The following is a 57121-nucleotide window of genomic DNA, read 5'->3' on the forward strand; positions in this document are numbered from 1 at the left end:
GGCCCGCAGGTCACCCGGCACGTCGTCCTGGCCGCAGCACCGCTTGACCAGCTTCTTCACGGCCTGCTCCAGCCCGTACTTCTCCAGGCAGGGCGAGCACTCCTCGAAGTGGTGCTCGAACTTCACGCAGTCCGAGTCCGGCATCTCTTTGTCGAGGAACTCGTAGAGATGATCGAGGATTTCGCTGCAATCCGTCTCGTGCGGCTCTCCGCAGCTCATGACCCCGAGCCTTTCGCTTCGTTCGACTCTCCGGCGCCGGCGGGGACCAGGCCGCGGTCGCGGGCGTAGTCCTCCAGCATGCCGCGCAGCTGACGGCGTCCACGGTGCAGCCGGGACATCACCGTACCGATGGGTGTCCCCATGATGTCTGCGATCTCCTTGTAGGCAAAGCCCTCGACGTCCGCCAGATACACGGCGATACGGAATTCCTCGGGGATCGCCTGGAGCGCCTGCTTCACGTCCGAGTCGGGCAGGTGGTCGAGCGCCTGCGACTCCGCGGAGCGCAGACCCGTCGACATGTGCGACTCGGCTCGCGCGAGCTGCCAGTCCTCGATCTCCTCGGCTGCGCTGCGCTGGGGTTCGCGCTGCTTCTTGCGGTACGAGTTGATGAAGGTGTTGGTGAGGATGCGGTACAGCCACGCCTTGAGGTTGGTGCCCTCACGGAACTGGTGGAAGGACGCGTACGCCTTGGCGTAGGTCTCCTGCACCAGGTCCTCGGCGTCGGCCGGGTTACGCGTCATACGCAGCGCGGCCGAGTACATCTGGTCGAGGAACTCCAGCGCGTCCCGCTCGAAGCGCGCGCTGCGCTCCGCGGTCGACTCCGCTCCCGTACCCCGGCCCTCGGGCTGCTCCGCCTGGCCGTGTTCGGTCCCTGCGTCGGTCCCAGTGACCGGACCCACCTCCTCCAGTGACGTCGTGAGACCGAGACCGGTCTCACTCGAATCGGAGGATAGACGACGATCCGGTCCGCCCGCCGCCCGAATAGGGGCCGTCTTCGTCGCGTGCAGCACCGTCCAGTCGAGGTCGGCGCGGCTGCTGCTGCGACGAGGGCAGAAGGTCGAACCCATGCGGCGGACTTCCTCTCCTACGGCGTCGGTGCTGGCTCCCAGCAACGTACGTGGGGCACAACAGTGACCGCGCGCCGGGCATTCCCGGGGCGTTCAGCCGAGTGAACCGGCCCACTTCGCGACCCCACCGGTGATCAGTTCCAGCGCCCGCTCCTGGGTGGTCGCCGCCCTCTTGGGCACGGCGAAACCGTGGTCGGCGTACGCCACCTCGATCAGGTCGTACGCGCCCTCGGGGAACTCCGCCGGTCTGCCGAACGGGTCGTTGCCGCCCTGCACGACGAGGGTGGGGACGCCGGCGCCGAGCAGCTCGTCGGCCCGGGACTTCTCCGGCTTGCCCGGCGGGTGCAGGGGGAAGCTCAGCGCGAGCACCGCGTGCGCGCCGAGGTCGCGGGCGGTGCGGCAGGCGACGCGGGCGCCGGCGCTGCGCCCGCCCGCGATCACCGGCAGCCCGGCTGCGGCCAACGCGGGCCAGACGCCGCGCCAGCCGGTGTCGAGGATCTTCGGCGCGGGCGCCAGCTTCTTGCCGGCCACCCGCCAGGGCTGCTCGACCAGGGCCACGCTGACTCCGTGGCCGGGCAGCGCGCCCGCCAGCGCCCGGAGGTCGCGCGCCTCGATGCCGCCGCCGGCGCCGTGGCTGGCGGCGAGGACGAGGCGGGGGCGCGGCGCCCGGTGCCAGGTGATGCGGGCGGTCCCCGCCTCGGTCTCGACCGCCTCGGGCGGATCCGTCGTCACATGCGTCACGTCAGAAGAGTGTGCCCTCTTCCGGTGCCTCCAGCTCCTTGAGCAGCTCCGGCCCGTTGTTGCGGACGTTGCTCACGGCCGTGGAGACCGGGAAGGCCCGCATCAGGCCGGCGGGCGGGGGTGCCAGCAGGGAGGTCAGCTCGTCGGGGTCGGTGCGCGCCGGGTCGAGCCAGTCGTCCCAGCGGTCCGGCGTCAGCATCAGAGGCATCCGGGGGTGGATGTCGGCCAGGGCGTGCGGTCCGTCGGCCGGGGCGACGGCGAGCGGCGCGGTCTCCGCCTCGGTGGTGATCACCGAGCACGTCACCCACCAGGCCTGCGGATGGTCGTCCGGCAGCGTCTTGTCCCGCCAGAACTCGTAGAGGCCGGCCATCGCGAACACGGACCCGTCGGCCGGGGTGACGAAGTACGGCTGCTTGCGCGGCCGCTTCTTGCGCCCCTCGACCTCCAGGTCCCGCTCCTGCTTGCCGGTGACCCACTCGTAGTAGCCGTCGGCGGGCAGGATGCAGCGCCGGGTGCTGAAGGCACGGCGGTAGGAGGGCTTCTCGTGGACGGTCTCCGCGCGCGCGTTGATCATCCGGGCGCCGCCCTCGGGCGTCTTGGACCAGGACGGGACGAGGCCCCACTTCAGCTTCCGCAGCTGGCGAACCGGCTCGGGGCCCGCGGCGTCCTTCAGAGGGCGGTCGAGGACCGCGTAGACCTCCTTGGTGGGCGCCACGTTGTAGTCGGGTTCCAGGCTCTCCCCGGGCTCCCACTTCTCGATCTCGAAGATCCCCGCGAGATCCTCGGGTCCACGACTCGCCGCATACCGTCCGCACATACGTGCCAGACTGCCAGACCCCGCGCAGACACGAGGAGCCCTCACCGAACATGGACCACCTCGCAACGGCCGCGCTCCCCTCCCTGTGGGACGAGGTCTCCGGCACGCAGAGCGATCCCGACCTGTGGGTGGTGGTCGCGACCCTGGTGGCGGCGCTGGTCGTGGTCGTGCCGCACCGGCCCTGGCGGATAGCCCGCAACGCCATCACCATCGCGCACGAGGGCGGCCACGGGCTGGTGGCCCTGCTCACCGGCCGCACCCTGACCGGCATCACGCTGCACTCGGACACCAGCGGCCTGACGGTGAGCCGGGGCAAGCCGCACGGCGTCGGCATGATCCTCACCGCGGTCGCCGGCTACACCGCTCCCCCGCTGCTCGGCCTCGGCGGCGCCGCGCTGCTGGCCGCGGGCCGCATCACGCTGCTGCTGTGGGTGGCGACGGCGCTGCTCGTGGCCCTGCTGGTGATGATCCGCAACGCGTACGGGGTGCTGACGGTGGTGGTCACCGGCGGCACGTTCGTCCTGGTGTCCTGGCTGGCCGGACCGCAGGTGCAGGCGGCGTTCGCGTACGCGGTGGTGTGGTTCCTGCTGCTCGGCGGGGTTCGTCCGGCCTTCGAGCTGCAGGCCAAGCGGGCGCGGGGCGCCGCCGGGGACTCGGACGCGGACCAGCTGGCGCGGCTGACGCACGCGCCGGCGGGGGTGTGGTTCTTCCTGTTCCACGCGGTGTCGCTGTGCTCGCTGGTCGGCGGGGGGCGCTGGCTGCTGGAGCTGTGAGGCCCGGGGCAGCGCGGGAGCGGGGCAGGGCGGGAGCGGGGCGACTCGCGTCCGCGCATATATGCGCGGCACGTGCGGTGTCGCGTTTTCGGTCAGGTTTCGCCGCTTTTGATCAAGATCTCCGGTCGTCCTCAGCCATTAAAGTGGGGCCCATGACCGTGAACCCCGCGCACACCGCCCTCTGGCCCGCCCCGCATGCGAGCGGAGCCGTCGTCGCGACCGTCCACGTGCCCGGGTCCAAGTCGGTCACCAACCGCGCCCTGGTGCTGGCCGCCCTCGCCTCCGAGCCCGGCTGGCTGCGCCGCCCGCTGCGCTCGCGCGACACGCTGCTGATGGCCGAGGCGCTGCGCACGCTGGGCATCGAGATCGAGGAGGGCGTCGGTCCCGAGGGCACCGGCGAGTTCTGGCGGGTCCTGCCCGCGGGCCTGCGCGGGCAGGCCACGGTCGACGTCGGCAACGCCGGCACGGTGATGCGTTTCCTGCCGCCGGTCGCGGCGCTGGCCGACGGCGCCGTCCGCTTCGACGGCGACCCGCGCGCGTACGAGCGTCCGCTGCACGGTGTGATCGACGCGCTGCGGGTGCTCGGTGCCCGCATCGACGACGACGGGCGCGGCGCGCTGCCGCTGACCGTGCACGGCAGCGGCGCCCTGGAGGGCGGGCCGGTCGAGATCGACGCGTCGTCCTCCTCGCAGTTCGTCAGCGCCCTGCTGCTGTCCGGTCCGCGCTTCAACCAGGGCGTCGAGGTGCGTCACACGGGCTCCGCGCTGCCGTCCATGCCGCACATCCGGATGACCGTCGACATGCTGCGCGCGGTCGGCGCCCAGGTCGACACCCCCGAGTCGGGCGGCGAGCCGAACGTCTGGCGGGTCACGCCGGGCGCGCTGCTGGGCCGGGACCTGACGATCGAGCCGGACCTGTCCAACGCCCAGCCGTTCCTGGCGGCGGCGCTGGTGACCGGCGGCAAGGTGGTCGTCCCCGACTGGCCGTCCCGCACCACCCAGCCCGGTGACCGGCTGCGCGAGATCTTCACCGAGATGGGCGGCTCCTGCGAACTGACGGACGCGGGGCTCGTGTTCACCGGTTCGGGCGCGATCCACGGCATCGACGTCGACCTGAGCGAGGTCGGCGAGCTGACCCCGGGCATCGCGGCCGTCGCCGCCCTCGCGGACTCCCCCTCGACCCTGCGCGGCGTGGCCCACCTGCGCCTGCACGAGACGGACCGGCTGGCCGCGCTCACCAAGGAGATCAACGAACTCGGCGGGGACGTCACCGAGACCGCCGACGGTCTGCAGATCCGCCCGCGCCGGCTGCACGGCGGCGTCTTCCACACCTACGAGGACCACCGCATGGCCACCGCCGGTGCCGTCCTCGGCCTCGCGGTCGAGGGGGTGCAGATCGAGAACGTGGCGACGACCGCCAAGACCCTGCCCGACTTCCCCGACCTGTGGACCGGGATGCTCGGGGCGTAGGGACGGTTCGCCATGCGCCGCTACGGCAAGCACACCGACGAGGACGACATCCGCACCCGCCCGAACCGCAAGGGCAACCGGCCGCGCACCCACATCCGGCCCAAGCACGAGGACGCCGCCGAGGGCCTGGTCCTCACCGTGGACCGGGGCCGGCTGACCTGCCTGGTCGAGGACCGGGTCGTCATGGCCATGAAGGCCCGCGAACTGGGCCGCAAGGCCGCGGTCGTCGGCGACCGGGTCGCGCTGGTCGGCGATCTGTCCGGCAAGAAGGACACGCTCGCCCGCATCGTCCGCATCGCGGAGCGCGCCTCCGTGCTCCGCCGCACGGCGGACGACGACGACCCCTACGAACGGGTGGTCGTCGCCAACGCCGACCAGCTCGCCGTCGTCACCGCCCTCGCCGACCCCGAGCCGCGCCCCCGCCTCATCGACCGCTGCCTGGTCGCGGCGTTCGACGGCGGTCTCACCCCGCTGCTGGTGATGACCAAGTCGGACCTGGCACCGCCGGACCAACTCCTGGAGCTGTACGGCGCGTTGGACATCCCGTACGTCGTCACCAGCCGCGAGGAGCTGGAGAACGGCGCCGCGGCGGAGCTCGTGCGCGAACACCTGGACGGGAAGATCACCGCCTTCGTCGGTCACTCCGGCGTCGGCAAGACGACTCTGGTCAACACCCTGGTGCCGGAGGACCGTCGCCGGGTGACGGGGCACGTCAACGCGGTCACGGGCCGCGGCCGCCACACCACGACCTCGGCACTGGCCCTGCCGCTGTCCTCCGCGGAGGGCGGCTGGGTCGTCGACACCCCGGGCGTACGGTCGTTCGGGCTGGCGCACATCGACCCGTCCAGGGTGATCAACGCCTTCCCCGACCTGGTGCCCGGCACGGAGGGCTGCCCGCGCGCGTGCAGTCACGACGAGCCGGACTGCGCGCTGGACGCCTGGGTGGCCGAGGGGCACGCCGACCCGGCCCGGCTGTACTCGCTGCGTCGTCTGCTGTCGACGCGGGAACGCAAGGAAGGCGACTGACCACCGCGTTGTTTGCCGTGCCGTGCGGGCGGTAAGTGCATAATCGCACCAAGCCGGAACCAAGCCCGGGCAAAGAGGGAAACCGGTCGGCACCGGTCGGCTCAGCGGTCACGGCAGGGCACTACGGGAGGACGAGACATGGCGTGGCTGCTGGTCATAGTGGCCGGGGTGCTCGAAACCGGCTTCGCCGTCTGCCTGAAGCTGTCGCACGGCTTCACCCGGCTCTGGCCCACCATCGCTTTCTGCGCCTTCGCACTGGGCAGCTTCGGTCTGCTGACCATGTCCCTGAAGAAGCTCGACGTCGGTCCCGCTTACGCGGTGTGGACCGGCATCGGGGCTGCGGGCACCGCCATCTACGGCATGGTCTTCCTCGGCGACCTGGTCTCGACCCTGAAGATCGTCTCGATCAGCTTCGTCATCATCGGCGTGATCGGACTGCAGCTGTCCGGCTCGGCCCACTGAGCGCCGTCCGCTATGCCGTCGACGGGCGTGGCGGGCGCGGCAGGGCGGAGCGCAGGAGGTCGGCCACCCCGCCCTCGGCGGGCGGCGCCGTGACACAGGACAGGGCGAGCCGCACCGCCAGTTCGCAGCAGCGGGCCAGTTCGGCGGCGTCCGGCGGCGGGTGCGGACCGGCGCCGCGCAGGACGGCCACGGCCCGGTCGCGCACGAGGCTCACGAAGTCACCGGGCGAGGGCAGCGGGCCGTCGGCCCGCCGCTGGGCCGGCGCGGCGGCGGTGGAGGAGGGCACCGCCGTCAGGGCCGGTGCGGGCAGCCGCTCGCTCCAGCAACCGGTGAGCATGGCCCGGACCAGGGCGTTGTCGTGGGCCGCCGACATCATCCACTCGGCGGTCGCGGTGAGACGTTCGCCCGGGTCGCTGGGCCCGGACAGGGCACGTTCGACGCCGGCGAGGTAGTCGTCGGCCTCCCGCCGGACCAGCGCGCGGGCGAGGCCCTCCTTGCTGCCGAACTCGTTGTAGAGGGTCTGCCGGGACACCCCGGCGGAGGCGGCCACGTCCACCATCCGCACGGCGGACCACGGCCGGCGGGCCAGCGCCGTGCAGGCGGCGTCGAGCAGGGACTCCCGGGCTGCGGGCATCCTCGCCTCCCTCGGGCCGAACGACGTGCCGCCGGACGTGCCGGGCGACGTGCTGTCAGATTTGACGGGTATGGGAGCACTGTCAAGGGCCCTCGCATCCCCGCACGGGCTCCCCGGGCCGCCTTCCCACGGCCCGCCACGCCCGCCGAGGCCCTGGTGGCCCCGCCCCGTCCGGGCCGGATAGCGTGACGGCATGGCCGATTACCTCGACGACCTCCGCCTCGCCCACGTGCTCGCCGACGCCGCAGACGCCGCGACGATGGACCGCTTCAAGGCCCTCGACCTGAAGGTCGAGACGAAGCCGGACATGACCCCGGTGAGCGAGGCGGACAAGGCCGCCGAGGAACTCATCCGCGGCCACCTCGCCCGCGCCCGCCCCCGTGACTCGGTGCACGGCGAGGAGTTCGGCGTCCAGGGCACGGGCCCGCGCCGCTGGGTCGTCGACCCGATCGACGGCACCAAGAACTACGTGCGCGGCGTTCCCGTCTGGGCGACCCTCATCGCCCTGATGGAGGCGCAGGAGGGCGGCTACCAGCCGGTCGTCGGCCTCGTCTCGGCGCCGGCCCTCGGCCGCCGCTGGTGGGCGGTGCAGGACCACGGCGCCTTCACCGGCCGCAGTCTGACCTCCGCCTCCCGGCTGCACGTCTCCCAGGTCTCCACGCTCTCCGACGCCTCGTTCGCGTACTCCTCGCTCAGCGGCTGGGAGGAGCAGGGCCGCCTGGACGGCTTCCTCGACCTGACCCGCGAGGTGTGGCGCACGCGCGCGTACGGCGACTTCTGGCCGTACATGATGGTCGCCGAGGGCTCGGTGGACATCTGCGCCGAACCCGAGCTCTCGCTCTGGGACATGGCGGCCAACGCGATCATCGTCACGGAGGCCGGCGGCACCTTCACCGGGCTCGACGGCCGCCCCGGCCCGCACAGCGGCAACGCGGCGGCGTCGAACGGCCGGCTCCACGACGAACTGCTCGGGTATCTCAACCAGCGCTACTGAGCGCCCGCCGACTCACCCTTCGCGCCCCCTTGTTGACCCCTGCTTTACCTGCCACTCTGAGAGTTCCCCCACTTGTGAACTTGTGAATCCATGAACTAGCTCATGGATCACCGGCAGGAGGTGGCTCCACCCATGCTCGTCCACGAAGTCATGAGCAAGGTCGTCCTCACCATCGGTCCCGCCCACACGCTCCGCCAGGCCGCCGCGCTGATGTCCGCCCGCCGCGTCGGCGCGGCCGTGGTGTACGACCCCGACGCCGGCAATATCGGCATCCTCACCGAACGCGACGTCCTGAACTCCGTCGGCCGGGGCCAGGACCCGGACACCGAGCGCGCCCACGGCCACACCACCACCGACGTCGTCTTCGCCGCCCCGGCCTGGACGGTCGAGGAGGCGGCGGGCGCGATGGCGCACGGCGGCTTCCGCCACCTCATCGTCCTGGACGGCGGCGAGCCCGTCGGCATCGTCTCGGTGCGCGACATCATCCGCCACTGGGCCCCGGCGCGCGCCCCGCACAACGCGCCGGTGGTGACCGCCTGACGGGGCGGAACGACGTAGGGCCGGACCCCCGTCCCCGGGAGTCCGGCCCGTCGCTGCGGCAAGCGGTCCAGTACTGCCTGTCAGCCGCGGAGGGCCTGGACCGCGGCCTCCAGCCGCTTGCCGAAGTCGCCGTCGGCCTGCCGGAAGTTGCCGACCGCGCGCTCGACGATGTCGTCGCGCGAGACGCCGGAGAGGGCACCGGCCAGGTTGCCGATCAGCCGCTCCTTCTCCTCGTCCGTCATCAGCCGGTAGAGGTTGCCCGCCTGGACGAAGTCGTCGTCCTCGGCATGGGAGGGCGTCTCGGTCTCCCCGGTGACGCCGGAGACCGGGATCGGCTGCCACAGGGCCCGGTCCGTCTGGAAGGGCCCGCCGAAGCTGTTCGGCTCGTAGTTCTTCGCGCCCTTGTGGCGGCCGTCGTAGAGGTGGCCGTCACGGGAGTTGGTGCGCGCCACCGTGGCGTGCGGGCGGTTCACCGGCAGCTGGTCGGCGTTGATGCCGACGCGGTAGCGGTGGGCGTCGCCGTAGGCGAAGAGGCGGCCCTGGAGCATCTTGTCCGGGGACGGGCCGATGCCGGGCACGAAGTGCGCCGGGGAGAAGACCGACTGCTCGACCTCGGCGAAGATGTTCTCCGGGTTGCGGTTGAGCTCCAGCTTGCCGAACCAGACAATCGGGTAGTCCGCGTGCGGCCACACCTTGGTCAGGTCGAACGGGTTGAAGCGGTACGTCGCCGCCTCCGCGACGGGCATGATCTGCACGCCGACGGTCCAGGACGGGAAGTCGCCGCGCTCGATGGCCTCGCGCAGGTCGCGCTGGTGGGAGTCGGGGTCCGCACCGGCGAGCCTGTCGGCCTCGGCCTGGGTGAGGTTCTTGATGCCCTGGTCGGTCTTGAAGTGGTACTTGACCCAGAAGGCTTCGCCCGCCTCGTTGTTCCACTGGTAGGTGTGCGAGCCGAAGCCGTCCATGTGGCGGTACGACGCCGGAATGCCGCGGTCGCCGAACAGCCAGGTCACCTGGTGCGTCGACTCGGGCGACAGGCTCCAGAAGTCCCAGACGTTGTCCATCTCGGTCGAACCCGTGTAGGGGTCGCGCTTCTGGGTGTGGATGAAGTCGGGGAACTTGATGGCGTCCCTGATGAAGAACACCGGGGTGTTGTTGCCCACGAGGTCGTAGTTGCCCTCCTCGGTGTAGAACTTCAGCGAGAAGCCGCGCGGGTCACGGACGGCGTCTGCCGCGCCGAGGTTGCCGGCCACGGTGGAGAAGCGGAGGAAGGTCTCCGTCTCCTTGCCGACCTCGGAGAGGAAGGCCGCGCGCGTGTAGCGGGTGACGTCGGCGGTGACCGTGAAGGTGCCGTAGGCGCCGGCGCCGCGGGCGTGCACGACGCGCTCCGGGATGCGCTCGCGGTTGAAGTGGGCCAGCTTCTCCAGCAGGAGCTGGTCCTGGACGAGCACGGGGCCGCCGACGCCCGCGGTCTCACTGTTCTGGTTGTCGGCTACGGGAGCACCTGTCTCCGTAGTGAGCGGTCCCTGGGTCACGAGCTCCTCCTGTGCCATTCCTGGCAGTCCTGAGCGATCTGTTCCTTGGCTAAAACCACTATGGATCCTACAATAGACATTGTCTAAGTCAAGCAAGGCTCCAAAGTCACACTCGTTCGGGACCTGGTCCCCCTTGCTGTTAGGCTGGTCGACATGAGTGACCTTCTGGAACGGCTGCGCGGGCGCGGGTGGCGCATGACCGCACAGCGGCGTGTGGTGGCCGAGGTCCTCGACGGCGAACACGTCCACCTGACGGCCGACGAGGTGCATTCGCGTGCTGTGGACAAGCTCCCCGAGATCTCCCGGGCGACGGTCTACAACACCCTGGGCGAGCTGGTCTCGCTCGGTGAGGTGCTGGAGGTCGCGACGGACAAGCGCGCCAAGCGCTACGACCCGAACGCGCACCGCCCGCACCACCACCTGGTCTGCGCCCAGTGCGGTGCGATCCGCGACGTCCACCCGACCGGCAACCCGCTGGCCGACCTCCCCGACTCGGAGCGCTTCGGTTTCTCGGTGTCGGAGGTCGAGGTGACCTACCGCGGCACCTGCCCGAACTGCGCGGCGGCGTGAGCACCAGCTTCGTGAGCACGGGCTTCGTGAGCACGGATTTGCTTCTCGTCTTCCCCTTGACGTAGTGTTCCCTTCACCGACGCGGGGTGGAGCAGCTCGGTAGCTCGCTGGGCTCATAACCCAGAGGTCGCAGGTTCAAATCCTGTCCCCGCTACTCAAGACCGAGGGCCGGAATCCGAAAGGGTTCCGGCCCTCGGTGCATCCCGCGGGCATGCGCACCGCGTGGCTGCGGGCAGCGTGCCTCCCCCAGAGCCTGAACGGCCCGAGCGGTCCCGCAGGCGGCACGGAGGGACGCAGCGGCACCCCGCGCCGCCGGGTCCGCCCGGCCCCAGACCTCTCCCACAAGACCTGCCCCACGGGCACCCGAGCCGGGCGCGGCACTAAGCCGACAGCTCCTGTCGCAGCGCGTCCCGCAGCCGCGCCGCCCGCTCCCCCACTTCCTCCGGCCCCAGCGACACCGCCAGGTCCGCCCAGCGCTGCCCCTCCGCCAGCTCCCCCCGCCGCGCACACACCAGCGCCAGCCGCAGCGCCGCCCGCCCGTGACCGGCGTCCGCCGCCCGGCGCCACCACACCACGGCCTCCGGCTCGCTGCCCTCGCGGGCCAGCAGCAGTCCCAGGTTGAAGGCGCCGTTCCGCGACCCGGCCTCGGCCGCCTCGCGGTACCACCGCGCGGCCTCCACCACGTCACCCCGGGCCGCGGCGAGCATCCCGACCCGCACCTGGGCCCGCCGGTGCCCCTGGGAGGCCGCCCGCTCGTACCACTCCTCGCACTCGGACTTCTCCTGCGCCGGTTCCCCCAGCTCGTGCGCGGGCGGGGGCGGCCGGCGCGCGTCCAGCACCGTCGCCAGCCGGTAGGCGGCCTCCGCGCTGCCGCCTCCGGCCGCGCACCGCAGGAACCGCTCCGCCTCGCGCTCGTCCCCGGCACGCAACCGGGCCATCCCGACCTGCAGCGCCGCCTCGGTGTGCCCGGCCGCGGCGGCCCGCTCGTACCAGCGCAGCGCCGGCCGCTCCTCGCCCCGGCCGGCGTGCAGGATGCCGAGGTTGAAGGCGGCGTCGACACTGCCCGCCTCGGCCGCCTTGGAGAACCACGGTTCGGCGCCGGTCTCGTCCCCGGCGCGCAGCAGCAGGATGGCCAGCGCGTTGGAGGCCTCCCGGTGACCCGCGTAGGCAGCTCGCCGGTACCATTGCTCGGCCTGCGTGGTGCGACCCTGCTCGGCGCAGAGCAGCCCGAGGTTGTACGCCCCGTTGTCGTCACCGGCGTCCATGGCGGCCCGGTACCAGCGCTCCGCGGTCTGGGTCTCGCCGCGCTCGGCGTGCAGCGCGCCGAGGGCGTTGGCGGCGTTGCCGTCGCCGTCCTGGGCGGCGCGCAGCCACCACACGGCGGCGCTCTCGGTGTCCCCGGCGTCCCGCAGCAGGAAGCCAAGCGCGCAGGCGGCGCGGGCCTCACCGTCCTTGGCGGACGTGAGGTACCAGCGGCCGGCCTCCTTCAGCTCACCCCGCTTCTCCAGGATCGTCCCGAGGTGCAGCGCACCGCGCCGGTGACCCCGCGCGGCGGCCTGCCGGTACCACTGCTCGGCCTCGTCGGCCGCCGCGGCGTGCGCCTTGTCGTCACCGCCGCCGTGGCGCCCGGCCCGCCGGTCCAGCGTCCGCGCCAGCCGGTACGCGGCCTCCCGGTGACCGCGCTCGGCGGCGGCCCGCATCCACCGCTCGGCCCCGGCGTCGTCGCCGCGGTGCTCCAGCAGGTCGGCGAGCGCGTAGGCGCCCAGTACGTGGCCCTGTTCCGCGGACTGGCACAGCCAGTACTCGGCGGCGGGCTCGTCCCCGCGTTCGCGGAAGTGCCGGCCCAACGCGTGCGCGGCGGCGGCGGATCCGGCGACGGCGGCGACACGCCACCAGCCCGCGGCCTCGTCGGCGTATCCCCGCTGGTGCAGCAGGACACCCAGGTTGTTGGCGGCGGCCCGGTCACCCGCCGCGGTGGCGGCGCGCAGGTGGGACTCGGCCCCGTCGAAGTCCCCGCGGCGCAGCAGCAGCGCGCCGAGCACGCTCATCGCCTCGACGTCGCCGCAGTCGACGGCGAGCCGCAGACGCACTTCCTCGGCGGCCTCGTCGGCGGCCTCCTGCGCCTCGTCCGTGGCCTCCTCCTGACCGGACGGCTGCGCAAAACGCCCCGTCCCGAACAGATTTGCCATGTCCCCCATAACGTCCATCGTCGCACCACCTGCAACCTGGGTACATCCGGTATACCGCAGCCAGTGAGGTCACTTCAGCGTTTTGTCGACATGCCCACAGGGAGACAAGTCAAACACAGATCGGCCCAACTCCCCCTGGCGGCGCGGCCGTCGTATGCACCGGCACATGCGTTCGCACATCACGAAGGCCCGGATTCCTTGTGGGAATCCGGGCCTTCGTGGTCGTTCGCAACCAGCTCACGACATCAGTAGCGGGGACAGGATTTGAACCTGCGACCTCTGGGTTATGAGCCCAGCGAGCTACCGAGCTGCTCCACCCCGCGCCGTTGTGTTCACAACCCTAACACGGCGCGGGATGGGCTTTGACCAGCTCGAACACCGGACGCGTACGTCCAGCTCCGGGGCGGCGGTCAGCCGGTGTCCGACCCCCCACCGGCGTCACCCGTCGGGGTCGGGTCCGCACCGGCCTTGTCGTTCCCGGCCTTGTCGCCCCCGGCCTCGTCGCCGCCGCTCTCGCCGTCGCCGTTCTTGCCGTCGGCGCTCTGGTCGGCCTTGGCCTGCGCGTCCTCGGCCCGCTGGAGCGCGTCCTCAAGGTCCTTCTGCGCTTCGGCGTACGCGGCGAGGTCCTTCTGTTCCAGGGCCTTCTGCCCGGCGTCGAAGGCCTTCTGCGCGTCACTGAGCGCTTCCCGGACCGTCGGGTTGGTGGAGGTCGGCGGCCGGGTCGTGTCGTCGCCCTCGTCCGCCGGTGGTTCCTCGTTCTCGGCGGCCTGGGCTCCGAAGACCTTGTTGAGGGCCGCGTCGAGCGTGTTCTCGAAGGCGGTGTTGCCCCCGTAGCTCACCAGGATCTTGCGCAGCAAGGGGTACTTGAGGTCGCCACCGCGGACGTAGACGGGCTCGACGTACAGCAGTCCGCCGTCCAGCGGCACGGTCAGCAGGTTGCCGTACTCCACCTCCGAGTCGCCGCCTCTCAGCAGCCTGATGGACTCGGCGATGTCCTGTTCGGAGTTGAACTGGCTCTGCACCTGTTTGGGCCCGTCGACGGTGGTGCTCGTCGGCAGTTTCAGGATTCTGATCTTGCCGTAGTCGCTGGTGCCCGCCTCGGCGTCGACCGCCATGAACGCGCTGAGGTTGTCACGCCCGTTGGGTGTGAACGTCGTCGTCAGCGAGAACGCCTGCTGCTTCTGGTCGGGCATCTTCATGCTCAGGTAGTACGGCGGCACCGCGTCGCCCGACTTGTTGGTCGGGTCGTCCGGCACCTGCCACACCTCGCTGCCGCTGAGGAACGTGTTGGCGTCCTTCACGTGGTAGCGCGTGAGCAGCTCGCGCTGGACCTTGAAGAGGTCCTGCGGATAGCGCAGGTGCGCCATCAGCTCCTTGGAGATCTCGCTCTTGTCCTGCACCGTGCCCGGGAACGCCTTCATCCAGGTCTTGAGGATCGGGTCCTGGGTGTCCCACTGGTAGAGCTTCACGTCGCCGCTGTACGCGTCGACGGTCGCCTTCACGGAGTTGCGGATGTAGTTGACCTGGTTCTGCTGGGCCACCACCGCGCGCGAGTTGTTGTTGGCGGTCAGCGAGTCGGCCGTGGTGTCGCCGAGCGTCGTGCGCGAGGCGTACGGATAGCCGTTCGTCGTCGTGTAGGCGTCGACGATCCACTGGATGCGGCCGTCCACCACCGCCGGGTAGGCGTCGCCGTCGATGGTCAGCCAGGGGGCGACCGCCTCGACGCGCTCCTTGGGCGTGCGGTTGTACAGGATGCGCGAACCGTCGCCGATCGCCCCGGAGTAGAGGATCTGCGGCTCGCTGAACGCGGCCGCGTACGCCGCCCGGTTGATCGGGTTGGACAGGTCGACGCCGCCGTCGCCCTTGTAGCTGAACGTCTTCTCCCCGGTGTCGTCGGAGTAGTCGATCTCCTTCTGGGGACCGCCGACGATCGAGTAGGTGGTGGTCTTCTCGCCGTAGTAGACCCGCTGCTCGTACGTCCCGAGGTCACCCTCGGACGGCAGGTTGGACTCGGTGAAGACCGGGCGCCCCTCGGAGTCGACCTGGGTGCCCTTCGCCGCGACCACGCCGTAACCGTGGGTGTAGCGGAAGTGGTTGTTGATCCAGTTCTTCTTCGGGATGCCCGCCAGGTTCAGCTCGCGCAGGCCGATGACCGTGTCCTGGTCCTTGCCGTCCTTGGCGTAGCGGTCGACGTCCAGGTTGGTCGGGAACGCGTAGTAGTTACGCATCTGTTGGAGCTGCTGGAAGGTCGGCGAGATGATGTTCGGGTCCATGATCCGGACGGACGCGGCGGCGTCCGCGTCGTCACGGAGCTTGGTCTTGTCCTTGGTCTCGCTCTTGCCCGGGTACTCGGCGACCTGGGTGCCCTCGATGCCATACGCGTCGCGCGTGGCCGCGAGGTTCTTCTCGACGTACGGCGCCTCCTTGGCCTGCTCGTTCGGCTGGACCTGGAACTTCTGGACCAGGGCCGGGTACAGGCCGCCGATGAGGATCGCGGAGAGCACCATCAGGCCGAAGCCGATCACGGGCAGCTGCCAGGTGCGCCGCCACAGGGTGGCGAAGAACAGCAGGGCGCAGATGACCGCGATGCAGAACAGGATCGTCTTGGCCGGCAGGTAGGCGTTGGCGTCGACGTACCTGAGGCCCGTCCAGTTGTCGGTCGCCTTGAAGTCGCTGGACTTCACCGCGAGGCCGTACCGGTCGAGCCAGTAGGCGACGGCCTTGAGGGCGACGAAGACGCCGAGGAGGACCGACAGGTGCCCGGTGGCGGCGGCCGTGGCACGCGCGCCGGGGCTGGTCACGCGGAGCCCGCCGTACAGGTAGTGGGTCAGGGCGGCGGCGATCACGGAGATGATCACGGCTGCGAAGCCGAAGCCGAGCAGGAACCGGTACCAGGGCAGGTCGAAGGCGTAGAAGGAGACGTCCAGCTTGAACTGGGGGTCCTTCTGCCCGAAGGGCACGCCGTTGACCCACATCAGCCAGGTGCGCCACTGACCGGACGCCGAGGCGCCGGCGATCAGGCCGACCAGTGCGGTGATGCCGAGCAGCAGCCACTTCTTGTACGGGGCGATGCCCATCCGGTACCGGTCGAGGTTCTGCTGCTCCATCGACATGGCGCTCAGCGGCGGGCGCAGGCGGTGGGCCAACCAGATGTTGAACCCAACGGCGAGCGCCATCAGCAGGCCGAAGACGAAGAAGAGCCCGATCTTGGTCCACAGGGTCGTCGTGAACACCGACGAGTAGTGGACCGACCGGTACCAGAGCCAGTCCGTCCAGAATCCCGCGAACATGGTGAACGCCATGGCGAGCACGGCGAGGACACCAAGTGTCAGCAGCAGGGTTCGGACACGCCGGGACGGGCGGCCCACTCTGATCCGCGGCCCCGTCGGGGGGCCTCCGCCGCGGTCCGGCATCTGGAAAGCCAAGGTGCGCACCTCGAAGTTCGCTGTTGATCCGTCAGGCCCTCGGGTTCGCGGGCCCCCCGTGCGCCCCCGTGATCGTGGGCCCACACTTATGCAACTTACTCATCGTTTACTCGGTTCCCGATTCGGGCCATGAACGAGGCAGGATTGTGACCATGTCCAACACCCCCATGGCAGCGAGCCCCCTCACCCGGGCCGTACTCGAGATCGACGAGTACGTCTCCGGACTGGGCTGGGACCAGCCCGCACGCCTCTTCGCACTTGTCGACACCGCACGACTGAGGGCCGACCAGCCCTCGCTCGCGGACCGGCTCGGTCTTCAGGAGGAGGCGGAGACCTCCGGCCTCACCCCGATCGAGCAGGACGAGATTCCAACGGGCCAGGCACTCGACGAGTTCCTGGGCACCATCGCCTGGCCCGACGCCGTGGTGGGCTGCGCGCTCGCCGTGGAGCGTCTGATGCTGCCCCCCTCCGCCGAGGCCCAGGTGCCGCAGGGGCTGAACGAGAAGAAGCTCGCCCAGTGGGTGGCGGAGCACCCCGACCGTCAGGAGGTCCGCATGACGGTCGCCGTGCTGCGCGACGGCTCCCGCGACTCGGCCCTGCGGCTGCGCGAGAAGGACACGGCCACGGAGGTCCTCACGGGATCCGACCTGGTGCCCGGTCTGGCCGAGGCCCTGACGGCGACCTTCGCGGAGTAGGAACGCGGGACGCCGGCCGCCGGGACGGCTGTGCGGGGGTCAGCCCTCCGTGCACTTCGGCAGGTCGGCGGTCTTCCCGGTACGGATGTCCTTCAGCGCGCCGAGGGCGTCGTCGATGGTGTCGACCTTCACGAGGGTCAGCCCGTCGGGGGTGTCCTCGGCCGCTGCCACGCAGTTGTCGGCCGGCGTCAGGAAGTACTGGGCGCCCTTGTCGTGCGCGCCGATGGTCTTCATGCCGATGCCGCCGATCGGGCCGACCTTGCCGTCGTCGTCGATCGTGCCGGTGCCGGCGACGAACTTGCCGCCGGTGAGGTCGCCCGGGGTGAGCTTGTCGTAGATGCCGAGGGCGAACATGAGTCCGGCACTCGGACCGCCGACGTCGGCCAGCTTGATGTCGATGTCGAACGGGAACGTGTGGTCGGTCCCGGCGGAGATGCCGACGATGGCACGCTTCTCGCCCCCGTCGTCGGAGGCCTCGGTGGTGAGGGTGACCTTCTGCGTCTTCGTCGCCGTCCGGCCCTCCTTCTCCGCGGCGGCCTGCTCCTTGGCGGGCACGACCGTGAAGACGGTGTCCTGTCCCGGCTCGTGCTTGGTCACCAGGTCGGCGACGTCCGCCGGCTTCTTGACCTCCGTGCCGTCCACGGCCTTAATCACGTCACCGGCGTGCAGCCTGCCCTGCGCCGGGGAGTCCTTGACGACGGTGGAGACGATCACCCAGGACTTCACCGGGATGTCGAGCGCCTCCAGGGCGGCGACCTTCGCGGTCTCCTGGGAGTGGCTGAACTCCTCCGCGTTCTCCTGGGTGGCCTCTTCCTCGGTCTTGCCGTCCGGGTAGAGGGTGTCGTGCGGCACCACGCTGTTGTCGTGCGCCAGCCAGCCGTAGACGGCCTCCACGAGGTTCATCTTGTACTCGGCGCTGGTGACCCGGACGGTGGTCATGTTCAGATGACCGCTGGCCTCGTACGTCTTGTGACCGGAGATCTGCAGCACCGGCTCGCCGTCGTGGTCCCCGAGGGTGTTCACCGTCGGCCCGGGAGACATCTCCGAGTAGGGCACGGGGATGAACACACCCGCGCACAGGAGCGCGATCAGCATCAGGGTGGAGGCGAGCATCGTCGCGGTGCGGCGTGGCATGGCACGACAGTACGGGACGCGGCTGTCGGAACACCGTCAGGGCGGCGTCCGTCAGGCGCCGGTGCGGGGCTTCTCCATGGCCTCGCGGAAACGGGCGTAACCGTCCAGCTCGGGACCGTCGCTCCGTGCCTTCCGGGTCCGGTTGGCCCAACTGCCCCACAGGCCCGCACCGACCGCGGCCACCAGCGGAATCAGCAACCAGGCAAGCGCCGCCATGCCGACCTCCCAACCCCATGAGTGTCCGCGACTGACTGATCAGCAGATTAACCATTCGCAGTGACAACGCTCACGCCGGGGGGTGGGTTACGCAACCCGGGCCGCGCGGGTGCCTCCCATGATCAGCAGGACCCCAGGCCCCGTGATCAGCAGGCCCCGACCCACTCCTCGGTGCCGTCCGAGAAGGTCTGGTGCTTCCAGATGGGCACCTCGTGCTTGAGGTCGTCGATGAGCTTGCGGCAGGCGTCGAAGGCCTCGCCCCGGTGCGGGCAGGACACCGCGACGACCACCGCGAGATCTCCGACCTCCAGGTCCCCCACCCGGTGCAGCGCGGCGAGCGCCCGCACGGGGTACTCCGCGACGACCTTCTCGGCGATCCGCCGCATCTCGGCCTCGGCACTCGGGTGGCACGAGTACCCGAGCCGGTCGACGTCGGTGCCCCCGTCGTGGTTGCGCACGGTCCCCACGAACAGCGCGGTGCCGCCGGACGCGTCGTCCCCGACCGCGCGGAAGACCTCGTCCACGGACAGGGGCGTCTCGCGGATGCCGATCAGCTTGACGGGGTCCGCTGCGGCCCGCTCACCGGGGTGGTCGTTCGTGGTTGCCATGCGTCCATCGTGCCCCACGGCGCGGACGGCGCGGAATAGCGTGATCGCCCGGCACGCGCGCGTACGGCGTTGGAGCCTCCTACAGAGCCCTCGGCCGTCCGACGGCCCCCGGCAGGCCGGAGCGGCCGGGGTTCCTCAGATGCGGCGCCGGGCCTTGCGCGCGCGGCGCACCACCGCGGCCGCGCCCAGCAGGGCGACCGTCGCTCCCGCGGCTCCCGCGGCCGTCGCGTCCTTGCGCCCGAGGCGCCGGCCGGCGACCGTGTGCCGCCCCGAGACCTCTTCGAGCAGTTCGGCGAGTACTTCCTCGTTCGTGTGCTTCGGCCGCCATCCGGCGTCGTGCAGCCGGCTGCCGCTGACGACCCACGGGTACATCGTGTACGCCAGGTCCCCGGCCGGGGAGGGCGTCAGGCCGATCCGGTGCAGCCGGGCCGCCGCGCCGAGCGCGACCGCGGAGGGCAGCTCCATGCGCCGGATGCCGCTGAGCTCCTCGACCTCCTCCTGCTCCAGCCAGCCGTCGCACCCGACGGCCAGCTCACCGTCGGCCTTCTCCAGGACGGCGTACTCCAGGGCGCTGCACAGGTCGTCGACGTGGCAGAACTGCCAGGCCGGCCGCGATCCGGCCACCACGAGCAGCCGGGGCGACTCGAAGTACCTGGTCAGCGCGGTGTCCATGCCGCCGACCAGGACGGCGGGCCGCACGACCGTCACGTTGAGACCGGGATGCGCCCGCGGCGCGCGCCGGGCGAGCCGCTCGATCTCCAGGAGGTCCCCGACGCCCGTGGCCTCGGCCGTGGCACGCAGCTCGGCGTCCTCCGACAGCGGCAGCTCGTTGTCGGGGAGGGCCCCGTAGACCATCGCGGAGGTGCACAGCACGACCCGGCGCACGCCGGCCGCCGCGGCGGCGGTCAGGACGGTCTGCGTCCCCCGTACGTTGTAAGCCGTCCGGGCGGCCGCGTCGGTCTCCAGGTCGAGGTCGAGCGCGAGGTGCACCACCACGTCCGCGCCTCGCAGCTTCTCGGCGATGGCCGGGTCCCGTACGTCCAGGATGTGCCACTGCGCCGTCTCGCACCCGCCGCGCCGTTCGTCCATGGCCACGACCTGTCTGACCTCGTCGGACGCGGTGAGCCGCTCGGTGAGCAGCGCTCCCACCCCGGACGCGGCACCGGTGACCGCCACGACGGGTCCGCGCGCGCCGGAGCGGGAGGAACTGGTTGACTGGTTTCGCGCTGCGCGAACCTGCGGATCTGGGGAACTCACCGGGCGTCTCCAGAGGTTGTCTTCAGTACGAGCGCGAGCGACGCGTGCGTACCAGGTGGCATCCATCCTGCCGCAGGCCGTCAGTCGGCGAAGCACCGAGGCCCGATCGGCTTCGGGTGTCTACGCTGGGTGGTGAAGTCGGGCAGCCGTGCCGCCGGAAAGAACCGGCGGCCCTACCAGCCGAGGAACCCCGTGAGTGACACCCCATTCGGATTCGGCCTTCCGCCGGAGGAGCCGGACGACGGCGACGAGGGCAAGAAGAAGGACCAGCAGAGCGGCGGTGGTCAGGGACCGGCCAACCCGTTCGGGTTCGGGATGTCCGGAGCCGGAGGCCTGGGCGGCCCCGGTGCGGACAACCCGTTCGCTGCCATGTTCGGTTCCATGAACCCCAACGACCTGGGCGCCGCGTTCCAGCAGCTGGGCCAGATGCTCTCCTACGAGGGCGGCCCGGTGAACTGGGACATGGCCAAGCAGATCGCCCGCCAGACGGTCTCCCAGGGGACACCGGACGGCCGCAAGGACGCCAGCGTCGGCCCCGCCGAGCGCAATGCCGTCCAGGAGGCGGTGCGCCTGGCCGACCTGTGGCTGGACGACGCGACCGCCCTGCCCTCGGGCGCGGGCACCGCCGTGGCCTGGAGCCGCGCGGAGTGGGTCGAGGCGACCCTGCCCGCCTGGCGCGAGCTGGTCGACCCGGTCGCCGAGCGCGTCGGCAACGCCATGGGCGACGTGCTGCCGGAGGAGATGCAGGCCATGGCCGGCCCGCTGATCGGCATGATGCGGTCCATGGGCGGCGCCATGTTCGGCACGCAGATCGGTCAGGCCGTCGGCGTGCTCGCCGGCGAGGTCGTCGGCTCGACCGACGTCGGCCTGCCGCTCGGCCCGGCCGGCAAGGCCGCGCTGCTGCCGGCGAACGTCGAGTCGTTCGGCAAGGACCTCGGCGTTCCGCAGGAGGAGGTGCGGCTGTACCTGGCCCTGCGCGAGGCCGCCCACCAGCGTCTCTTCGCCCACGTGCCGTGGCTGCGCTCGCACCTGTTCGGCGCCGTGGACGGGTACGCCCGCGGCATCAAGGTCGACACGGCCAAGCTCGAGGACGTGGTCGGCCAGTTCGACCCGCAGAACCCCGAGCAGCTGCAGGAAGCTCTCCAGCAGGGCATGTTCCAGCCGGAGGACACCCCGGAGCAGAAGGCGGCCCTGGCCCGTCTGGAGACGGCCCTGGCGCTCGTCGAGGGCTGGGTGGACGCGGTGGTGCACACCGCCGCCAAGCCGCGTCTGTCCTCCGCCGACGCGCTGCGCGAGACGCTGCGCCGCCGTCGCGCCTCGGGCGGTCCCGCGGAGCAGACCTTCGCCACGCTGATCGGCCTGGAGCTGCGTCCGCGCCGGCTGCGCGACGCCTCCCGCCTGTGGGCGTCCCTGACGGACGCGCGCGGTGTCGACGGCCGGGACGGTCTGTGGGCCCACCCGGACATGCTGCCGACCGCGACCGACCTGGACGACCCGGACGGCTTCGTCCACCGTGAGCAGCTCGACTTCTCCGAGCTGGACAAGATGCTCGGCGAGGCGGCGGGCAAGCCCGACCTGAAGAAGAAGGACGACCGGAAGAAGGACGAGGGCGCCCGGGGCGAGCACCGGTCCGACGGCCGGGACGAGCCCGAGGGCGACGACGGCGAGTGAGCCTCCACGACGACGCGGTCCTGGTCCTGAAGGAGTACGAGGGCCAGGACGGGTTGCGCCAGCTCTACCTGGACCACCTCGCGGCGCACCCGGACGGGATGTGGAAGGGCTGCGCCGACGGGCACGTCACGGCGAGCGCCCTGGTGATCGACCCCGCGCGCGAGCGGGTCCTGCTCACCCTGCACAGGAAGCTGCGCATGTGGTTGCAGATGGGCGGGCACTGCGAACCGGTCGACGACAGGCTGGCCCGTGCCGCCCTGCGCGAGGGCACGGAGGAGTCGGGCATCGCGGGACTGACGCTGCTGCCGGGCGGCCCCGTGCGGCTGGACCGGCACCACACGCCCTGCGCCTGGCACCTGGACGTCCAGTACGCCGCCCTGCCTCCCGAGGGGGCCGTGGAGGCGATCAGCGACGAGTCGCTCGACCTGCGCTGGTTCGCGTACACCGAGGTCGCGGACGTGGCCGACCAGTCGGTCGTACGCCTGCTGGAGGCGACCCGCGCCCGCCTGTGACCCGCGAAGGGGTGACCGCTCTCGCGGTCACCCCGTGCCGGACGGTGGCCGTCGGCTCCGGGCGCCGGTCAGCTCCAGACGTTGCCCTGGTTCTGGCCGCGCGCGCCCTGCTGGCCCATGCCGTACTGGGCGGCGAGACCCGAGCCGATCTGCGCGTTCTGCGGCGGCAGCAGCTCACTGGGCTGCACGAGCGCGAATCCGCTGCCCATGAAGCTCAGCTCCCAGCCCTCGCCGGTGCTGCCGCGGCGTCGCCACACCCCGGAGGAGTGCGTCTGGGCCTGCATCTGCACGCGCAGGCCGGTGGACCAGGCGACGATCGCGTCGGCGTCGCAGTTGACGTACTTGTCGGGCGTCACCTGCATGAACAGGGGAGAGCCCGAGGTCATCAGGGCGACCTTGCCCCGGCCGGTGATGTTGAGCTGGTACTTCCCCGAGCCGGAGATGCCGTAGAGGCTGTCCACGGCGATGACCTCGTGGTGCAGGGACGAGTCCATCGCGAGTACGTAGCTGCTGTCGACGGTGAGGCCGTCCTGGTCGACGTCCACCACGTGCACGCACTGGGCGAGGTTGGCGAAGTAGACCGTGCCCTGCCCGTGGCAGCGCATCAGGTCCAGGCCCTCGCCGGTGTGCGCCCGCGCGCGTGACTGGTTGTTGCTCTGGTACTCGGCGTCGAACTCGACCATCCCCTGGTAGGCGACCATCGTGCCCTTGCGGGCGAGCACGTCGTCGTGTCCGGTCAGGGCGACGCGGAGCATGTGCTTGTTCTGCAGGCTCCAGGCTTCCTGGGTCTGCTGGTCGTTGTAGGCGAAAAGCGGGCTCTGCATGATTCTGGCTCCCCCTCAGCCCCGGACCCGGAGGCGGTCGGTGCTGTCCTCACTGGGCTGGACGACGACGATGCCCTGACCGGAGAAGGCCATCTGGAAGGCCTCGCCGCTGCCGCGTCCGATCAGCGACTGCGCCTTGAAGCTGCGCTTGCCCTTCACCTTCAGGTTCGGGGACCAGGCGACGAGTGCGTCGGGGTCGACGTAGGTCTCGTCCTCGCCACCGCCGCAGTCGACCACGATCGGCTTGCCCCGGGAGGTGAGCGCGACCCAGCCCTGTCCGGAGATCTTGGTGTTCCACAGGCCCTGCCCGGCGAACTTCGCCAGGCCCTTGACCCGCTCCACCCCCCAGGTGAGGTGGGCGTCGAAGGCGAGCAGGTTGGTGGCGTTGACGGAGATCCCGTCGCCGTTGAGGTTGATGACGACGACGTTGGCGCCGTAGTCGGCGAGGTAGAGCAGCCCGTCGCCGGAGCACTTCATCAGGGGCGCGCCCTCGCCGGTCATCCAGTCCTTGGCGATCTGGCGCACGGCCGGCGGGTTGGGCTCGTACTGGACGAAGCCCTCGTAGGCGACCATCGAGCCCACGCGCGCGAAGAGGTCGCTTCCGGTCTGCATGGCGACCTTCAGCATGTGGTTGCCGTGGTTCTCCATGCGGGCGGCGACGGGTGCGGGAGCGTAGCCCGCGAGCGGCTGGTTCATGTCGGGCTCTCCCTCAGATCTCGTACGGCTGGACGACGACGAAGCTGCCGGGCGCCGCCCGGAACTGCAGGTTGACGCTCTCGCCCGTGTCGCCCGCGTAGGAGTTGCGGCGCATGCGCACCTGGCTGGAGACGACGACCTGGGCTGCGGCGGACCAGGCGACCACGGCGTTGCAGTCGGCGAAGGTGGTGGGCGTGACCGGCAGCACCACGGGCACCCCGCGGGTCTTGACGACGATCGTGCCGGTGCCCTGGAACTGCATCGTGAACAGCGCACCGCCGGGAATCCCGTGCCCCTCGATGCGGCGCACCTCGTACTGGAGGCTCTCGTCGAAGGCCAGGACATTCTCCGCGGAGACGCACACGGCGTCGCCCTGGAGCTCGATGGGGTGCAGCATCGCGGAGTTGTCCGCGAGGAAGACCTGCCCCTTGCCGGTGCAGCGCATCAGCTGCATCTCCTGGCCGGTCGCGTTGCCCACGACCCGGCCGGCGAACCCGGCGCCCTTGTAGCTGAAGTCGACCTTGCCCTGGTAGAGCACCATGCTGCCCTGCCGGGCGAGCACGGGCAGGCCCTCGGCTCCGAGGTCGACGCGGACCAGCTTCTTGTTCTGCTGTGTCCAGCGCTGCCCGGCCGCGGTCTCCCGGTACTGCTGGAGCGCCGCGGTCACACCGGCGCCCTGCGGTGCGCCCTGGGGCACGCCCTGAGGGGGCTGCTGGCCGTAGCCGGGGGGCGGCGTCGGCTGGCCGTAGCCCGGAGGCGGGGTGGGCTGGCCGTAGCCGGGCGGCGGGGGCGGGGCCTGGGGGGCCTGGGGCCGGCCGTAACCGGGGGGCGGCGGGGCGGTCTGGCCGGGCACCTGGCCGTACGGCGCGTGCTGGGCGGGTCCGCCCGGCTGGCCGTACGGCGCGGGTGCGGGGGACGGCGGCGGCACCGGGGCGCCGCCGGGCGGCGTGTGCATCGGCGCCACGATGGTCTGCGCGGCGTGCACGTCCGGACCGGGCGCGGGGGCGGGAGCCGGAGCGGGCGGCGGCGCGGCGGGAGGGGCGAAACCCTGGGCGGCGGGCGGCGGAGCGGGGGCGGCGGGCGCACCGAAGGACGGCGGCGCCGAGGCCTGGGCGGGCGGGGCGAAGCCCGGTGCGGCGCCGGTCTGCAGCTGCGGTGCCTGCTGCGGGGCGGGCGCCTCTTCCTCGGCCACCTCACCGCCGAAGTTCCTCAGCAGTGCGTCGAGACCGCCGTCGAAACCCTGCCCGACGGCGGCGAACCGCCACACGTCCTTCAGGTAGAAGTCGCCCAGCATCACGGCACGCTCGGTGGAGAACTCCGAACCGCTGAACGGGTACCGGGCCACCTCCTCGCCGCCCGCGACGATCCGGATGTACCCGGGTCCCACCTGCGACATCTGTCCCGCGCCGTCGATCGTCGCGGTGAAGGACAGCTTCTGGATCTGCTGGGGGATCTTGTCGAGGGTGACCCGGAAGGACTCCGTGTCACCCGCCTGCGCACCCAGGAGCTGGATGGACTCCTCGGGGGTCTTCGGTTGGTTGAAGAACACGAAGTACCGGTCGTCCGACAACCGCTCGTCGGCGTCGAGGCCGAAGCAGCTGATGTCGAAGCTCAGCCCGGGGCCGGAGATCTGCACGCCTACGTACAGATCCGTGCCCGCGGTGAGGTCACTGATCCTGGCCTTGTGGCCGCGTTGGAATTCCCTGGCCATGCGTTACGACCGTCCCCCATCCGAATGCGAGTGCGTCGCGACAGGCTAACGGCAAACACCGACACCGGAGACAGCCGGTACAGAGCCGGTACGAAACCCGTGCGGGGCCGTGGCGGGCTCCCCGCCGGGTCCGCGCGCTACTCGTTGCGGGCGCCGGGTACGTGCGGCAGCCGGTCCGCGGCGACCACGCCCTCCAGGTAGCCCCTGGCGCGCTCGGTGCGCGGATAGGCCTCCAGAAGCCGCCAGAACCGTGGCCCGTGCCCGGGGACCAGCAGGTGCGCGAGCTCGTGCAGGAGGACGTAGTCGACGACGTACTCGGGCATGCCCTGGAGGCGGTGCGACAGCCGGATGCTCCCCTCGGACGGGGTGCACGAGCCCCAGCGGGTGTTCTGGTTGGTGACCCAGCGGACCGAGGCGGGCCGGGCCCGGCCCTCGAAGTACTGCCCCGACAGGCGCTCCGCGCGCTCGGCCAGCTCGGCGTCGCCGAGGACGCGCTTGCTCTCCTGCGCGGCCAGCTTGTCCAGCATGACGCTCACCCAGCGCCGCTCCTCCGCCTCGGACATCCGGGCGGGGATCAGCACGACGGTCCGGTCGCCCTCGCGGTACGCGGATACCGTCCGGCGTCGCCGGGTGCTCCTGCGCACCTCGATCGCGCTCGCACCCGAGCCGCTCGGCGGCGGATTCGTGGGTGTGCGCGGGTGCGCCCCGGCACGGTGCAGTGGGTCGGCGGACACGCCACGACGTTACCCGCTGCACACGGTGAAGTCCCGGCTCCGGGACGCTTCGGTGCCGATCCGCCACCCGTCCTGCCGGAGGTGCGGCGATTCGTACGACGAATACCCACCGCCTGTGGACAACTTTCGACGCCCTTTCGCGGATCCGGGCATGCTGGCACTCGCCGCCGGATTCACGACCGCCGGCGAGTCCCGACCGACCGACGAAGAACCGCGAAGCCCGCAAGACGCTGGAAAGACACTGGAAGACATACGGGGGACCTGCCATGCATCCGATGGTCAAGCCCGCGCTCAGGCGCGGCTGGCGCGATCTGAACACCGTGCAGTTCGGCATGACACCGGCGCACGCGCTGACGCTGGCCCCGGTGGACACGGCGACGGGCAGCTTCCTCGAACTGCTCAACGGCACCCGTGGCCCCGCCCTCCTGCGCGAGGCGGGACACCGCATGGACCTGCCGGAAGGACACGTGGACCGGGTCGTGGAGCGCATGGCGCGGGCCGGCCTCCTCGACGACTCCCGGGGCGGCGGGCCGGCCGCCGACGCCCTGCGGGAAAAGAAGGAGGTTCTCGACCGGCTCCGTCCCGACCTGGCCTCCCTGTCCCTGACCACCTCGGAGCCGGGCGGCGCGATGAGACACCTGGCGGCCCGAAGCGCCCAGCGGGTGGCCGTGCGGGGCGCGGGACGGGTGGGCGCGGTGCTGGCCGGTGTGCTGTCGGGCGCGGGCGTCGGCGAGATCGACGTGCGCGACGGCGGCCGCGTCGAACCGTGGGACGTCGCACCGGGCGGCCTGCCCGCCGAGTCGGTCGGCGACCGCCGTGACGAGAGCGCCCGTCGGGTCGTCCGCCGGGCCGCTCCCGACCGGCCGTCGCGCCGGAGCCCGGCGACCCCGCCCGTGGAGGACGTCCCGGGCTTCTCGGTGGTGATCCTCACTCCGCGCGACGACGTGGCGGTGCACGCACCCGACCCCGCCGCCGCGGAACCCCTCATGGCCTCGGGCACGCCCCACCTGTACGCCGGTGTCGTGGAGGGCACCGGTGTCGTCGGCCCGCTCGTCCTGCCCGGTGAGACGGGGTGCGCCGGCTGCCTGCACGCCGACCGCACCGACCGTGACCCGGCCTGGCCGCGGCTGGTGGCGCAGTGGCGCTCCGGCCGGCAGCGTCGCGTGCCGCCCTGCGACCTCACGCTCGCGACGACCGTCGCGGGGTTCGCGGCGGCTCAGGCGCTCGCCTTCCTGGACGGCCGGACGCCGTCGGGCACCGGTGCTCGCTGGGAGGTCTCGCTGCCCGGACTGTGCTGGCAGCTGCGGCCGGTCCGGGCGCACCCGGCCTGCCCCTGCGAGGCCGCCGGAAAAGGTAAGCAGGAACACATCCCCGAGGACGGGGGGTGGCGCGCGACAATGGCTGGGCAAGGGCCGTCAGCGGAAGTACGCCACGAGGCAGAACCGGCGCGGCCGGCTGGGACTTGGAGGACGCATGTCTGATCTTCCGCGCAAGGCGGTCACCCGGACCGCCAAGCTCGCCGCGCTCCCGCTCGGCTTCGCCGGGCGGGCCACCTGGGGGCTCGGCAAGCGAATCGTGGGCGAGTCCGCGGAGATCGTCGGCCAGCAGCTGCAGCAGCGCACCGCGGAGCAGCTGTTCAAGGTGCTGGGCGAGCTCAAGGGCGGGGCGATGAAGTTCGGGCAGGCCCTGTCCGTCTTCGAGTCCGCACTGCCCGAGGAGGTCGCCGGCCCCTACCGGGCAGCGCTGACCAAGCTGCAGGAGGCGGCGCCGCCGATGCCGACGCGCACGGTGCACTCCGTGCTCGCGCAGCGGCTCGGCGAGGACTGGCAGGAGCTGTTCCTGGAATTCGAGGACAAGCCCTCCGCGGCCGCCTCGATCGGCCAGGTGCACCGCGGGGTGTGGCACGACGGCCGCGAAGTGGCGGTCAAGGTGCAGTATCCGGGTGCCGGTGAGGCGCTGCTGTCCGACCTGAACCAGCTCAGCCGCTTCGCCCGACTGCTCGGTCCGCTGGTCCCCGGCATGGACATCAAGCCGCTGATCACGGAGCTGAAGGACCGGGTCTCGGAGGAGCTGGACTACGACCTGGAGGCCGACGCCCAGCGGACCCACGCCGAGGTCTTCGCCGGCGACCCGGACATCGTGGTGCCGGACGTCGTCCACCAGTGCGAACAGGTGCTGATCACCGAGTGGATCGACGGCATCCCGATGTCGGAGATCATCTCGAAGGGCACGCAGGAGCAGCGGGACCGGGCCGGCCAGCTGCTGGCCCACTTCCTCTTCTCGGGCCCGGCGCGCACCGGCCTCCTGCACGCCGACCCGCACCCCGGCAACTTCCGCCTGCTGCCCGGCGGACCCCTGTGCGAGGACGACTGGCGTCTGGGCGTGCTGGACTTCGGCACGGTCGACCGCCTCCCGGGCGGCCTGCCGGAGCCCATCGGCGAGGCCTTGCGCATGACGCTGGACGGCGATGCGGAAGCCGTCTACGAGATGCTCCGGACGGAGGGCTTCGTCAAAGAGTCGATAGAGCTGGACCCCGACGCCGTTCTCGACTACCTCCTGCCCATCATCGAGCCGGCCAGGGCCGACGCGTTCACCTTCACCCGCGGCTGGATGCGGAGTCAGGCCGCCCGCATCGGTGACCCCCGCTCCCCGGCGTACCAGCTGGCCAAGCAGCTCAACCTGCCGCCGGCGTACCTGCTGATCCACCGCGTCACGCTGAGCACCATCGGGGTGCTGTGCCAGCTGGGGGCCACGGTCCGGCTGCGCGACGAGCTGGAGGAATGGCTGGTGGGCTTCGCCGTCGAGGACGAGACCCGGGAAGCGGCCGAGGAAGCGGGCCGGGAGGGCGGCGAAGAGGGCGAGGACGCGTACGAGGTGGAGGAGACGGCCGCGGAGGCCTGATCCACCGGAGCCGAACGCACGGGGGGCCGGTCCGTTCGAACGGACCGGCCCCCGGGTGCCGAGTTTCGTCCCCCGTCGGGAGACCACCGCTTCCGGTGTGGCGACTACTGCATGACCGCCATGGCCAGCGCACGCCGAGCACGCTTCGAGGCGCGCTCCGCCCGTCGCTGCATCCGGCGAGCGGCCACCAGGCGCAGCGCCCGGCGTTCCTGCTCGGCCTCGTGCAGACGGTCGTGCATATGCGCACGTGCCAGGGCTTCTGGGATGAGTTGCATCTCACGGGTCCTGTTCTGGCGCGAGTCCTTCGCGCCGGTGGTGGTGAAGTCTTCAGGCGCGGAGCCTGCGATGTCGTGGGTGGACGGCTTCATCGGGGCCTGCTTCTGGGGGTCGTACGTCAGGGGACGGTCGATCGTGCCTGCGGTGTTCATGCCGAAACCGGGTTCTTGCGCGGGCGGCCGCGGGGCCGCTTCCGGGCTACGACGACACCCTGGACGAACAGCTCCCCACCCCAGACACCCCAGGGCTCACGCCGCTCCTTGGCACCGGCGAGGCAGGCCTCGACCAGCGGGCAGGTACGGCAGAGGGACTTGGCGTACTCGACGTCCGCCGGCGACTCGGCGAAGAAGACCTCCGGGTCGTAGGAGCGGCAGGGAACGGGCACACCCAGGTTCTCGATGGCGTCGTCGAGCGCGGTGAGCGCGGTGAGCGGGGTCAAGGTGGAGTCCTCCGTGGAACAGGGCTTGGGGATCGAGTCGGAAGGCGGTACGGACGGGGCGTGCGCTTCGAGTTGCACGAGTGGTCTTCCTCGTCTGGTCGTTCCGGCCGGTTGGCCGGGGGGCGGCTTGGTACCGGGTTCTTTTCTTGTCCCGAGGCTCCTTCGTGCTGTCGCCCCCGTTCAGGGGCAAACAGAAGGGCCGCGGATCCCGGGTGGGGTTCCGCGGCCCTGAAGGCGCCGGCCTGATCGACGATCAGGCTGGATCACTCCAGGGTTCTGGCCCACGGAAGGCCCACATCAGGTGGTGCTGCGTCGTCTGCTTCCGGAATCCGGCACCGGTCGCGGTAAAGGCATAGGCCTGAGCCTGCGCCGCTACTGCTGCTTCCAGTGCCTTGGTCGGTCGCTCATTGCGCTCACGGACGGGAAGGCCCGCAGGAGCAGCGGCGGCGGCAGCCGGACGCACGGCACGAATGCCGGACAGACCGGTGCCGGGGAGAGAAGCGCCGAGCATGCACAGGGAGACGGCCGAGCGATCGGTCATTTTGGCGGTGGAGCTGACGACGAAGCTGGTCTCGATGCTGATCACTGGGCTCGCCTCCTCTCGGCGTCTCGGGGGACTGGGACGAACCAGTCCGCGGATATGCAAGTACAGCACGGATTCAGGGCCTCCGGGAAGGCCGCTGTTCCCGTGACCAAGAACCTATGGGGATTCCCGGGGCATGCGCAAACTATTTTTTCGACGAGTTCGCATCAGTCGTCCTCGTCAAGCCCCACTCCCTCCTGGCCTGCACAGATGGCCAGCACGTCGGCTCCGTAGCGATTCAGCTTGCGCGCCCCGACTCCCGGGATCCGGGCCAGTTCCCGCTCGTCGTCCGGGACGGACTCGGCGATCGCCATCAGAGTCTTGTCGGTGAAGACGCAGAACGCGGGCTGCCCACTGCGTTCCGCCTGCACCGCCCGCCACTCGCGCAGCCGCTCGTAGACACCTTCGTCCATGTCGGACGGGCAGCCCTCGCAGCGCATCAGCTTCATCTCGCCCGCGTCGGTGAGCGTGCGCCCGCAGACCCGGCAGCGGGCCGGCGTCCGCCGGGTCCGTCTCGGCGCGGCGACCGCGGCACCACCACCGCTCGGGAAGCCGCGCTCCACCCCTCCGGCGCCCTGGGCGGCCACTCGTCCGCCGGCCGTGCCCGAGCCGGGCCGCAGCCCCTTCAGGAAGCGGCTGGGCCGGCGGCTCGGTCTGCCACCGGGCGACCGGGCCAGCGCCCAGGACAGGTGCAGGCGTTCACGCGCGCGGGTGACACCGACGTAGAGGAGGCGACGCTCCTCCTCGACCTGCTCGTCGGTCTTTGCGTAGGTGATCGGCATCATGCCCTCGGCGACACCGACCAGGAACACGACGTCCCACTCCAGGCCCTTGGCCGAGTGCAGGGAGGCGAGGGTGACGCCCTGCACCGTCGGGGCGTGCTGGGCGCCCGCCCGCTCGTCGAGCTCCACGACGAGATCGCCCAGCGTGGCTCCGGCTCTGGCGGCGGCGAAGTCCTGGGCCAGACTGACCAGGGCGGCCAGCGACTCCCAACGCTCGCGGACGGCACCCGACCCGGCCGGCGGTTCCGTCGTCCAGCCCTCCCCGGACAGCACCGCGCGCACCTGCGAGGGCAGGTCGACGACGTCGTCGAGGAGCGAGTCGTTGCCCCCGAACCGGGCCGCGGCCCGCAGGGCACTGCCGGCCTTGCGCACCTCGGGCCGGTCGAAGAAGCGCTCCGCGCCCCGCAGCTGGTACGGGACCCCGGCGTCGGCGAGCGCCTGCTCATAGGTCTCCGACTGGGAATTGGTACGGAACAGGACCGCGATCTCGGCGGCCGGGACGCCCGAGTCGATGAGCTCGCGGATACGGCGGGCCGCGCCCTCGGCCTCGGCCGGTTCGTCGGTGTACTCGGTGTAGACGGGCTCGGTGCCCGCGGGGCGCTGGGAGACCAGCTCCAGGCGGTGATCGGCGGCCCGGCCCCGGGCCTGGGCGAGCAGTCCGTTGGCGAGGTGGACGACCTGGGGGGTCGACCGGTAGTCGCGGACCAGCTTGACGACGGTGGCGCCGGGATGGCGGCTGCGGAAGTCGAGCAGGTGGTCGGGGGTTGCTCCCGTGAACGAATAGATGGTCTGGCTGGCGTCGCCGACCACGCACAGGTCGTCGCGGTCGCCGAGCCACAGCTCCAGCAGCCGCTGCTGGAGGGGGCTGACGTCCTGGTACTCGTCGACCACGAAGTGCTGGTACTGGGCGCGGACCTGCTCGGCCACGTCGTGCCGGTCCTGGAGAACGGCCACCGTCAGCAGCAGCACGTCCTCGAAGTCGATGACGGAGCGGGCGCGCTTGAGGTCCTCGTAGGCCGCGTACAGCTGCGCGATCTCCGCCGGGTCCCGGGGAGCCTCACGGCCGGCCTTGGCCGCCGCCGGGGCGTAGTCGGCGGGGACGGTCTGGGTCACCTTGGACCACTCGATCTCCGCGGTGACGTCCCGTAGCTCGCCCCGGTCGAGGCGGATGCGGCAGGCGGCGGCCGCGTCGGCGACGAGCTGGATCTTGCGGTCCACGAGCCTCGGCAGGGAGCCGCCGATCGCTTTCGGCCAGAAGTACTGCAGCTGCCGCAGCGCCGCCGAGTGGAAGGTGCGGGCCTGCACACCGGAGGCCCCGAGCTGGCGCAGACGGCCGCGCATCTCCCCGGCGGCGCGGTTGGTGAAGGTGACGGCGAGCACGCTGGAGGGCTGGAGGATGCCGGCGCGCACCCCGTAGGCGATGCGGTGGGTGATCGCCCTGGTCTTGCCCGTACCGGCTCCCGCCAGCACGCACACCGGACCGCGCAGGGCGGTCGCCACCTCGCGCTGCTCAGGGTCGAGCCCTTCGAGCACCGCGTCGGCCGAGTCCGGTACCTGCGGGAAGAGGGTGGAGTGCGTTGCTGCTGTCACACCGCCATGCTGCCAGGTCTCGCGAGACGGGTGAGCCGGTTGTCCACAGGCACGGTCCGACAGTCGTACTGATGCGACGGGCGTCACGCATCGGGAATGGCGGCGCCGTCCCGGACGTTCCCCTCCTGCGACCTCATCCCCGGGCCGCCGCTTTCCCCGAGTCGCCGAAGGAGCACGAGAGACATGCCGGGCACTGTGACGATGTACAGCACCACGTGGTGCGGCTACTGCCGTCGGCTGAAGAGCCAGATGGACCGCGAGGGCATCGCGTACACCGAGGTCAACATCGAGCAGGACCCGGAGTCCGCCGCGTTCGTGGAGAAGGCGAATGACGGGAACCAGACGGTCCCGACCGTGCTGTTCCCCGACGGTTCGACGCTCACGAACCCGTCGCTCGCGCAGGTGAAGCAGAAGATCGGCGCATAGCGGGCCGGCCGGGATCCGGCCGCCGCAGCAGTCGTGAGAGGGGCGGTCCTCCCCGCAGCGGGAGGGCCGCCCCTCTCGTGACGACGGGGGTCAGAAGGCGCTGCGGGTCGGCAGCGGCTTGCCGTACCAGAGCTCGATGAGGCGCGCCGCGATCGAGATCCCGTAGGGCGGGAGCACCTCGCCCGACTCGAAGGCGGCGCCCAGCTCCTCGCGGGAGAACCAGCGGGCCTCGTGGATCTCGTCGCCGTCCACGTCGATCTCGGTCGAGGTGGCGTGGGCCATGAAGCCCAGCATCAGGCTGGACGGGAAGGGCCACGGCTGGCTCGCGACGTACTCGACCGGGCCGACGGTGACGCCGACCTCCTCCTGGACCTCGCGGCGCACCGACTGCTCGATGGACTCGCCGGGCTCCACGAAGCCGGCGAGGGTCGAGAAGCGGCCCTCGGGCCAGTGCATCTGGCGGCCGAGCAGCAGCCGGTCCGCGTCGTCCGTGACCGCCATGATCACGGCGGGGTCGGTGCGCGGGTAGTGCTCCGCGCCGCAGGCCGGGCAGCGGCGGATGTGCCCGGCGGCGGCGATGACGGTGCGCTCGCCGCAGCGGGAGCAGAACCGGTGCAGGCGCTGCCAGTTCTCCAGCGCGACGGCGTGGGCCATCAGTCCGGCGTCGCGGTCCGACAGCAGCAGGCCGGCCTCGCGCAGGCCCGCGGGGCGCGCGGACTGGTCCATGCGGCCGGGCAGGGAGTCCTTCTGGAGGGCGAAGTAACTGGTGCCGTCGTCGTCGGTGCCCAGGAAGTAGCGGTGGGCCTCGGTGAGCGGGGCCTCGAAGGAGGGGGTCATGACGAGTTCGGTGGCCCCGTCGGGGGTCTCGTCGATGAGGACCTGACCGCCGGAGACGACGAAGCAGCGCGTCGAGGGGTGGCTCCATGCCGCCGCGAGCCAGGCCTCGTCGAGGCGGTGGTGGGCGGCGCGGTCGATGCCGCTGGGGGCGGCGAGCGAGATGGGACGGTCGGCGGTGTGGTCGGTCCAGGTGGTCACGGGTGCTTCCAACTCCCCCGGTGAGCGGTTCGGTTCGGCAGACGGGTTCAGCGGTTCGTAGGGCGGGCGGCGACCGGGTCCGGGAGGGCTCGGCGGTGCGGGCGGCCTTTCCAGTGTGCCGCGCGCGATGCAGGTCGGGTCCCGGACGGTGGGGGCGCTCAGGGGGCGTGACGCCAGTGCTCCGCCAGGTCGCCCCACAGGTGGGCGGAGGTCTCGACCCCTTTGAGGAGCAGGTCAAGTTCCACCTTCTCGTCCGGGGCGTGCCAGCCGTCGGACGGGACGGAGATGCCGAGGAACAGCACCGGGGCGTCCAGGACCTCCTGGAGGTCGGCCGCCGGTCCGGAGCCGCCCTCGCGGGTGAAGCGGATCTGTTTCCCGAAGGCTCGGCCCATGGCGCGGACCACGGATTGCAGCGCCGGGTGGTCCAGGGGGGTCAGGCAGGGGCGGGTGGCCGGGCGGAAGGCGATCTCGCAGCGGACGCCCGGGGGCACCTGCTCGGCGGTCCAGGCGCGGACGGCCTTCTCGACGTGGTCCGGGTCCTGGCCGGCCACCAGGCGGAAGGAGAGCTTCACCACGGCGGACGACGGGATGATCGTCTTGCTGCCCGGGCCCTGGTATCCGCCGCCGATGCCGTTGACCTCGGCGGTGGGGCGGGCCCAGATGCGTTCCAGGGTGGTGTGGCCGGCTTCGCCGTGGGTGGCGTGCGACTTGGCCGTGCGCAGCCACTGGCGCTCGTCGAAGGGCAGCTCGGCGAGCAGCTCGCGCTCCCGGTCGGTGAGTTCGATCACGCCGTCGTAGAAGCCGGGGATGGTCACGCGCGCGTGCTCGTCGTGCAGGGCCGCGACGAGACGGGCGACGGCGGTGGCCGGGTTGGGGACCGCGCCGCCGAAGGATCCCGAGTGGATGTCCTGGTCGGGTCCGTGCAGCCGGATCTCGCACTCGGCGAGCCCGCGCATGCCGGTGCAGACCGTGGGGGTGTCCTCGGACCACATGCCGGTGTCGGAGACGATCACGGCGTCGGCGGCGAGCCGCTCGGCGCGCTCCTCGACGAGGTCACGGAAGTGCGGGGAGCCGGATTCCTCCTCGCCCTCGATCAGCAGTTTGAGGTTCACCGCGGGGGCGGTGCGGCCGGTGGCGGCGAGGTGGGCGCGGACGCCGAGTGTGTGGAAGAACACCTGCCCCTTGTCGTCGGCGGCCCCGCGCGCGTAGAGGCGGTTGTGGCGGACGACGGGCTCGAAGGGGTCGCTGCTCCAGCCGTCCTCGCGGGCGGCGGGCTGTACGTCGTGGTGGCCGTAGACGAGGACCGTCGGGGCCTGGGGGTCTCCGGAGGGCCACTCGGCGAAGACCGCGGGGGCGCCGGGGGTCGGCCAGACCTCCGCGGTCGGGAAGCCGGTCTCCTTCAGCTTGGCGGCGAGCCAGTCGGCGCTGCGGCGCACGTCGGTCGCGTGGTCGGGCTGGGCCGACACGGACGGGATGCGCAGCCACTCGACGAGGTCGTCGAGGAAGGCGGTGCGGTGCTGTTCGATGTACGTGCGGACAGCGCTGACAGCATTGACGGCATTGTCAACGGGGTGGCTCATGCTTACGAGCCTATCGGCCCGCGCGGACACCCCGATCGTGCGGTTCGTCACCGACCTGCTCGGCGAGCAGCAGTCTCTCGAGTGCGGCGCGGTCCGGCAGTCCTTCGGGCCGTACGACCTCGCCGGTGCGTACGTAGAGGAAGGATGCCGTCACCGATTCGGGCGGTACGCGCTGCTGCTCGGCCCAGGCGATCCGGTAGAGCGCGAGCTGGAGCGGGTCTGCGGTGGTGACGCGGTTCGTCTTCCAGTCGACGATCTCGTACGTCGCCGTCGGGCCGTCCCCCTCCTTGTAGACAGCGTCGATGCGGCCGCGTACGACCCGGCCGGCCAGCGTGAGCTGGAAGGGCGCTTCCACGCGGAACGGTGTGCGGCGGGCGTACTCGGTGCGCTCGAAGGCGTCCTTGAGGAACTCCAGATCCTGCTCGTCGGCGATCTCGGCGTCGCCGCCGGGCAGCTCCTCCGGTTCCAGCAGGGGGAGCGTCAGCGGTTCGAAGCGGGTCTCGACCCAGGCGTGGAAGCGGGTGCCGCGGCGGGCGGCGGGCTGGGGCGGGCGGGGCATGGGGCGGGCCAGCTCCTGCGCGAAGCCGTCCGGGTCGGCGGCCAGGCTCAGCAGCTGGGAAGCGGTCAGCGACGCCGGCAGGGGCACTTCGGTGACGCTCTCGCGGGCGCGCAGGAGCTCGCCGGTGAGGGCGTCGAGGTCGCGGTCCCAGGAGGCGACCGTACGGGCTTCCTCCGGGGTGAGGCGTGCGGGGGCGGGGACCGGCGCGGGGCTCGGCGCCGCTGCCGGGGGCTGTGCGGGGGGCGGCGCCTGGTGGGGGACGGTGGGGCCGGCCTGCGGGACGGTGGGGCTCGTGTGCGCGGTGGGGCGGTCGGTGGTCCAGGTGTCCCAGTCGTCGGGTTCCACGGTCCAGTCGTCCGGGTCCGCTTCCTCGGGGAGTGGTGCCTCGTCGTCGTCCTCGGGGGGCGGTGGCCAGTCCGGGTCGTGGTGGGTCTCGGCCGGGACCGGGGCGCCTTCCGACCGGCCGGCGAGGGCGTCGAGGTGGGCGAGGACCGTCTCGGCGGCGGCCCGGCGCCGGGCGAGTGCCTCGTCGTCCAGGGGCAGGGGCCAGACCTCGTCGGCGGCCGCCCGGTGCAGGGCCGGGTTCTCCTCGTCCTCGGCCGGTTCGTCCGCCCAGGCCTCGATCTCGCCGTGTCCGGCCGCGCAGTGCTCGTACAGGGCCGTGAGGAAGTCGGACGGTCCGCGGGGCTTCTTCTGGCTGGGGCCCCACCAGTGGCCGGAGCCGAGGAGCAGGGAGCGGGGGCGGGTGAAGGTGACGTAGCCGAGGCGGAGCTCCTCGGTGTGCTGGTGGTCCTTCATGGCCTCGTGGAAGGCCTTCAGGCCCCGGGAGTCCCAGGACTCGACGTCGGGCAGGGTGTCGGCGTCGCCGCGCAGGCCGTGCGGCAGCACCTTGCCCTGGGAGGTCCACTTCTCGCGGCCCTGGCCGCTGGGGAAGGTGCCGGTGACGAGACCGGGTACGGCGACGACGTCCCACTCCAGGCCCTTGGACTTGTGCGCGGTGAGCACCTTGACGGTGTTCTCACCGCCGGGCAGCGCGTTGTCCAGGCCCTTCTCGTACTGGGCGGCGGTGCGCAGGAAACCCAGGAAGGCCAGCAGGGTGGCCTCGCCGTCGCCCGCGGCGAAGGACGCGGCGACGTCGAGGAAGTTCGACAGGGTCTCGCGGCGGCGGGCGGCGAGGGCGTGGGGGGACGCCGACAGCTCGACCTCCAGGCCGGTGACGGCGAGCACGCGGTGCAGGACGTCCATGAGCGGGTCGGACAGGGCCCGGCGCAGCTCGCGCAGTTCGGTGGCCAGCCGCGCGAACCGTACGCGCGCGTCCGGTGAGAAGGGCAGCCCGTCGTCGTCCCCGGTGCCGTCCAGCGGCGTCTCCAGGAAGGTGTCGAGGGCGTCGGCGAGCGATATCACCTCGGAGGGGTCGACCCCTTCGACGGCCTCGGCGAGCCTGCGGTCGGGGTCGTCGTCGCCCTCCACGCGCGCGTGGCTCACCAGCAGCCGGGCGCGGCGGCCCAGCAGGGCGAGGTCGCGCGCGCCGATGCGCCAGCGCGGCCCGGTCAGCAGCCGGACCAGGGAGGCGTTGGCGCCGGGGTCCTGGAGGACTTCGCAGACGGCGACCAGGTCGGCCACCTCGGGGAGGTGCAGCAGTCCGGAGAGGCCGACGACCTCCACGGGGACGTCGCGGGCCACCAGCGCGCCCTGGATCTCGGCGAAGTCCGTCGCGGTGCGGCACAGGACGGCGATCTCACCGGGTGCCTTTCCGGTGCGCACGAGGTGGGCGATCGAGCTGGCGATCCAGTCGATCTCCTCGGCGTGGGTGCGCAGCAGGGCGCAGCGGACCGTGCCGTCGCGTTCGGCGCCCGGGGCGGGGCGCAGGGCCTCCACGCCCGCGTGCATGGCGCGCAGGGGCTCGGCGAGGCCGTTGGCGAGGTCGAGGAGGCGGCCGCCGCTGCGGCGGTTCTCGCTGAGCGCCTGGCGGGTCGCGGGCCGTCCGTCCGCGTGGGCGAAGTGTTCGGGGAAGTCGTCGAGGTTGGCGACGGAGGCGCCGCGCCAGCCGTAGATCGCCTGGCAGGGGTCGCCCACCGCGGTCACGGGGTGGCCGGTGCCGCCGCCGAAGAGGCCCGCCAGGAGGACGCGCTGGGCGACCGAGGTGTCCTGGTACTCGTCGAGCAGGACGACCCGGTACTCGTCGCGCAGCACACGGCCCACCTCGGGCAGGCCGGCGAGCCGCGCGGACAGGGCGATCTGGTCGCCGAAGTCGAGCAGGTCCTGCCGGCGTTTGGCGGTCCGGTAGCGGATCACCAGGTCGGCCAGTTCGCGGCGGGCGGCGGCGGCCTCGGGGACCTTGCGCAGGTCGGCGTTGCCGAGCCGGACGCTCTCCAGGGTGCCCAGGAGGCCGGCGTCCCAGCTGCGCAGGTCCTCGGGGCGTACCAGGTGCTCGGCGAGTTCGGCGTCGAGGGCGAGGAGGTCGCTGACCAGGTCGGCGAAGGACCGGGTGAGCGCCGGGTAGGGGCCGGGGGACTCGCGCAGGACCCGAGCGGCGAGCTGGTAGCGGGTGGCGTCGGCGAGCAGACGCGAGGTCGGCTCGAGGCCGAGGCGCAGGCCGTGGTCGGTCAGGAGACGGCCCGCGAAGGCGTGGTACGTCGAGATCGCCGGCTCGCCCGGTGGGTGGTCCGGGTCGATCGCGTCCGGGTCGGTCACGCCCGCTTCGACGAGGGCCTTGCGGACGCGCTCGGCGAGTTCACCTGCGGCCTTGTTGGTGAAGGTGAGTCCGAGGACCTGTTCCGGGGCCACCTGGCCGGTGCCGACCAGCCAGACCACGCGTGCCGCCATCACCGTCGTCTTGCCCGACCCGGCTCCGGCCACGATCACCTGGGGGGCGGGCGGCGCGACGATGCAGGCCGTCTGCTCCGGGGTGAAGGGGATGCCGAGGAGTTCTTTGAGCTGCTCGGGATCGGTGAGGTGGGCGGGCACGTCAGAGAGGCTAGCGGCGGCCACTGACAGCGGATGCCCGATGTCCGCCACGGGGCGGGGGAAACGCAGGTCAGCCCCTGTGGTGCGACGTGTCACACCGGTCGCCCGGGCCACCGGGCCCGTCGCTCACTCCACGACGTGCCGCCCCTCGGGCCGCGCGCTGCACGACGCGCGGAAGGCGCAGTGGGTGCAGTGCTGGCCCGTGGTGGGGGTGAACCGTTCGTCGAGGACCTTGCCGGCCGCCGTGGCCAGCAGGTCGCCGACCCACTCGCCCTCCGGCCCCTGCTGCGCTTCCTGCGCCTGCACCTTGGGCAGGGTCTCGCCGCCGTCGCGCTTGGGCGCGCCCTGGCGCAGGTGGACGAGTTCGGCGCCGCCGGGTTCGGGGCGTATGCCGTCGAAGGCCTCGTCGACGGCGCCCTCGCGGACGGCGAGCTGGTACACGGCGAGCTGCGGGTGGCGGGCCACTTCCGCGGACGTGGGTGCCTGTTTGCCGGTCTTGAAGTCGACGACGTACGCGCGTCCGTCGCCGTCGGCCTCCACGCGGTCCATCTGCCCGCGGATGCGGACCTCGTAGTCGCCGGCCTCCAGGGTCACGTCGAAGTCGTGCTCGCTGGCCACCGGGGTGCGCCCGGCGCGGTCCATGACGTGCCACTTCAGGAAGCGTTCGAGTGCCACGCGCGCGTGGGCCATCTCCTGCGCCGACTTCCACGGCGCGTCGAAGGCGAGCGCGTTCCACACGGAGTCCAGGCGCTCCATCAGGACGGCGAGGTCGGCCGGGGTGTGTCCGGAGGCCACCTCGTCGGCGAGTACGTGCACCACGTTGCCGAAGCCCTGGGCGGTGGTCGCGGGCGCGTCGGCCTTCACCTCGCGGCCCAGGAACCACTGCAACGCGCAGGTGTTGGCCAGCTGGTCCAGGGCGCTGCCGGAGAGCGTGACGGGCTGGTCGCGGTCGCGCAGCGGCACCTTGCTCTCGGTCGGGTCCCACATGCCCCACCAGCGGTAGGGGTGGGCGGAGGGCACCAGTGGGCGGCCGTCGTCGTCGGCCAGGGCGGCGAGTCGCGCCAGGCGCCGTGCGGCGGCTTCCCTCAGGGGCGCGGAGACGCGGGGGTCGACGGTGGTGGCGCGCAGTTCGGCGACGAGTGGCGCGACGGCGAGGGGGCGGCGCGGCCGGCCGGTGACGTCGGCGGGTTCGACGCCGAGCTCGGTCAGGAAACGGGAGGGCTGGTCCCCGTCGTCGGCCGGTGCCTTCACGGCGGTGACGACCAGCCGCTCACGCGCGCGGGTGGCGGCCACGTAGAACAGGCGGCGTTCCTCGGTGAGCAGGGCCCCGGGGGTGAGGGGTTCGGCGAGTCCGTCGCGGCCGATCCGGTCGGCCTCCAGCAGGGAACCGCGGCGGCGCAGGTCGGGCCACAGTCCCTCCTGGACGCCGGCGACGACGACCAGCCGCCACTCCAGTCCCTTGGAGCGGTGCGCGGTCATCAGGCGAACGGCGTCGGGGCGCACGGCACGCCGCGCGAGGGTGTCGGCCGCGATGTCCTCGGCGTCGATCTCCTCCAGGAAGTTCAGGGCGCCGCGGCCGCCGGTGCGCTCCTCCGCGCGGGCGGCCGTCGCGAAGAGTGCGCACACGGCGTCCAGGTCGCGGTCGGCGTTGCGGCCGGCCGCACCGCCGCGCCGGGCGGAGCGTTCCAGGCGGCTGGGCCACGGGGTGCCGTTCCACAGGTCCCACAGCGCCTCCTCGGCGCTGCCGCCCGCGGCCAGGCGTTCGCGTGCCTTGCGGAGCAGCGCGCCGAGTCGCTGGGCACCGCGCGCGTACGCGGGGTCGTGCACGGCGAGCCGCTCCGGCTCGGCCAGCGCCCGCGCGAGCAGTTCGTCCGAGGGCGGGGGCAGCGGGTTGCCCGCGGCACGCTGCTCGTCGCGCAGCGCCCGGCCGAGGCGGCGCAGGTCCGCGGCGTCCGTCCCGGCAAGGGGCGAGGCGAGCAGGGCGACGGCGGTCTCGGTCGGCAGCCAGCACGGTTCCTCCGCGCGGTGCACGCGCTCACCGGGCTCGGGCTTCCCGGCAGGCTCGACGTCGGGTACGGGCTCGGTCGCCGGTCCGGGCGGGTCGCTCGTCGGCGCCTCGTCCGTGGTCCGTACGTCCACCTCGGTCTCGGCGTCGGCTTCGGGGGGCCGGACACCGATTTCGGTGGGCCTGGTGTCGTCTTCGAGGGCCTCGGTGTCGGCGTCGGGGGCACCAGCGTCGGCTTCGGGGATGCGGGCGGTGGCTTCGGAGACCTCCGCGGCGGCTGCGGGGGCCCCGCCGTCGGCTCCAGGGGTGCGGGCGGCAGCTTCGCGGGCCCCGCCGTCGGCTGCCGGGGCCCCCGCCGTGCCCGTCCCGGGCCGCTCCCCCGCCGCTCCCGGGCCCGCCTCGGCCTCCGCCACCGCTCGCAGGGCCGTCAGCAGCGGCGCCACCGCCGGCTCGTGACGCAGCGGAAGGTCGTCGCCGTCGATGTCCAGGGGGACGCCGGCCGAGGTGAGGGCGCGGCGGAGGGTGGGGATGGTGCGCGAGCCTGCGCGTACCAGGACGGCCATCTCGCCCCACGGGACGCCGTCCTCCAGGTGCGCCCGGCGCAGGATGTCGGCGATGTTGTCCAGCTCGGTGCCGGAGGTCGGGTAGGTGTACGCCTCGACGCGCCCGCCCTCCCGAACCGGGGTCAGCTCGCGGTGGGCGCGGACCTTGTCGGCGGGCAGCCGGGTCAGCGGCATGCGCTGGGTCAGCAGCCGGGTGGCGGCCAGCAGGGCGGCCCCGGACCGGCGCGAAGTCCGCAGCACCGCGACCGGCGCCGGACGGCCGTCGACGCGGGGGAAGGCGGCCGGGAAGTCGAGGATGCCGTTCACGTCCGCGCCGCGGAAGGCGTAGATCGACTGGTCGGGGTCGCCGAAGGCGACAAGGGTGCGCCCGCCGTCGGCCAGGGCGTGCAGCAGCCGTACCTGGGCCGGGTCGGTGTCCTGGTACTCGTCGACGTACACCGCGTCGTACCGGGCGCTCAGCTGCGCGGCGACCTCGGGGCGGCGGGCGAGGAGCACCGCGCGGTGGACCAGTTCCGCGTAGTCGAGCACGCCCTGGAGGTCGAGCACGTCGAGGTACTCGGCGAGGAAGACGGCGGCGGCGCGCCAGTCGGGGCGGCCGATGCGCCGGGCGAAGGCCCCCAGGGCGTCCGGGCCGAGCCCCAGTTCCCGGCTGCGGGCCAGTACCGCGCGGACCTCGTCGGCGAAGCCGCGGGTGGTCAGGCAGGCACGCAGCTCGTCGGGCCAGCGCACGTGGGCGAGTCCGAGCCGCTCCAGGTCCACCTGCCCGGCGAGCAGCTCCCGCACCGCCACGTCCTGTTCCGGTCCGGACAGCAGTCGCAGGGGCTCCGCGAAGAGGTCGCTGTCCTGGTGGGCGCGGACCAGGGCGTAACCGAAGGAGTGAAATGTCGTCGCCCGGGGAGCGCGCGCGGCTCCGATGCGCAGGGCCATCCGGTCGCGCAGTTCGACGGCCGCCTTGCGGCTGAAGGTCAGCACCAGGATGCGCTCGGGGTCGCCGCCCTCGGCGATCCGCTCCGCCACCGACTCGACCAGGGTGGTGGTCTTGCCGGTGCCCGGTCCCGCCAGGACGAGCAGCGGCCCGGCCCGGTGGTCAACCACGGCGCGCTGTGCGGCGTCCAGACGAGGGGGGTCCATGCGCGCGGGCGGGGTACGCACCAGTCGGTAAGCGCCACGGCTCCCCCGTCGCACCTGGGGGTGCGACGGGTGTCCGTCGGAGGAAGAGGAGCTCACGTGGTTCGCCGGTCCTGGTGGGTGTGCTGGTGGGCCGTCCGCGCCGCGGGCGGGGCGGTGGCCACGGGATGAGAGGGACGCGTCCGGCCGACGCTACGCCGACGGAAGCGGCAGAAGCAGTGCTTCCGCTTCTTCCCCCAGGTCACTCACGGCACGAGCGCCCCCTGCCCCTCGAACGTACGTCATGCCACGGACATGCCCGAAGCGTCCGGTTTCCCTCGTACGGATCACAGGTCACACATCGGCCGGAGGCATGGCGGAAGCTGTCAGGTGTGACCCTGTCCGCGTCCGCCGCGCCCCTGGGTGTGTCCGCCGTCGCCCTGTGCCCGGTCGCCGCCGTCCCACCGCGCCCGCTTCAGGTCGAGGCGAGGCAGGTGGCCCTCGGCGGCTCTGCTCGCCTCCTTCAGGGGCGTGCCCTCGTCCCGGTAGCGGTCGATCGCCTCCAGCTCGTGCCCCGCGAGCAGCGCCCCGTCCGCGCGCACGACACGCCACCAGGGGACGCCACCGCCGTAGAGGGACATCACCCGGCCGACCTGGCGGGGGCCGCCCTCCTCCAGGTACTCGGCCACGTCCCCGTACGTCATGACGCGGCCCGGCGGGATCAGCTCGGTCACGTCGAGGACCCGCTCGGCGTACTCCGGCAGCGCGTCCGCGTGCTGCGGACCGGCGCCGTCCGGAAGACTCTGCTCGCTCATCCGACCCATCCTGCCGCACCCCGCCGACAACGCGACGCGCTCCCGAGGGTGCGCGTCCCTCGCCCGGGACGGGGCGCTTCGGGCAGACTGTGCGGCCCGCACCGGCACCCTGATGCCTGCCGAGGCCGACGCGGCATGCCACCATCGTGCGGGCGGTGACCAGTGATACGAGAGCAAGAAGAGGCGATGAAGCAGCAGGGTGTGCACCCCGAGGACGCCGAGGGCACCTCTGACGCTTCCGCGCGCCCGGACGCCGCGCACGCGGGGGACGAGAAGACCGGCGACCGGGCGGCCGGGGGGCCGTCGGCGACGGCCGCGGACCCCGACGACGTGGCCCACATCGACGAGGTCGAGGGCGACGAACCGCTGCTCCCCGCGCGCGTGCACCGTCCCTCCGACCTGGTCCGACTCCTGGTGGGCGTGCTCGCCGTCGCCCTGCTCCTGGCCGTCGCCGCCTTCGCGCACGGCACCACCTCGGGCCTCGAACAGGACATCAACAAGGGCACGGGACAGGCCCCCGACCTGCTCATCAAGATCGCGGGGCTGGCCTCCAGCATCGCGATCCTCCTGGTGCCGGTCGCGTTCGCGATCGAGCGGCTGATCAAGCGGGACGGGCTGCGGATCGCCGACGGCGTACTGGCGGCGGTCCTCGCGCACGGCGTGACGCTCGCCACGGACCTGTGGGTGGCCAAGGCCGCTCCCGGCTCCATCCAGGAGGCGCTCACCCAGCCGTCGCCGGGCGACATCCACGCGTTGACCGACCCCGTGCACGGCTACCTCGCCCCGGTCATCGCGTACATGACGGCCGTCGGCATGTCCCGCAGACCCCGCTGGCGTGCGGTGCTGTGGATCGTCCTGCTCCTGGACGCCTTCTCGATGCTCGTCACCGGTTACACGACACCGTTCTCGATCATTCTGACCGTCCTCATCGGCTGGACCGTCGCCTACGGCACCCTGTACGCCGTCGGCTCCCCCAACGTCCGCCCCACCGGCCGGACGCTGATGGCGGGGCTGCGGCACGTCGGCTTCCGGCCGGTGACCGCCGCGCGGCAGGAAGCGCCGTCGGACAGCGTCGAGACCGGTGACCGGGGCCGGCGCTACTTCGTCACGCTGGAGGACGGCCGGCCGCTCGACGTGACGGTGGTGGACCGCGAGCAGCAGGCGCAGGGCTTCTTCTACCGGGCGTGGCGCAACCTGACCCTGCGCGGCTTCGCGACCCGCAGCAGCCTCCCCTCGCTGCGGCAGGCCCTGGAGCAGGAGGCGCTGCTCGCGTACGCGGCCATCGCGGCCGGCGCCAACGCCCCCAAGCTGATCGCGACCTCGGAGCTGGGTCCCGACGCCGTCATGCTGGTCTACGAGCACACCGGCGGGCGTTCCCTGGACTCGCTGGCGGACGAGGAGATCACCGACGACCTGTTGCGCGACACCTGGGAGCAGGTACGGGCCCTGCAGTCGCGCCGCATCGCGCACCGCAGGCTGGTGGGCGACGCGATCCTGGTGGATCGTTCCGGCACGGTGATCCTCACCGACCTGCGCATCGGCGAGATCGCCGCCGGCGACCTGCTGCTGCGCATGGACGTCTCCCAGCTCCTGGTGACGCTGGGCCTGCGGGTCGGTGCCGAGCGCGCGGTCGCGTCGGCGGTGGGGGTCCTGGGCCCCGACAGCGTGGCGGACTGCCTGCCCATGCTGCAGCCCATCGCGCTCAGCCGCTCCACGCGCGCGACCCTGCGCAGGCTGGCGCGGGAGCGTGCCCAGCGTGAGCGGGACGCGGTGCTGGAGTCGTCCCGGCAGGCCAAGCTGGCCCGCGCGGAGGCAGCCGGGCACGGCGCCACCAGCCACGCGTCGGAGCGGACCGACGAGACCACCCCGTCCGACAAACCGGACAAGAAGGCGGTGCGCGCCGAGCAGCGGGCCGAGAAGCGGGCCGTGGAAGAGGCCATCGAGGAGGCGCGCGAGGAGGACCTGCTCACCCAGATCCGACACGCCGTGCTGCGCATCAGACCGCAGGCACCTGTCGAACCGGCGCGTCTGGAGCGGGTGCGGCCGCGCACGCTGATCAGCTTCATCGCCGGCGCGATCGGCGCCTACTTCCTGCTGACGCAGCTCACCCACATCGAGTTCGGCCCGCTGATCTCGAACGCGCAGTGGGGCTGGGTGGCCGCGGCCGTGCTGTTCTCGGCGGCGAGCTACGTCGCCGCCGCGATGTCCCTGCTGGGCTTCGTGCCCGAGAAGGTGCCCTTCCCGCGGACGGTGGCCGCGCAGGTCGCCGGGTCGTTCGTGAAGATCGTCGCCCCCGCGGCGGTCGGCGGCGTCGCCCTGAACACCCGCTTCCTGCAACGCGCGGGCGTGCGTCCCGGGCTCGCGGTGGCGAGTGTCGGCGCGTCCCAGCTGTTCGGGCTGGGCTGCCACATCCTGATGCTGCTGTCCTTCGGCTACCTGACCGGCACCGAGAAGACGCCGTCGCTGTCCCCGTCCCGGACGGTCATCGCGGGCCTGCTGACCGTGGCGGTGCTGGTGCTGGTGGTGACGTCGGTGCCGTTCCTGCGCAAGTTCGTCGTCACGCGCGTGCGGTCGCTCTTCGCCGGGGTCGTGCCGCGCATGCTGGACGTGCTGCAGCGGCCGCAGAAGCTGATCACGGGCATCGGCGGCATGCTGCTGCTCACCGCCTGTTTCGTGATGTGCCTGGACGCCTCGATCCGCGCCTTCGGCGACGACTCGTCGTCGATCAGCCTGGCGAGTGTCGCGGTCGTCTTCCTCGCGGGCAACGCCCTGGGGTCCGCCGCGCCGACGCCGGGCGGTGTGGGCGCGGTGGAGGCGACGCTGACGGTCGGTCTGATCGCCGTCGGCCTTCCCAAGGAGGTCGCCGCGCCCGCGGTGCTGCTCTACCGGCTGCTGACCCTGTGGCTGCCGGTTCTGCCGGGCTGGCTGGTCTTCAATCACCTCACCCGCAAAGAGGCGCTGTAACCGGGCGCACCGGAGCACCGAGGGACGCCCCGTACCTCGTACGGCCCCGGCCACGCGCGGGTGTCCCCGTGCGGCCGCACGATGGACGCATGCCGAATCCTTCCCGGCTGCGCGCCGCCGCCCTGACCGCCACCGCCGTCGCACTGTCCACCCTGCTGGCGGGCTGCGGCGGTGGGTCGCAGGAGGACGACGACGAGGACCTGTGGGGTCAGGAACTGCGCTGGAAGGACTGTGGGGCACCGTCCGAGGCCGAGGGCGGCGGCTCCGCGCCCTCCCCCCTGCCCGACGGCGACGCGTGGCAGTGCGCCACGATGAAGGCGCCGCTCGACTGGGACGACCCCGAGGGCGCCACGATCGGCCTCGCGCTCATCCGGGCCGAGGCCAGCGGCGAGCCGGACCGGCGGATCGGCTCGCTCGTCTTCAACTTCGGCGGGCCGGGCGGCTCCGGCGTCACCACACTGCCCGCGTTCGGCCAGGACTACGCGAAACTGCGCACCCGCTACGACCTGGTCAGCTTCGATCCGCGCGGCGTCGGCCGCAGCGATCCCGTGGAGTGCCTGGACGACGAACAGCTCGACACCTACTTCCAGCAGGACGCCACCCCCGACGACCAGGCCGAGCGCACCGCGTTGGTGGCCAACACGGAGAAGTTCAATGCGGCCTGCGAGAAGAACTCGAAGAAGGTCCTTCCGCACGTGCGCACGACCGACGCTGCCCGCGACATGGACCTGATGCGCCAGGTGCTCGGCGACGAGAAGCTGCACTACTTCGGCATCTCCTACGGCACCGAACTCGGCGGCGTCTACGCCCACCTGTTCCCCAAGCACGTGGGACGTGCCGTCTTCGACGCGGTCGTCGACCCGACGCAGACCTCGGAGCAGAGCTCGCTGGGACAGGCGAAGGGCTTCCAGCTGGCGCTCGACAACTTCGCCGAGGACTGCGTCTCGAAGACCGAGGACTGCCCCGTCGGCGACACGGCCGAGGACGTCAAGGCGCGCATCGCCCGGCTGCTCAAGGACCTCGACCGCAAACCGATCCCCGGTGTCTTCCCCCGCAAGCTCACCGAGACCGCCGCGACCGGCGGCATCGCGCAGGCGCTGTACTCGAAGGACTTCTGGGAGTACCTCACCGAGGGCCTGGAGCAGGCGTACGACGGCGACGGACGGGTCCTCATGGTGCTGTCGGACTCGTTGAACGGGCGCAACGAGGACGGCGAGTACAGCAACATCACCGCCGCCAACGTCGCCATCAACTGCGCCGACGACAAACCGCGGTACGACACCGCCTACGTGCAGGGCAAGCTGCCCGAGTTCCGCGCCGCCTCCCCGCTCTTCGGCGACTACCTCGCCTGGTCCATGGTCGGCTGCACCGACTGGCCGGTGGCCGGAGCCGCCGACCATCCGGACGTCGGCGCGCCCGGTGCGCCGCCGATCCTGGTGATCGGCAACACCGGCGACCCGGCGACGCCCTACGAGGGTGCCGGCCGGATGGTGGACGCGCTGGGCAAGGGCGTCGGCGTGGAGCTGACCTACAAGGGCCAGGGGCACGGCTCCTACGACAGCAAGAACCGGTGCGTGCAGAACGCGGTGCACGGCTACCTGCTCGACGGCGAGGTACCGGCGGCCAACACGGTGTGCTCCTGACCCAAGTGGACACCCAATCCGGGAAAAACGCCAGGTCAAAGCGTTATCCACAGGTCTCGGTGGGCATGTCCGACTCCACCTACCATGGCAGGAACGCCATCCGCCGCACGGCGCGGACGGCTTGCCAGGGGGGAGAGGACAATGGCGCGTCTCGCGAGGTGGACGGCTCTGACGGCCGCCGCCGCACTGCTGACGGCGGGCTGCAGCGGCGGCTCGTCCGACGAGGACAGGGGCGAGGGACGCGACAGCGACGCGGGCCCTTCGGCGGTGGCGCCGCCCGGGGTGCCGAAGGCACTGGCGTCCCAGACGCTGGACTGGGCCCGTTGCGAGGGCACCGACGAGGCCCCGGCACCGGACGGCGACTGGAGGTGCGCCACGCTCAGGGCGCCGCTGGACTGGTCGGATCCGGGAGGCGAGACGATCGACCTCGCGCTGATCCGCTCCAGGTCGACCGGGGACGACCCCGTCGGCTCCCTGCTGTTCAACTTCGGCGGCCCGGGGGCGTCCGGCGTCTCCATGATGCCGTCCTACGCCGACACCGTCTCCTCCCTGCACGAGCGGTACGACCTGGTGAGCTGGGACCCGCGCGGAGTGGCCGCCAGTGAGGGGGTCCGCTGCCGCTCCGACGAGTCGATCGATGCCGCCGAGTCCGTGGACTCCACGCCGGACACCCCGGCCGAGGAGCGGGCCTATCTGAAGGACGCCGCCGACTTCGGCAGGGGCTGCGAGAAGGCGTCCGGCGCGCTCATGCGGCACGTCTCCACCGCGGACACCGCACGCGACATGGACCTGATGCGGCACGTCCTGGGCGACGACGAGCTGCACTACTTCGGCATCTCCTACGGCACCGAACTCGGCGGCGTCTACGCCCACCTGTTCCCCGAGCACGTGGGACGCGTGATCCTCGACGCGGTGGTCGACCCGAGCGCCGACACGATGGGCCACGCAGAGAACCAGGCCAGGGGTTTCCAGCGCGCCCTGGACGACTACCTGGAGTCGACCGGGCAGGAACCCGGACAGGGGTCACGGAAGATCACCGACCTGCTGGAGCGGCTGGACGCGGAGCCGCTGCCCACCTCCTCCCCCGGACGCGAGCTGACGCAGACACTCGCGCTCACCGGCATCGTCCTGCCCCTGTACAGCGAGGGCAGCTGGCCGTCCCTGACCAGCGCGCTGGAGGCCGCCGAGGAGGGCGACGGCTCCGAACTGCTGGCGCTCGCCGACGGCTACAACGAGCGCGATCCCTCCGGGCATTACGGCACGACGACCCACTCGCAGCGGGTCATCTCGTGCCTGGACGACAAGCAGCGGCCGACCGTGCAGGAGACGAAGAAGCTGCTGCCGAGGCTTGAGAGCGTCTCCCCCGTCTTCGGCGCCTTCCTCGGCTGGGACGCGGCCGGCTGGTGCCACGACTGGCCGGTGGCAGGCCGGCACGAGACGCCGGAGGTGAGCGCACCCGGCGCGGCCCCCATCCTGGTGGTGGGCAACACGGGCGACCCGGCCACGCCTTACGAGGGCGCCCGCAGAATGGCGGACGAGCTGGGCAAGGACGTCGGCACAGTACTGACCTGGAAGGGCGAGGGCCACGGCGCCTACGGCAGCGGCAGCGACTGCGTCGACTCCACGGTGGACGCCTACCTGTTGAAGGGGACGGTGCCGAAGAACGGCAAGGTCTGCTCATGACGACGGCGGGCGCGGGCACCGAGCAACAGACGGCAAGTCAGGTCGTGCAGCCGCGACCTGCACCTCCCGCCTCACCTCGACAACCACCGGGCCGATGGTTCGCGCCGAGCGGCAGAACCGACACAACTGCTGGGTCGTCGAGGCCCCGCCCCCCATCACCGCCGGGGGCGGGTACCGAAAGCCGGTTCTCTCCGACACGCGTTCGGCTAGGATCCTGCCGGGCGAAGCCGTAGCGCAGAGGTCGTCGCGCGCGGTCTCCAAAACCGCGAGGACGCCGGTTCGAATCCGGCCGGTTTCGCTCGTGCCAACCTCACCCACGAAAGGGCGGTAATACAGCGGTAATTGCCGTGCAGGTTCAGGACGCGGGGGGGGGAGCACGTGGACGAAGACGAGATCAGGCGTGCGGTGGCACGGGGCATGCGTGACTACGAGAGGTCTCGACCGAAGGCCAAGGGAATCATCGCCGAGACGGAGAGTGCCGTAGGCGGCTGTGTCGCGATGTTCCTGGTCGCCCTTGTGATTCTGGGGGCCGTTGCCGCCTGCAGCAGGTGACGTCCAGGCACTGCCCCGGGCAGGCCGACGCCCATCGACGAGAAAAGAAGCCCACGGCTTTTGAACTGGTCACAGCCGTGGGCTTCTTGAGCCTCGCCGGTGGGCGGAGCCGGTGATCAGTAGACGGGCTTCTCCGGCTCGATCTGGTTGACCCAGCCGATCACGCCGCCGCCGACGTGGACGGCGTCCGAGAAGCCGGCGGACTTGAGGACCGCGAGGACTTCCGCACTGCGGACACCCGTCTTGCAGTTCAAGACGATCTTCTTGTCCTGCGGGAGGCTCTCCAGGGCCGAGCCCATGAGGAACTCGTTCTTCGGGATCAGGCGGGCGCCCGGGATGGAGACGATCTCGAACTCGTTCGGCTCGCGGACGTCGATGAGCTCGATGTTCTCACCGTCGTCGATCCACTCCTTGAGCTGCTTGGGAGTGATCGTGGAGTCGGCGGCCGCCGCCTGGGCCTCCTCGGACACGACGCCGCAGAAGGCCTCGTAGTCGATGAGCTCGGTGACGGTCGGGTTCTCGCCGCAGACCGCGCAGTTGGGGTCCTTGCGGACCTTGACCTGGCGGTAGGTCATCTCCAGGGCGTCGTAGATCATCAGGCGGCCGAGCAGCGGCTCGCCGATGCCCGCGAGGAGCTTGATGGCCTCGTTGGTCTGGATGGAGCCGATGGACGCGCAGAGCACGCCCAGCACGCCGCCCTCGGCGCAGGAGGGGACCATGCCGGGGGGCGGGGGCTCCGGGTAGAGGCAGCGGTAGCAGGGGCCGTGCTCGGACCAGAAGACGGAGGCCTGGCCGTCGAAGCGGTAGATCGAGCCCCACACGTAGGGCTTGTTCAGCAGCACGCAGGCGTCGTTGACCAGGTAGCGGGTCGCGAAGTTGTCCGTGCCGTCGACGATCAGGTCGTACTGGCTGAAGATGTCCATCACGTTGTCGGCCTCGAGCCGCTCCTGGTGAAGGACCACCTCCACCAGGGGGTTGATGCCCTTGATGGTGTCACGGGCGGACTCGGCCTTGGGCCGGCCGATGTCGGCCTGGCTGTGGATGACCTGCCGCTGCAGGTTGGACTCGTCGACCTCGTCGAACTCGATGATGCCGAGCGTGCCGACACCGGCTGCCGCCAGGTACATCAGGGTCGGCGAGCCGAGGCCGCCCGCGCCCACGGCGAGCACCTTGGCGTTCTTCAGCCGCTTCTGCCCGTCCATCCCCACATCGGGGATGATCAGGTGGCGGGAGTACCTGCGGACCTCGTCTACGGTGAGCTCGGCGGCCGGCTCGACCAGGGGTGGCAGCGACACGGGGACTCCGTTGGTCGGTCAGTGATTACGGTTGTTCTCCCGGTAACACTGCCACGGCCTTTTTCATTCCGAGACACCCGTCCCGACCCGCGAGACGATTTCGTCCCAGTAGCCGGGCATCGTCTCCCAGGGGTCGGTCCGCCCGCCGCAGTCCGTGCGGTCGGTGAACCAGATGGTCGCGGCCCCCTGCCAGCGGGCGATGCGCAGTGCCTCCTCCAGGTGCCCGCGCGGCACGCCGTGGACGAAGTGGCAGAAACGGTCGGGCGGATAGTCGGCGCTCCACTCGGCCGCCTGGGACCAGCGGTAGTCGGCCCAGGAGCCGGAGAAGGTGACGAGCTGGTCGGCGTTCTCGGCGTAGCCGGGGTACGGGTGGGTGCCGTGTCCGAGCACGATGTGGGCATCGTCACGGATCGTGCGGAGGGTGGTGACCGTGCGGCGGACCTCGGGAAGGGCGGCCCGGTCCGAGGGGCAGTGGTCGAGGAGGAAGCCGTCGACCTGGTACCAGTCGAGGTAGCGGTGGGCGTCGGAGATCTGCTCACCCAGGCTGCGGGCCCCGTGAGCGGCGTCGAGGTGCCCGAGGACGCGGACACCCGCGTTGCGCAGACGCCCGGCGGCCTCCAGGCAGCGCGGGTCGGGGTGAGCGCCGGGACCGGCGGCGACGTTGAGGACGACCCAGTGCAGCGGGGTGCCGGGGCAGCCGAGGCCGGCCCACTCGTCGGGGGCGACGAGGGGGTGGGCCAGTCCCGGGACGCCGAAGCCGGTACGGACGCCGGTGCTCGCGGTGCCCGCTCTGGTGCTGGTCAGATACGACACGCCGCCTCCATCCAGATGTCGGCGAGGGACTCCTCGAGGCCGATCCGGGGCCGCCAGCCGAGCCGGTCGCGTGCGGTGCGCACATCGGCCTGCTGCCAGCTGCCGCAGCCGTCGGGGTACGGGTGCGGGGCCGGTGCCGGGTGCTCGGGGTCGGTGCGCTCGCCGCGGCTCCCGAGGGGGTCCGGACGGTGGTGGCCGAGGGCGTCGGTGCGGTGGTGGCCCAGGGCGTCGACGCGGTGGCCGACGGACTCGGTGCGGGGATGGCCGATGGTGGGCCGCAGCACCCCCGGGGGGCCGTCGAGTTCGTGCAGGGTGCCGCCGTACCCGGCGACCCGGGCCAGGGTGGCGGCGGCGTCGCGCAGGCGTACGGCACGGCCGGAGCCGATGTTGATGACGCCCTGGGCCGCGGAGAGCGAGGCGGCGTGCACCGCGCGGGCGACGTCGCGGACGTCGATGAAGTCCCGCTGGGCGCCGAGGCCGCCGAGGCGCAGTTCGCCGTCCCCGGACTGCATCGCGCGCCGCATGGCCTCGGCCAGCCGGCCCAGCGGGGAGCCGGCGGGCGTGCCGGGCCCCGCGGGTGAGAAGACCCGCAGGACGACGGCGTCCAGGCCGGAGCCGAGGACGAGTTCGGTCGCGGCGAGCTTGCTGACGCCGTACGGGCCGCCGGGGCGGGGCACGGCGTCCTCCGCGGTGGACGAGCCGGGCTGGCTGGGGCCGTACTCGGCGCTGCAGCCGACCTGCACCAGACGGGCGCCGCAGCCGCTGCGGCGCAGGGCCTCGCAGACGGTGGCGACGGCGACGGTGTTGTGCCGGGTGAGTTCGCGGGCGCCGCCCCGGGTGGCGCCCGCGCAGTTGACGACCACTCCGGGATGGACGGCGTCGAGGAAGCGGGTGAGGGCGCCGGGGCTTCCGGTGGCGAGGTCGAAGCGGACGTCGGCGTCGTCACCGCGGCCGAGGGCGGTGAGCTGGACGGCGGGGTCGGCGAGCAGACGGTCGGCGACGAAGCGGCCGATGTAGCCGTTGGCTCCGATCAGCAGGACTCTCATCGGGCGGCTCCCGGTGCCGAGGCGTCGGGTCGGGAGGTGGTCATCTGGGGGCTCCTTCAAGGGGTGATGCGAGGGTGTCGAGGACGTGTGCGGGACGGTCCGGGTGCGCGCTCACCGGGTCGGCTCCGCGGGCGCGTGGGCCGAGGCCCTGGTCAGGCGACGGCAGGCGTGCACCAGGAGGGCCAGGGCGCCGATGCCGCAGGCGGCCGTCGGGAGACCTGCCGGGCCGCAGGCGCCGACCAGGGTCTCCACGGGGACGCTCAGGAAGCCGCAGCCGGGGAGGCGGCCGGCGAAGAGCGTGGCCAGGGCGGCCGCCTCGGCGGTGGCCGTGGCGGTCAGGACGAGCGTGGAGGCGTGGGCGTGGCCGTGCACGGTGAGCAGCCGGGCGAGCAGCAGCAGGGCACCCAGGGCGAGACCCTGGGGCAGGGCGGCGGGCTCGCCGAGGACGGCACCGGTCAGGGCGAGCAGGGCCGCCAGGGCGCCCATGTAGAGGGCGAACGTGCCGAGCAACAGGGGGCGTACGGAGGCGGCGAAGTCGGCCAGGCCACGGCTGGACGTCAGTTTGCGGCGGGCGCCGGCGGCGAAGAGGTGGGCGGTTCCGGCCGCGGGGGCGCAGGACAGCGCGAGCGCCAGGACCGGGGCGAGGGCCACCGGCCACGGGCCCTCGCCGGTGCCGTCGGGGAGGCCGTCCGGACCGCCGCCCACGGTGGAGTCGAGGAGCCCGTCGCCGAGGAGGGCGTAGCCGACGAGCCAGCAGGTCCAGGTGCTGGTGGTGTGCGTAGCGGCGCTCAGCGGCCCGCGGCGCAGTGCCGCGCCGAGGGCCAGGCTCACCGCGAGGAGTCCGACGAAGGCCGTGATCAGGCGTGGCCGTCCCTCGGTCAGACGCAGTCCGGCGACGGCGGCGGCGCACAGCACGCCGGGCAGCAGGGCGAGGACGAACACGGCGGTTCGCGGCCTGCGTTGCCGTGGTGCCGAGGCGTCCTCGGGACCGGCCGGGGGGCCGGCGTCCGGGCGGGCCGGGGCGTCGCCGTCGCGCGGGACACGGGCGTACATCTCTTCGGCGAGGGAGAAGACGTCCCGGTGGCGGAAGCGTGCGGCGGTCCGGTCGGTGACGCCGTGCGCCTCCAGCCCCGCCGCGATCTCCAGCGGGTCGACGGCGCGTTCGCACAGGGCGCGGTGCCGGTGCAGCAACCCTTTCACCGGGTCGGCGGTGGCGCGGCGTGCGGCGGACACGGGCGGCGTCTGCCTGCCGTCGCGGACGTCCGCAGCGTGGCCGCGTCTCGCTCGACCGTCGTCCTCGCGGCGGCCCGCTCCCCGACCGTCGCCTCCGCGAGGCCGCTCGCCTTCCGACGGGCGCCCGTCCTCCGCGGGGCGCCGGCCGTCCCGCCGGCCCGCCTCCTCATCGGGAGACATGCCGACCGAGGCGGCGCCGTCGGCCAGGTCAGCCACACGAGCCACGTCAGTCACACGAGCCACGTCAGTCACGTCGTCAGTCACGTCAGTCACGTCGGCCACACGGGCCGCGCCGACTGTGCCGACCGCGTCGGTCCCGCCACCTCCATCGGCCGGACCGACCGGGCCGGCCCCGTCAGTCACCCGGGTCGCACCGGCCCCGTCGGCCCCGTCGGCCCCGTCGGTCAGGAACTTCTGCGAGCGTGCGTCCCAGGCGCCCGGGCTGCGCGGGGTCCCGGGCCGGTCCAGTTCGCCGAGGCCGCTCATCGGGAGGCCCCCTCGGTCGCCGAGACGGGAGCCTTCGCCCTGACGGGGCTGCCGGTGACCCGGACAGGGCTGTCCGCGACCCGGACGTCCGTGGCCCGGACTTCCGCGGCCCGGACGTCCGTGGCACCGACCGGGCCGTCCACAACCCAGCCGGGTCCGTTCCGAACCGCCCCGGGACCGCCCCTGGCCGCGACACGGGCCACGGCGTCGCTCCAGCGCCCGGGGACGTGGGCTTCGGCCGGGACGCCGAAGGGCAGGGGCTCGCCGGTGTCGTCGAGGACGACGCGGCGGGCCGGGGTGCGCGAGAGGATCTCCAGGTACATGCCGTGGAACGCCGTGGTGTTCTGCTCGACGGTGAAGAGTTCCAGTGCGCGGGCGCGCGCGGCGGCGCCCAGGCGGTCGCGGCGCTCGGGGTCGCGCAACAGCGCGATGCACGCCTCCGCGAGCGCCCGCGGATTGCGCGGGGGCACGACGAGTCCGGTGCCGCCGATCGCCTCGACCACCGCGCCGACATCCGTGGACACCGTCGCGCGGCCGCAGAACATGGCCTCGACGAGCCCGGCCGGGAACCCTTCGACGACGCTGGAGAGCACCACCAGGGTGCCCGAGGCGTAGGCGTGGGCCCGGGAGGGCAGTTCGGGTCCGCCGATCTCCTCGAAGGAGACCGGATTGCGGCCGACGGCGTGCGGACCGTCCGCCTCGTCGGGGAAGAGCTGCGCGGCAAGGCCCTTGCAGTGGGCGAGGTAGGCGGCGCCCTCGGGTCCGGCCGGGGCGCCCACGATCCTGAGGCGTGCCGTCGGCTCCGCCCTGCGGATCTCGGCGAAGGCGTGCAGCAGCGAGACCAGGTCCTTGGCCGGCTCGACGCGCCCGACCCAGACGAGGGTCTGCGGGTCCGCGCACTCCGGAGACTCCCCCGCCTCGGCGAAGGGGGCCGGGTCCATGCCCGGGTGGACCGTACGCAGCTTGGCGCGGTCCGCCCCGCAGCGTTCCTGCCAGCGGCGGGCGTGTGCGTTGCCGGGCGTGATCACGGCCGCCTGCCGGTAGGTCTCGGCGGCCAGCCGGCCGTGGAAGGCGGCGAGCAGGGACCGTATCGCGGGCGAGGAATCGGGTTCCGTCAGGTAGTGCGTCCGCAGTCGCACGCCGTACTCGGTCACCAGCAGGGGGACGTCGCAGAAGTGCCGGGCGAGCAGGCCCGGCAGGGCGGCCGTGCCGCCGGAGGCCGCGTGGCACAGGTCCACCGAGCCGAGGTCGTCGTCCTCGTACCAGTCCAGGGACAGGGGGCGCAGGGCGCGTTCGAGGCGCGCGGCCACGGCCAGCAGGTCGGGAACGCGTGCCCCGCGCGCGGAGCGGTGGGCGCCGGGCGCACGGCAGGCGCGTTCCAGGGCGCTCACGGCGGTCTCCGAGCGCAGCGCGGTGGGCAGTCCGCCCTCGTCCCGGGCGAGTTCGGCGAGGCCGTACAGGGCGGTGGCGAAACGGTCCGC

General features: G+C 72.3%; 47 protein-coding genes and 3 tRNA genes (2 of these 50 running past the window's edge). 19 read left to right on the forward strand and 31 right to left on the reverse strand.

All coding sequences use genetic code 11. The annotated features are described in order from the left end of the window. The 4 genes from rsrA to ACIBCJ_RS18955 form a co-directional block, all read right to left on the reverse strand. A protein-coding gene (rsrA, locus tag ACIBCJ_RS18940; RefSeq protein WP_133887274.1) for a mycothiol system anti-sigma-R factor crosses the window boundary here: on the reverse strand, positions 1-219 show its 5' portion. The gene continues 93 nt to the left of window position 1, outside the view; only the first 219 of its 312 coding nucleotides appear in the window; the start codon lies at positions 217-219; the stop codon falls past the left edge of the window. After that, positions 216-899, reverse strand: a complete 684-nt coding sequence (gene sigR / locus ACIBCJ_RS18945; protein WP_003973756.1) for an RNA polymerase sigma factor SigR — start codon at positions 897-899, stop codon at positions 216-218. The genes rsrA and sigR overlap by 4 nt, the downstream gene beginning before the upstream one ends. Positions 900-1160: 261 nt before the next feature. Next, a complete protein-coding gene (locus ACIBCJ_RS18950) occupies positions 1161-1808 on the reverse strand; it encodes an alpha/beta family hydrolase (protein ID WP_399282801.1) in 648 nt (215 codons plus the stop codon). 1 nt (position 1809) lies between these two features. Continuing rightward, positions 1810-2625 (reverse strand): SOS response-associated peptidase, encoded by an 816-nt coding sequence (locus ACIBCJ_RS18955; protein WP_365979993.1) that lies wholly within the window; start codon positions 2623-2625, stop codon positions 1810-1812. 50 nt (positions 2626-2675) lie between these two features. Here ACIBCJ_RS18955 and ACIBCJ_RS18960 point away from each other — a divergent pair, with 50 nt between their 5' ends. The 4 genes from ACIBCJ_RS18960 to ACIBCJ_RS18975 all read left to right on the forward strand — a co-directional run bounded on the left by ACIBCJ_RS18960 (position 2676) and on the right by ACIBCJ_RS18975 (position 6355). Next, positions 2676-3398, forward strand: a complete 723-nt coding sequence (locus tag ACIBCJ_RS18960; protein ID WP_362105588.1) for a M50 family metallopeptidase — start codon at positions 2676-2678, stop codon at positions 3396-3398. Positions 3399-3550: 152 nt separating this feature from the next. After that, positions 3551-4867, forward strand: a complete 1317-nt coding sequence (gene aroA / locus ACIBCJ_RS18965) for a 3-phosphoshikimate 1-carboxyvinyltransferase (RefSeq protein ID WP_362510113.1) — start codon at positions 3551-3553, stop codon at positions 4865-4867. A gap of 12 nt (positions 4868-4879) precedes the next feature. Then, positions 4880-5893, forward strand: a complete 1014-nt coding sequence (gene rsgA, locus ACIBCJ_RS18970) for a ribosome small subunit-dependent GTPase A (protein WP_362105594.1) — start codon at positions 4880-4882, stop codon at positions 5891-5893. Between the two features lie 138 nt (positions 5894-6031). Next, a complete protein-coding gene (locus ACIBCJ_RS18975; protein WP_030145926.1) occupies positions 6032-6355 on the forward strand; it encodes a multidrug efflux SMR transporter in 324 nt (107 codons plus the stop codon). A gap of 10 nt (positions 6356-6365) precedes the next feature. Here the strand turns inward: ACIBCJ_RS18975 and ACIBCJ_RS18980 are convergent, their stop codons facing one another. After that, a complete protein-coding gene (locus ACIBCJ_RS18980; protein ID WP_362105597.1) occupies positions 6366-6989 on the reverse strand; it encodes a TetR/AcrR family transcriptional regulator in 624 nt (207 codons plus the stop codon). A gap of 193 nt (positions 6990-7182) precedes the next feature. Here ACIBCJ_RS18980 and hisN point away from each other — a divergent pair, with 193 nt between their 5' ends. Together hisN and ACIBCJ_RS18990 are read left to right on the forward strand one after the other, a co-directional pair. Then, complete coding sequence (gene hisN, locus ACIBCJ_RS18985; RefSeq protein ID WP_362105600.1) at positions 7183-7983, forward strand: histidinol-phosphatase; 801 nt, start codon at positions 7183-7185, stop codon at positions 7981-7983. Between the two features lie 132 nt (positions 7984-8115). Beyond that, on the forward strand, positions 8116-8523 hold the full coding sequence (locus ACIBCJ_RS18990) for a CBS domain-containing protein (RefSeq protein WP_362105603.1): 408 nt from the start codon (positions 8116-8118) through the stop codon (positions 8521-8523). Between the two features lie 80 nt (positions 8524-8603). On the opposite strand, the gene ACIBCJ_RS18995 is transcribed toward ACIBCJ_RS18990, so the two are convergent. Further along, positions 8604-10055: a catalase gene (locus ACIBCJ_RS18995; protein ID WP_365979994.1), complete on the reverse strand. Its 1452-nt coding sequence runs from the start codon at positions 10053-10055 to the stop codon at positions 8604-8606. 153 nt (positions 10056-10208) lie between these two features. Here ACIBCJ_RS18995 and ACIBCJ_RS19000 point away from each other — a divergent pair, with 153 nt between their 5' ends. Next, on the forward strand, positions 10209-10625 hold the full coding sequence (locus tag ACIBCJ_RS19000) for a Fur family transcriptional regulator (protein WP_133887265.1): 417 nt from the start codon (positions 10209-10211) through the stop codon (positions 10623-10625). An 80-nt stretch (positions 10626-10705) separates the two neighbouring features. Further along, positions 10706-10779: transfer RNA gene (locus tag ACIBCJ_RS19005), tRNA-Met, on the forward strand. A 226-nt stretch (positions 10780-11005) separates the two neighbouring features. Here the strand turns inward: ACIBCJ_RS19005 and ACIBCJ_RS19010 are convergent. The 3 genes from ACIBCJ_RS19010 to ACIBCJ_RS19020 all read right to left on the reverse strand — a co-directional run bounded on the left by ACIBCJ_RS19010 (position 11006) and on the right by ACIBCJ_RS19020 (position 16227). Continuing rightward, entirely contained in the window at positions 11006-12823 is a 1818-nt protein-coding gene (locus tag ACIBCJ_RS19010; RefSeq protein ID WP_399282806.1) for a tetratricopeptide repeat protein, read from the reverse strand. A gap of 240 nt (positions 12824-13063) precedes the next feature. Then, positions 13064-13137, reverse strand: a tRNA-Met gene (locus tag ACIBCJ_RS19015). An 87-nt stretch (positions 13138-13224) separates the two neighbouring features. Further along, positions 13225-16227 carry a UPF0182 family protein gene (locus ACIBCJ_RS19020; protein WP_365980096.1) on the reverse strand — a complete coding sequence of 1001 codons (3003 nt, stop codon included), beginning with the start codon at positions 16225-16227 and terminating at the stop codon, positions 13225-13227. Between the two features lie 164 nt (positions 16228-16391). Between ACIBCJ_RS19020 and ACIBCJ_RS19025 the strand changes: the two genes are divergently transcribed. Further along, complete coding sequence (locus tag ACIBCJ_RS19025) at positions 16392-16934, forward strand: PPA1309 family protein (RefSeq protein ID WP_362107123.1); 543 nt, start codon at positions 16392-16394, stop codon at positions 16932-16934. Between the two features lie 39 nt (positions 16935-16973). Here ACIBCJ_RS19025 and ACIBCJ_RS19030 read toward each other — a convergent pair whose 3' ends face one another. The 4 genes from ACIBCJ_RS19030 to ACIBCJ_RS19045 form a co-directional block, all read right to left on the reverse strand. After that, positions 16974-18068 carry a PDZ domain-containing protein gene (locus ACIBCJ_RS19030; protein ID WP_362107126.1) on the reverse strand — a complete coding sequence of 365 codons (1095 nt, stop codon included), beginning with the start codon at positions 18066-18068 and terminating at the stop codon, positions 16974-16976. A gap of 51 nt (positions 18069-18119) precedes the next feature. Next, positions 18120-18284 carry a hypothetical protein gene (locus ACIBCJ_RS19035; protein ID WP_007444545.1) on the reverse strand — a complete coding sequence of 55 codons (165 nt, stop codon included), beginning with the start codon at positions 18282-18284 and terminating at the stop codon, positions 18120-18122. 146 nt (positions 18285-18430) lie between these two features. Then, complete coding sequence (locus ACIBCJ_RS19040) at positions 18431-18892, reverse strand: molybdenum cofactor biosynthesis protein MoaE (RefSeq protein WP_133887261.1); 462 nt, start codon at positions 18890-18892, stop codon at positions 18431-18433. Positions 18893-19027: 135 nt separating this feature from the next. Further along, positions 19028-20149, reverse strand: a complete 1122-nt coding sequence (locus tag ACIBCJ_RS19045) for an SDR family oxidoreductase (protein WP_362107133.1) — start codon at positions 20147-20149, stop codon at positions 19028-19030. Between the two features lie 192 nt (positions 20150-20341). Here ACIBCJ_RS19045 and ACIBCJ_RS19050 point away from each other — a divergent pair, with 192 nt between their 5' ends. Together ACIBCJ_RS19050 and ACIBCJ_RS19055 are read left to right on the forward strand one after the other, a co-directional pair. After that, positions 20342-21820: a zinc-dependent metalloprotease gene (locus ACIBCJ_RS19050; protein ID WP_365979997.1), complete on the forward strand. Its 1479-nt coding sequence runs from the start codon at positions 20342-20344 to the stop codon at positions 21818-21820. Next, positions 21817-22332, forward strand: a complete 516-nt coding sequence (locus ACIBCJ_RS19055; protein ID WP_365979998.1) for an NUDIX hydrolase — start codon at positions 21817-21819, stop codon at positions 22330-22332. Before ACIBCJ_RS19050 ends, ACIBCJ_RS19055 begins: the two co-directional genes overlap by 4 nt. Before the next feature lie 68 nt (positions 22333-22400). Here the strand turns inward: ACIBCJ_RS19055 and ACIBCJ_RS19060 are convergent, their stop codons facing one another. From ACIBCJ_RS19060 to ACIBCJ_RS19075, 4 genes are all read right to left on the reverse strand, one after another. Further along, positions 22401-23156: an AIM24 family protein gene (locus ACIBCJ_RS19060; protein WP_362107142.1), complete on the reverse strand. Its 756-nt coding sequence runs from the start codon at positions 23154-23156 to the stop codon at positions 22401-22403. 15 nt (positions 23157-23171) lie between these two features. After that, the gene (locus ACIBCJ_RS19065) at positions 23172-23852 is read right to left on the reverse strand and encodes an AIM24 family protein (RefSeq protein WP_362107145.1); all 681 of its coding nucleotides are present in this window, start codon (positions 23850-23852) and stop codon (positions 23172-23174) included. Between the two features lie 13 nt (positions 23853-23865). After that, positions 23866-25563, reverse strand: a complete 1698-nt coding sequence (locus tag ACIBCJ_RS19070; RefSeq protein WP_365979999.1) for a TerD family protein — start codon at positions 25561-25563, stop codon at positions 23866-23868. A gap of 137 nt (positions 25564-25700) precedes the next feature. Continuing rightward, positions 25701-26297 carry a M48 family metallopeptidase gene (locus tag ACIBCJ_RS19075; protein WP_362107151.1) on the reverse strand — a complete coding sequence of 199 codons (597 nt, stop codon included), beginning with the start codon at positions 26295-26297 and terminating at the stop codon, positions 25701-25703. A 266-nt stretch (positions 26298-26563) separates the two neighbouring features. On the opposite strand from ACIBCJ_RS19075, the gene ACIBCJ_RS19080 reads away from it, so the two are divergent. Next, positions 26564-27778: a TOMM precursor leader peptide-binding protein gene (locus tag ACIBCJ_RS19080; protein WP_365980000.1), complete on the forward strand. Its 1215-nt coding sequence runs from the start codon at positions 26564-26566 to the stop codon at positions 27776-27778. Continuing rightward, on the forward strand, positions 27771-29198 hold the full coding sequence (locus tag ACIBCJ_RS19085) for an AarF/ABC1/UbiB kinase family protein (RefSeq protein WP_365980001.1): 1428 nt from the start codon (positions 27771-27773) through the stop codon (positions 29196-29198). The genes ACIBCJ_RS19080 and ACIBCJ_RS19085 overlap by 8 nt, the downstream gene beginning before the upstream one ends. Before the next feature lie 104 nt (positions 29199-29302). On the opposite strand, the gene ACIBCJ_RS19090 is transcribed toward ACIBCJ_RS19085, so the two are convergent. From ACIBCJ_RS19090 to ACIBCJ_RS19105, 4 genes are all read right to left on the reverse strand, one after another. Next, entirely contained in the window at positions 29303-29626 is a 324-nt protein-coding gene (locus tag ACIBCJ_RS19090; RefSeq protein ID WP_133887251.1) for a hypothetical protein, read from the reverse strand. After that, complete coding sequence (locus ACIBCJ_RS19095) at positions 29623-29991, reverse strand: WhiB family transcriptional regulator (protein WP_133887250.1); 369 nt, start codon at positions 29989-29991, stop codon at positions 29623-29625. The genes ACIBCJ_RS19090 and ACIBCJ_RS19095 overlap by 4 nt, the downstream gene beginning before the upstream one ends. A 175-nt stretch (positions 29992-30166) precedes the next feature. After that, the gene (locus tag ACIBCJ_RS19100) at positions 30167-30499 is read right to left on the reverse strand and encodes a hypothetical protein (protein WP_362107165.1); all 333 of its coding nucleotides are present in this window, start codon (positions 30497-30499) and stop codon (positions 30167-30169) included. Between the two features lie 164 nt (positions 30500-30663). Then, positions 30664-32868 carry an ATP-dependent DNA helicase UvrD2 gene (locus ACIBCJ_RS19105; protein ID WP_362107168.1) on the reverse strand — a complete coding sequence of 735 codons (2205 nt, stop codon included), beginning with the start codon at positions 32866-32868 and terminating at the stop codon, positions 30664-30666. A 183-nt stretch (positions 32869-33051) separates the two neighbouring features. Here ACIBCJ_RS19105 and ACIBCJ_RS19110 point away from each other — a divergent pair, with 183 nt between their 5' ends. Beyond that, positions 33052-33294: a mycoredoxin gene (locus tag ACIBCJ_RS19110; RefSeq protein WP_362107171.1), complete on the forward strand. Its 243-nt coding sequence runs from the start codon at positions 33052-33054 to the stop codon at positions 33292-33294. Positions 33295-33384: 90 nt separating this feature from the next. On the opposite strand, the gene nudC is transcribed toward ACIBCJ_RS19110, so the two are convergent. From nudC to ACIBCJ_RS19135, 5 genes are all read right to left on the reverse strand, one after another. Then, on the reverse strand, positions 33385-34329 hold the full coding sequence (nudC, locus tag ACIBCJ_RS19115; protein WP_362107174.1) for an NAD(+) diphosphatase: 945 nt from the start codon (positions 34327-34329) through the stop codon (positions 33385-33387). A 158-nt stretch (positions 34330-34487) separates the two neighbouring features. Further along, complete coding sequence (locus ACIBCJ_RS19120) at positions 34488-35909, reverse strand: dipeptidase (RefSeq protein WP_362511460.1); 1422 nt, start codon at positions 35907-35909, stop codon at positions 34488-34490. 10 nt (positions 35910-35919) lie between these two features. Next, the gene (locus tag ACIBCJ_RS19125; protein ID WP_365980002.1) at positions 35920-39435 is read right to left on the reverse strand and encodes an ATP-dependent DNA helicase; all 3516 of its coding nucleotides are present in this window, start codon (positions 39433-39435) and stop codon (positions 35920-35922) included. A gap of 126 nt (positions 39436-39561) precedes the next feature. Beyond that, on the reverse strand, positions 39562-43134 hold the full coding sequence (locus ACIBCJ_RS19130) for an ATP-dependent helicase (protein ID WP_399282814.1): 3573 nt from the start codon (positions 43132-43134) through the stop codon (positions 39562-39564). Between the two features lie 362 nt (positions 43135-43496). Further along, positions 43497-43925 (reverse strand): MGMT family protein, encoded by a 429-nt coding sequence (locus ACIBCJ_RS19135; RefSeq protein WP_362107186.1) that lies wholly within the window; start codon positions 43923-43925, stop codon positions 43497-43499. Positions 43926-44111: 186 nt separating this feature from the next. Between ACIBCJ_RS19135 and ACIBCJ_RS19140 the strand changes: the two genes are divergently transcribed. The 5 genes from ACIBCJ_RS19140 to ACIBCJ_RS19160 all read left to right on the forward strand — a co-directional run bounded on the left by ACIBCJ_RS19140 (position 44112) and on the right by ACIBCJ_RS19160 (position 50767). Next, positions 44112-46889 (forward strand): lysylphosphatidylglycerol synthase transmembrane domain-containing protein, encoded by a 2778-nt coding sequence (locus ACIBCJ_RS19140; protein ID WP_365980004.1) that lies wholly within the window; start codon positions 44112-44114, stop codon positions 46887-46889. 89 nt (positions 46890-46978) lie between these two features. Further along, positions 46979-48532, forward strand: a complete 1554-nt coding sequence (locus ACIBCJ_RS19145; protein WP_365980005.1) for an alpha/beta fold hydrolase — start codon at positions 46979-46981, stop codon at positions 48530-48532. Positions 48533-48673: 141 nt separating this feature from the next. Beyond that, the gene (locus ACIBCJ_RS19150; RefSeq protein ID WP_365980006.1) at positions 48674-50215 is read left to right on the forward strand and encodes an alpha/beta fold hydrolase; all 1542 of its coding nucleotides are present in this window, start codon (positions 48674-48676) and stop codon (positions 50213-50215) included. Between the two features lie 223 nt (positions 50216-50438). Further along, positions 50439-50513 (forward strand) — tRNA-Trp (locus ACIBCJ_RS19155). An 80-nt stretch (positions 50514-50593) separates the two neighbouring features. Then, positions 50594-50767 carry a hypothetical protein gene (locus tag ACIBCJ_RS19160; protein WP_365980007.1) on the forward strand — a complete coding sequence of 58 codons (174 nt, stop codon included), beginning with the start codon at positions 50594-50596 and terminating at the stop codon, positions 50765-50767. A 116-nt stretch (positions 50768-50883) separates the two neighbouring features. Here the strand turns inward: ACIBCJ_RS19160 and moeZ are convergent, their stop codons facing one another. The 5 genes from moeZ to ACIBCJ_RS19185 all read right to left on the reverse strand — a co-directional run. Further along, the gene (moeZ, locus tag ACIBCJ_RS19165) at positions 50884-52062 is read right to left on the reverse strand and encodes an adenylyltransferase/sulfurtransferase MoeZ (protein WP_133887240.1); all 1179 of its coding nucleotides are present in this window, start codon (positions 52060-52062) and stop codon (positions 50884-50886) included. 63 nt (positions 52063-52125) lie between these two features. Next, on the reverse strand, positions 52126-52875 hold the full coding sequence (locus ACIBCJ_RS19170) for a spherulation-specific family 4 protein (RefSeq protein ID WP_365980008.1): 750 nt from the start codon (positions 52873-52875) through the stop codon (positions 52126-52128). Then, entirely contained in the window at positions 52863-53921 is a 1059-nt protein-coding gene (locus tag ACIBCJ_RS19175; RefSeq protein WP_133887238.1) for an NAD-dependent epimerase/dehydratase family protein, read from the reverse strand. Before ACIBCJ_RS19175 ends, ACIBCJ_RS19170 begins: the two co-directional genes overlap by 13 nt. A 111-nt stretch (positions 53922-54032) precedes the next feature. Beyond that, positions 54033-55121, reverse strand: a complete 1089-nt coding sequence (locus ACIBCJ_RS19180) for a hypothetical protein (RefSeq protein WP_399282904.1) — start codon at positions 55119-55121, stop codon at positions 54033-54035. A gap of 515 nt (positions 55122-55636) precedes the next feature. After that, positions 55637-57121: the 3' portion of a DUF3492 domain-containing protein gene (locus tag ACIBCJ_RS19185; protein ID WP_365980009.1), read on the reverse strand. Its footprint extends 351 nt past the window's final position; 1485 of the gene's 1836 nt are visible here — the last part of the coding sequence; its start codon lies beyond the right edge, outside the window; the stop codon is at positions 55637-55639.

The sequence above is a fragment of the Streptomyces sp. NPDC051136 genome (assembly GCF_044455745.1).
Taxonomy (GTDB): Bacteria; Actinomycetota; Actinomycetes; order Streptomycetales; family Streptomycetaceae; genus Streptomyces.

Bases quoted from the DNA above. Each gene is read 5' to 3' on its own strand.
- ACIBCJ_RS19065 (WP_362107145.1), bottom strand. From the start codon at position 23,852: ATGAACCAGCCGCTCGCGGGCTACGCTCCCGCACCCGTCGCCGCCCGC.
- ACIBCJ_RS19020 (WP_365980096.1), bottom strand. From the start codon at position 16,227: ATGCCGGACCGCGGCGGAGGCCCCCCGACGGGGCCGCGGATCAGAGTG.
- ACIBCJ_RS19080 (WP_365980000.1), top strand. From the start codon at position 26,564: ATGCATCCGATGGTCAAGCCCGCGCTCAGGCGCGGCTGGCGCGATCTG.
- ACIBCJ_RS19070 (WP_365979999.1), bottom strand. From the start codon at position 25,563: ATGGCCAGGGAATTCCAACGCGGCCACAAGGCCAGGATCAGTGACCTC.
- ACIBCJ_RS18975 (WP_030145926.1), top strand. From the start codon at position 6,032: ATGGCGTGGCTGCTGGTCATAGTGGCCGGGGTGCTCGAAACCGGCTTC.
- ACIBCJ_RS19110 (WP_362107171.1), top strand. From the start codon at position 33,052: ATGCCGGGCACTGTGACGATGTACAGCACCACGTGGTGCGGCTACTGC.
- ACIBCJ_RS18960 (WP_362105588.1), top strand. From the start codon at position 2,676: ATGGACCACCTCGCAACGGCCGCGCTCCCCTCCCTGTGGGACGAGGTC.
- ACIBCJ_RS19145 (WP_365980005.1), top strand. From the start codon at position 46,979: ATGCCGAATCCTTCCCGGCTGCGCGCCGCCGCCCTGACCGCCACCGCC.
- ACIBCJ_RS19135 (WP_362107186.1), bottom strand. From the start codon at position 43,925: ATGAGCGAGCAGAGTCTTCCGGACGGCGCCGGTCCGCAGCACGCGGAC.
- ACIBCJ_RS19025 (WP_362107123.1), top strand. From the start codon at position 16,392: ATGTCCAACACCCCCATGGCAGCGAGCCCCCTCACCCGGGCCGTACTC.
- ACIBCJ_RS19085 (WP_365980001.1), top strand. From the start codon at position 27,771: ATGTCTGATCTTCCGCGCAAGGCGGTCACCCGGACCGCCAAGCTCGCC.
- ACIBCJ_RS19030 (WP_362107126.1), bottom strand. From the start codon at position 18,068: ATGCCACGCCGCACCGCGACGATGCTCGCCTCCACCCTGATGCTGATC.
- ACIBCJ_RS18955 (WP_365979993.1), bottom strand. From the start codon at position 2,625: ATGTGCGGACGGTATGCGGCGAGTCGTGGACCCGAGGATCTCGCGGGG.
- ACIBCJ_RS19175 (WP_133887238.1), bottom strand. From the start codon at position 53,921: ATGAGAGTCCTGCTGATCGGAGCCAACGGCTACATCGGCCGCTTCGTC.
- ACIBCJ_RS19000 (WP_133887265.1), top strand. From the start codon at position 10,209: ATGAGTGACCTTCTGGAACGGCTGCGCGGGCGCGGGTGGCGCATGACC.
- ACIBCJ_RS19060 (WP_362107142.1), bottom strand. From the start codon at position 23,156: ATGCAGAGCCCGCTTTTCGCCTACAACGACCAGCAGACCCAGGAAGCC.
- hisN (WP_362105600.1), top strand. From the start codon at position 7,183: ATGGCCGATTACCTCGACGACCTCCGCCTCGCCCACGTGCTCGCCGAC.
- ACIBCJ_RS19150 (WP_365980006.1), top strand. From the start codon at position 48,674: ATGGCGCGTCTCGCGAGGTGGACGGCTCTGACGGCCGCCGCCGCACTG.
- aroA (WP_362510113.1), top strand. From the start codon at position 3,551: ATGACCGTGAACCCCGCGCACACCGCCCTCTGGCCCGCCCCGCATGCG.
- ACIBCJ_RS19120 (WP_362511460.1), bottom strand. From the start codon at position 35,909: ATGAGCCACCCCGTTGACAATGCCGTCAATGCTGTCAGCGCTGTCCGC.
- ACIBCJ_RS19040 (WP_133887261.1), bottom strand. From the start codon at position 18,892: ATGGCAACCACGAACGACCACCCCGGTGAGCGGGCCGCAGCGGACCCC.
- ACIBCJ_RS19035 (WP_007444545.1), bottom strand. From the start codon at position 18,284: ATGGCGGCGCTTGCCTGGTTGCTGATTCCGCTGGTGGCCGCGGTCGGT.
- ACIBCJ_RS18990 (WP_362105603.1), top strand. From the start codon at position 8,116: ATGCTCGTCCACGAAGTCATGAGCAAGGTCGTCCTCACCATCGGTCCC.
- ACIBCJ_RS19010 (WP_399282806.1), bottom strand. From the start codon at position 12,823: ATGGGGGACATGGCAAATCTGTTCGGGACGGGGCGTTTTGCGCAGCCG.
- ACIBCJ_RS19130 (WP_399282814.1), bottom strand. From the start codon at position 43,134: ATGGACCCCCCTCGTCTGGACGCCGCACAGCGCGCCGTGGTTGACCAC.
- ACIBCJ_RS18980 (WP_362105597.1), bottom strand. From the start codon at position 6,989: ATGCCCGCAGCCCGGGAGTCCCTGCTCGACGCCGCCTGCACGGCGCTG.
- ACIBCJ_RS19090 (WP_133887251.1), bottom strand. From the start codon at position 29,626: ATGAACACCGCAGGCACGATCGACCGTCCCCTGACGTACGACCCCCAG.
- rsgA (WP_362105594.1), top strand. From the start codon at position 4,880: ATGCGCCGCTACGGCAAGCACACCGACGAGGACGACATCCGCACCCGC.
- ACIBCJ_RS19140 (WP_365980004.1), top strand. From the start codon at position 44,112: ATGAAGCAGCAGGGTGTGCACCCCGAGGACGCCGAGGGCACCTCTGAC.